Raw genomic sequence first — 56,512 nt, 5'->3', positions numbered from 1 at the left:
GGTTTCGGACTCACGGGTGACATTGCCGAGAATCCCTTTGATACTGTCCAGGTCGTTGAGACTTTCCATCATCCCGCGAGACAGATGCTGCATCTGGGTAAAGCGGTCGAATTCGAGGGGGTCAAAGTCTTCGTAACCCTTTTCCAGGCGCTCTTCTTTTTTAAACTGAATCTGGGTCTCCGCTTCGATCTCGAACTGGCGTAACTGCTCACGCAAACGCGAGACGGTGTCATCCAGCTCCTGCAGGTTGAAACGAAAAGCGTTGGTCTGCTGCTCCATCCGTGAGCGGTAGATGCTTACCTCACCGGCGAAGTTGACCAGATTATCAAGCAGATCGGCACGTACCCGCACCTGTTCATACTGTACTCGCGAGGCCTTGCGCCGATCGCGCGCGCCGTCACCGTCGTCCTCGGCCAATTCCTGTGTCGTCGCGGCGGCAGGGGTCTCCGCTACCGGGGCAGGTTCCGAAGTCATTTGTGCCGCCGCATCCATCAGCTCAACCTCCGGCCCCTCTTCCAGGTTAATCACATCTTCCTCGACCTCGACAACTTCTCCGGATGTGTCATCAACCGTCTCCGTGACTTCGGCTTCGTTCTGCTCATCATTCGCCAATCGACTCTGACTGGAACGCCCCAGCAGGGTATCCACTTCCTGAACCAGATCCTCGGCCGGATACGGACGTAAGCTCTGTTTGACCTGTTCCAGCATACCGACTAACCGATCCTGGGCGCGCTGCACCAGCGTGAACATCGGCGGCGAAACCGGCATGTGCCCATCCACCACGGCTGTCAACATCGACTCGAGACTGTGGCCGAGATCACCGATTTCAGACACCCCGGCCATGCGTGCCCCGCCCTTGAGCGTATGCAGTTGCCGTTGCAGTGCCTCGATAAGATCCTGGTTATCCGGCTCATTGCGCCATTGCAACAGGGTGTTATCGCTTTGCTCGAGGATTTCCTCGCCTTCCTCAATGAAGATATCCAGCAGTTCCGAGTCATAATCCGCCGGCGGCGATTCGACGACCTCCTGCGGTTCCGGCGTTTGTTGCCCGGAGTCAGCGGGCCCCGATAGTTCGATCTCGTCAGCTTGCGGCATCTGCTGCTGGGAATCGGCGGACTCCGGGGGCTCAAAGTTATCCAGCAAGGACTGGATCGAGCCCATCAATCCGCTGTTTTCGGGCAGTTCTGCACCGGATTGCTCAATAATCTCGACCGCCCGCGTGACAAAGCCGTGCAGCATCTCCAGCAGTTCGACCGCGGTTTGATCCACAGATTGATTGTATTGCTGAAGTTCCTTGATATATTTTTCAAAAACGCCGCAAAGCTCGGAGACACTCGTTATACCGGTGGTGCGCGAGCTGCCGGTGAGGGTATGCAGGGCGCGTAGCAAATCGTTACTGGCGCTACGATCCGTATTGTCATACCAGTTGGTAATATACGTCTGCAGGGTCGCCAGGTGGGTTTCCACCTCCTTGCGGTAAATATCCAGCAGGACCGGATCAATCCCTGCCGCCTGCTCGTCATCATCCTCTTCGACACTCACGGCGTGTTCCGGGGCCTCTTGCGAAGCATCAACTGCCGGCGTGTCGTCAGGCGTCGGTGCAGCGGACTCGTCGAGCGCCACCGACTTGCCCTGACTGAGGGCATCGGCATGCGCCATCAGGGTCAGGATGGATTGCGTCGGTCGGGTTCCCTGGCGGAACTGTTCGAATATCCCGGGCAGGGATTGTTCGGCCTGCTCCAGAACCCGGTACATTTCCGGGCCGGGATCGATGGTCTTGTCGATAACCCGGTTGAGCATATTCTCAAATGCCCAGGCGAACTCGCCGACATCACTGGCACCCACCAGCCGTCCACTGCCTTTGAGGGTATGGAAAGAGCGGCGCAGATCCTGAAGTGCCTGTTCATCCTGATTGTTCTTCACCCACTGCGGCAGCAGGCGCTGAATATTGGCGTGCTCCTCTTGCGCCTCTTCCATGAAGATTTCGAGGATCTCATCATCGACTTCATCGATTCCGCCCGATACCGGCGCACTCTCCGGCTCCTTCGCGGGCGCTTCCGGCTTCCCGGCCACTGATCCGTCGGCTTCGGCCGGGCTTTGCGCAGTTGGTGTCTCGCTCGAATCAGACTCGGCGGCCTCGTCTTCTGCGAAGCTCAGATCAAAATTCTGTTCATCGGCATCCTCTATCCCCTCAAGCCCGATCTCATCGAGATTGTCGAAATTGACACTGAGATCATCGACCGTCTCCAGGGTGATGCTCTGTTCGTTATCGTCACTGTCCGTGGTGTCAAGTGACAGGGTGGAATCAGAATGTGCCTCCTGGGGAATATCCTTGAGAGTGTCATCCGTGCTGTTGGCGCGCAGCTGTTCTTCCCGCTCAGGCTCTTCCAGCTGCATAGTCAGCGAACTGTCGTCTGATGACACAGTGCTTTCATTGTCCTCCGGCGAGGGCAAATCCACCAGCGTGTCTTCGTCAGTCGGGCCCGCTTCGAGATTCTGGGGAATCGCCAGATCCGGCTGGGTGGTATCCGCGACCGGGGAACTTGCCGCAGCGGCGGACGCACCTTCTGCACCGCCCTGATCCAGATGATTCAGGCTCTGTTCGGCAACATTCAGGATGGCATCGGGGTTGCCCCATTTACCCGCCAGCGATTCCAGATAATATTCGATACTGCTGATGGCGTCGGCCAGATGATCCAGACTGTCTTCGTCCGGCGTTGCGCTCCCTGTCTGCAGCTTGCGGATGTGGTCGGTCAGCCGGTTCAGCAATCCGGCCGCCCGTTCCAGATTCAGTATCAGGATACTGCCACGGATCTGCTCGAACGAACGCGGCACCACATCCAGCATGTCGCGGTTGCCCGGGTTCCTGCTGAAATCGCTGAGAACCTCCTTGATTCGCGCCAGCTCAACCTTGGCCTGCTCGATGACGGTCTGCAGCAATTTCTGCCGCTCGACGCCCTGCAGGCGCTCGGCGCTTTCACTCTTGTCGGCGCTCTCGTCGTACTCCTCGTTGGCGGCCCGGGCGGTGGCGATCTCACCCAGGGAGTTCTCAATCGAGAGCATGGCGCCGGCCATGTCCATCAGAGTATTGTCATCCACTTCCCGTTCACCCGAGACCATCGCCTCGAGAGTTTCAATCTGCTCATTGATCACATTGCGCTGCACACCGAGCCCCAGCATACCGAGCGTATCCGCCATCTGCTTGAGGGTGGTGCAAAGAGGACGCAGTTCCTCGCTGTGCCGCTCTTCCGCCCGAACAAACAGATCCAGATTGTCTTTGACCCGGGTCAGGTCTTCCAGCAGCACCGTCGAGACGGTCTTCATCAACTGGGCGTTCGGACCGCTCAAGTCGGCACGCGCACGTTCCAGCGCACTGGCGCCGGGGAGGACATCCTTCAATTTGAACGCTTCTTTAATCTCGCGGGTCAGTTCTCCGTCCGACTGCGAGCTGGCCACGTAATAGAGCAGGTTTTTCAGCAGTTCGGCGGGCGGCTCATGGCTGAGCGCGGTCACGCCGTTATCAATAATCTTTTTGAACTGGCGATCCAGCTGACCGAGCAACAGCTTGATGGAAACATTGCTGTCCAGTCCGCCCTGACGCAGACTCTCGATCAGACCGCCGGCCACCCATAACAGACGGTTCATTTCTTCTTCGCTGGCCGATTCACGCAAGGTGCTGATGACCTCGGCAATCCGGGCCAGCGAAGCGTCGCTATCCTGATCGCGGAACCAGCCCAGCAATCCCAGATGATAGTTGTGCCGCAGTTTGCGGGTCAGTTCGCTGAGATTCTCGCCGGTGATGGTTTCATTGACCGGCGCCTTGACCGCCAGATCGGGATTGAACAGGGCATTTTCGGAAAGCAGGGATTCGCCGCGGGTCGCACGCATGTCATTGAGCAGCGGCAGCAGCACCATCGGCATGTCCTGGTGACCGGCCAACAGGTGTTCCAGATAATCGGGCAGCTGCAGAATACCCCGCATCAACACTTCATAAGCGTCGTTGCGATTACTGATTTTTCCCTCAAGCAAACTGTCGATGAGATGTTCCATCTCCTCGGCCGCCAGCGCGGCGCCATACAGCTCGACCATTTGCAGTGTGCCATACACCTGATGCAGATAGTTTTTAACAAATTGCAGCTGGGTTTCGTCCGCTTCATCCTCGACATACACTTCCAGCGCGGAACGCGCCTGACCTAGCGTGTCATCGAGCTCCGCTTTGACCCAGCTCAGCGTGTTGAGATCGAGCTTGTTATCCACGCTCATGCCTCAAACTCCGACGTTGACCGTCGATACGCCAGCGCGCCCTGCCGACTTTCGGCCTGCACCAGGGGATTTCGCCAATCAATAATTTCACCGGCGGCCAGCACCAGCAAACCGCCCGGTTTGAGGTGTTCCGCCAGATAATCGAGGATTTCCATGCGCCGATCATGCGGAAAATAGATCAAAACATTCTGGCAAAAAATAATATCCATCTCGCCTGTACGAGAGCGCCCCAGCTCCAGCAGATTCTGGCGCATGAAACAGACCCGTTGTTGTAATTCGGGAATCACCTGCACGTGCTGCTCGTCCAGCGCCTCGAAATAGTGTGTCTGAAACGATTCGGGCAGGTTTTTGATCCGGTTGCGATGATACACACCCTTGCGCCCGGCGGTCAGTGCCGCCGAACTGACATCGGTGGCGGTAATACCGAGATAGGCCTGACTGCCGCTATTGATAAACAGATCGTCGAGCAGGATCGCCAGGGAATAGGCTTCCTCGCCGGTGGCACAGCCGACACTCCAGATATCAAAACGCGCATTGCTTTGCGGATTCCGATCCAGCCATTGCCGGGCGTGACGCCGCACCACACTCAAAGCCTGTTCGTCGCGATAGAAACGGGTTTCGTGAACCGTCAGCCGATCGACCAGGATCTCCCATTCCACGGCACCGCGGGTCCCGGTGGTGAGATAGTTGAAATAGCTCTCATAATCGTCAATGCCCAGTTCCCGCATGCGAATATTCAGACTGGAGATCAAAAAGGAACGCCGCCTCTGTGGCAAATAGATGCCGGTGCGCCGCTCCAGCAGGGTTGCCCAGCGACTGAATTGCGCCTCATCCATCACCTCATTGGGTGAGGACACCGGCACGGGTTTGTTTTGCACGGCCGTCAATCGACGTCCCTCCAGCACTGTGCGGTTATTGTTGCGGCAGACGGAAACCGGCAACGGAATGGCGCAGTTCATTCGCCAGCTCGGCCAGATTACCGATGGAGGCCGCCGTCTCGTTGGTCCCGGCCGACGTCTGGGTGGTGATCTCCTGAATCACGTTCATGGTGTCGGAAATATTGGTCGCGGCCGTGGCCTGCTGTTTCGCGGCATTGGAGATGTGCGCAATCAGTTCCGCCAGATGGTTGGATACCGATTCGATCTCCTCCAGTGCGGTTCCCGCATCCTGGGCCAGCTTGGCCCCGTGAACTACCCCGGAAGTACTCTGTTCCATGGAGGTCACCGCCTCGTTGGTATCCGACTGGATCGCTTTAACCAGCGCGTCGATCTGCCGGGTCGCGTCACCGGAACGTTCCGCCAGACGCTGTACCTCGTCCGCGACCACCGCGAAACCACGACCCGCTTCACCGGCCATGGCCGCCTGGATGGCGGCATTCAGGGCCAGGATGTTGGTCTGCTCGGCGATATCGTTAATCAGTTCCACGATGTCCCCGATTTCCTGCGAGGATTCACCCAGACGTTTGATACGTTTGGAGGTCTCCTGAATCTGCTCGCGGATGGTGTCCATCCCGGTGATGGTACGTTGCACCGCATCGGAGCCCTTGCCCGCGATCTGTACCGCGCGCTGGGCTTCATCAGCCAGCTCGGCCGCGTTATTGGACACGCCCTCGATAGAGACCGCCATTTCGTTAATCGCGGTACTGGCGCCGGTGATCTGCTGCGCCTGGTGGTCAGAAGCCTCGGCCAGATGCATGGCCGTGGCCTGACTCTGCTGGGCGGCCGAGGAGACCTGCTCGGTAGTATCGTTGATCGCCGATACCAGACTGCGCAGAGCATCGATTGCGTAGTTAATGGAGTCGGCGATTGCGCCGGTGATGTCCTCGGTCACTGTCGCGGAGACTGTCAGGTCACCGTCAGCCAGGTCACCCATTTCATCCAGCAGGCGCAGGATTGCCTCCTGATTCTGGGCATTGGTCTGGGCGATTGCCGCACGCTGCTGCTCGATTTCCTTGAGTCGGTTGCGTGAATCGCGCCAGTAGAGCATACCCATCAACACCAGCAGTACAATGGTCAACCCGGCAAAGACATAAACCAGCAAGGCTTCATAACGCAGTTTGATAGAGCCGGCGTACGCCTCACTCAGCTCCTGGATATTTTCCAATACAATATCTGACTGGGACAACACCGCTTGCGCCGCGTTGGAAACGTCAAACATTTCCGGAGAACGTTCCAGAATCCCGCCGACCTGACTACGCAGGGCGCGGAACTGTTGCCGCACCTGTTCCAGTTTCTCGCGCGAGGCGGGGTCGGTGATACGGCGAATGCCCATATTACGGTTACCGCGTAACATGTCCTCGATAACCCGACCGAACAATGCGGCGTCACGACCGAAACGGTCCGCGGCGGTCACCGCTTCCTCACCACCGGCCAGTACGCGGTTAACGTTACTGTGAATACGCTGGGTCAACATCAACTGCCGGGTGGCGATATAGACCTGATCCGCCGGGGCCTGCTGTTCGGTCATGGTGGCGACCACCTCGTCGGACAGCGCCAGCAGGTTCGGAATCTGTTCATTGATGTTCTGGATATGCTCCCGCATGGTGGTCACCACCTCGCGGTTCTTGAGAATGATATCAACGTTATTACGGTACTCTTTCCAGGACTTGTTCAGCTTGTTCAGTTCAGCAGAAGCTTCCGGCGGTGTTCGCCCCGACTGCCAGCGGATCCCATCATCAAACTGGTTACGTACCTGCGACAGTTTCGGGAAAGCATCGAGATCACCGCGTGCCGCCTGGGTGGCGAACTTGGCAATCTCCTGCGACAGTACCTGCTGACTACCGGTACGGTTCACGTATTCCACGTCCTGCGCTTCTTTCTGGGCGTTGAGGTAGAAGCTGCCACCCATTGCCAGTACCGAGGCCAGTAATGCAAGACCCAACAGCGCGAGCAGACGGCCTGTGGATACGCCCCCTTTCAGACTGATACCTTTGACTTTCATAGCTTTACTCCTGCCATCGCATTCATTCCTGCCGGCATTGTTATAAACTGTGCTGTCCCGCCGTCCTGCCTTGCCGGTACAGACTGTGACACGACGCCCCTAACCACGTGAGGCGACCTCCATAAACCGGGGACTCTTCGCGAGATTGCGCATATCGAAAATGCCCCAGATATCGTTCCCCTGCTTGAACGCACCAGTAAGATAAACCGCCAGATTGGGGGACACCTCCGGCGACTGGTCGCTGCGCTCTTCCTCAAAAAAATGCCGCATGCCCAATACTTCATCCACCAGCAGGCCACTGGTAAAACCGCCCTGCTGAATCACCAACACCCGCGACTCGCGCTGCAGTTTGATCGGCTCCTCACCCAGAAAGGCCTTGAGATCCATCACCGGCACCAGGCTACCGCGAATATTGGCAATGCCCTTCACCCACGAGAGCGCGCTGGGGACCCGGGTCAGCGAAGGAAACTTGAGGATCTCAAGCACCTCATCGGTCGGCGAGACCAGCCGCTGATCACCGAGGCGGAAGCCGATACCCGACCAGGTGCGACGGACTTCCGTCTTCTGTGGCAGCCCCCGCGCTTTTTGCTGGCTGCGGGTCTCGATATCCCGCAGCAGCGCAAACGGCTCCTGGCTCCGGACTGCCGACATATCCCTCAGCCGCCCAGTACCGCGTTGATTTTGTTATTGAGATCCGTCTCATCGACCGGTTTGGTAATATAATCCTTGGCGCCCTGACGCATCCCCCAGACCCGATCCGTCTCCTGATCCTTGGTAGTCACGATAATAATCGGGATATTCTGGGTATCGGGATCTTTGGCCAGAGCCCGGGTCGCCTGAAAGCCGTTCATCCCCGGCATCACCACATCCATCAACACCAGATCCGGACGGGTTTCCCTGGTACGAGCAATACCACCTTCGGCATTATCCGCGGCATCGACCTGGTGGCCGTTTTTCTCCAGCATTCCCTTGAGCACGTGGGTCTCGGTCGGGGAATCGTCGACAATCAATATGCGCGCCATTTAGTTAAACCTCCTCCTAACACTGAACTGAACAGAATCGTGTCGTCACGTGACGGGTTGTTGTCAGATTTATTCCAGCACCAGACTCTTGATCGCCCCGAGCAACTCTTCCTTGGTGAAGGGTTTGGTCAGATATTGCTCCGAGCCCACGATCCGCCCTCGCGCCCGATCAAACAGCCCGTCCTTGCTGGAGAGCATGACTACCGGGGTTTCCCGGAAGACCTTGTTATTCTTGATCAAGGCAGTCGTCTGGTAACCATCGAGCCGCGGCATCATGATATCGACGAAAATGATGTCCGGATGGGTATCCGCAATCTTGGAAAGGGCCTCGAACCCGTCCTCGGCGGTAATCACCTCACAACCCACTTTTTTCAACAGGGTCTCCGCGGTCCGGCGGATGGTTTTACTGTCATCGATCACCAGGACCTTGAGACCTTCGTAACTGTCTGTCATTGCTTGCTCTGCCAACACCCGTGTGCACCTGCGTTGAAAATCAAGACCGACTGGAAATTATTCTCATTCTCATTAAACCCAGTATAGCCCAGTGTCGCCGATATTTAACACAGATTTGAGAAACAATCCATAAGTCCGTAGATTTTCTCGATTATTTCGTTTCCGTGTGACGGCGGCCCGGGCGCCGGGTCAGGAGAATGCCGGCCTTGTCGGCGTACTCCTGCTATAACGGCAGGTCGTAACGATACTTTATTTTTCTCATCGAACACTCGATGGCGGATATGGCCTGCGCTGGTGTCCTGTCACACGTCTGATGACGCCATCAGACGTGTGACAGGACACTCGAGCCATCTTGGGGTAGTATTTCACTATATTTGATACCTGAAAAGCCAGCGAGAAAATCCATGAGCGTTGAGCACCTGCATGCAGTCCCCCATCTGACCACCGCCCTGTCGGGTCCGCTGCACGATATCGAGTCCCATTTCCTGGCTCATCAGGCCCACATCGAGGCCTGGTTCCGCAGCGAATGGGTCAAGACCCCGGCACCGTTTTACGCGTCGGTCGATCTGCGCAATGCCGGTTTCAAGCTGGCCCCGGTGGACACCAACCTGTTCCCGGCCGGTTTCAATAATCTCAACGAAGCCTTCATGCCCCTGTGCATTCAGGCCGCGCAGGGGGCCATCGAACGGGTCTGCCCCGATGCCGCCAAGGTCCTGATTATCCCCGAAAGCCACACCCGTAATCCCTATTACCTGGAGAGCGTGGCGACCCTGACCGAGATCATTCGTAAAGGCGGCTTTGAAGTCCGAATCGCCAGTTTGAACGAGGAGCTGCCTCTGCCGCAGACGATCGAACTGGACTCGGGCCGTACCGTGCTGCTGGAAAAAACCGAACGCCGGGACAAGCGCCTGATCCTCGGCGACGACTTTGACCCCTGTGTGGTCCTGCTCAATAACGACCTCTCCGGCGGCCGCCCGGACATCCTCGAGGACCTGGATCAAAAGGTGATCCCGCCGCTGAATCTGGGCTGGGCCGACCGCCTCAAATCGGAGCACTTTGCCCACTATCGTTCGGTTGCCCGGGAATTCGCCCGCATGGCCGAGATCGATCCGTGGTTTATCGATCCGCTGTTTCGCAATTGCGGCGAGATCAACTTCATGAAGCGCGAAGGCGAAGAGTGCCTGCACAAAAATGTCACTCGCCTGCTCGGTGACATTCAGCAAAAATATGACGAATACAACATCGACAAAGCGCCCTATGTCATTATCAAGGCCGACGCCGGCACCTACGGCATGGGCATCATGGCCGTCCAGTCCGCCGAGGAGGCGCTGGAACTGAACCGCAAACAACGCACCAGGATGTCCAGGAGCAAGGGCGGCCAGGCCGTGACCCAGGTGATCATGCAGGAGGGAGTCTACACCTTCGAAACCTGGGGCGATCAGCAGGCGGTCGCCGAGCCGGTGGTCTATATGCTGGACCACTTCGTGGTGGGCGGCTTTTATCGCGTTCACAAGGAACGCGGCAGCAATGAAAACCTCAACGCCCCGGGCATGCATTTCGAACCGCTCGCCTTTGCCGAAACCTGTAACGCCCCGGACGAGAGCAAGGCGCCGGACGCCAATCCGAACCGCTTCTATGCCTATGGCGTCATCGCCCGCCTGGCCCTGCTGGCCGCCGCCCGCGAATACGCCGAGCATCCGTAACTTCCATGACGATTCAACTGGGCGTGGTGATGGATCCCATCGGATCCATTAATTATAAAAAAGACTCGACCCTGGCCATGCTGCTGGCCGCCGCCCGACGCGGCTGGCAACTGCAGTATATGGAACAGCCCGATCTCTATCTCGACGGCAGCCGGCCCCGCGCCCGCAGCCGGGCGCTGCAGGTGTACGCCGATCCGGATCACTGGTACGAACTGGGCCCCGCGCAGGAACAGTCCCTGGACGCGCTGGATGTGATCCTGATGCGCAAGGATCCCCCTTTTGATCTCGATTATCTCTACAGCACCCACATTCTGGAGCTGGCCGAAGCCGGTGGCGCACTGGTGGTCAATAAACCGCAAAGCCTGCGCGATGCCAATGAAAAACTGTTTACCACCTGGTTCCCCGACTGCATGCCGCCGACCCGGGTCAGCAGCCAGCCGGCCCGGATTCGTGAGTTTCTGAACCGCCACGAGGATATCATTGTCAAACCGCTGGACAGCATGGGCGGCAGCATGGTGTTCCGGCTGCAGCGCGAGGGACTCAATACCGGCGTCATTCTGGAGACCATGACCCAACACGGCAAACGGCTGATCATGGCCCAGCGCTTTGTGCCCGAAATCCGCGAGGGCGACAAGCGCATCCTGCTAATCGACGGCGAGCCGGTACCCTATGCCCTGGCGCGGATCCCGGCCGCCGGCGAGACCCGCGCCAATCTGGCGGCAGGCGGCCGCGGCAGCGGGGTGCCGCTGAGCGAACGGGACTATCAGATCTGCGAACAGGTGGCGCCGGTACTGCGCGACAAGGGGTTGCTGTTCGTCGGGCTCGATGTCATCGGTGACTATCTGACCGAAATCAACGTCACCTCGCCCACCTGTATTCGCGAACTGGATGAACTTTATCAGCTGAATATCGCCGATCAGTTAATGCAGTCTATCGAACAACATTTATCCTCACAGTGAACATCATGATCCGTTGTAAAGCCCTGTTTAGCAGTTTTATTTTCGTTTTCCTGCTGGCCGCCTGCCAGCAACAACCCGAACCCGAAGCACACAAGACCACCATGATGGTGTTCGGCACCCTGGTCACCATCACCCTGTGGGACGTGGAAGAGGAAAAAGCCAACGCGGCGATCGACGCCGTGGCCGAGGATCTGAGCTTCATGCACGAGGCCTGGCATCCCTGGCGCCCCGGCCCCATGGGCCGCACCAACCAGTTGCTGGGAATGACCGGTGAGTTTACCGGCAACATCTCGGTCTTGCCGCTAATCGAAAAATCCCGGGAATTGAGTCGCAAGAGCCACGGCCTGTTTAACCCGGCCATGGGGAAACTGATCGCCCTGTGGGGTTTCCACCAGGAGGATCTGTTCGCCAACTTCCCGCCGCGCCAGGAAGAGATCGACGAACTGCTGGCACAGAACCCGCAGGTCAGCGACATCAAGATCGACGACGTACGCATCAGTAACGATAACCCCGCCGTACGTCTCGACCTGGGGGCCATTGCCAAGGGCGAGGCGGTGGAACGCAGTATCGACTATCTGCAGTCCATCGGCATCGAACATGCCATGGTCAACGCCGGCGGCGATCTCAAGGCCATCGGCCGTCACGGCGATCGCCCCTGGCACATCGGCGTGCGCGATCCACTCACGCAATGTCAGGAAAAGAACCAGGCCGAGTGCATCATCGCCCGGCTCGACGTGCGACATAACGAAGCCGTCTTTACCTCGGGCGATTATGAACGCTATTTCGAATATGGCGGCAAACGTTACCACCATATCCTCGACCCGCGCACCGGCTATCCGGCGGATCAGACCACCTCCGTGACCGTCATTCACCACGACGGCGCCACCGCCGACGCCGCCGCCACGGCGCTGTTTATCGCCGGGCCCGGGCAGTGGCCGCAAATCGCCCGGGACATGGGCATCGAACAGGTGATGTTGATCGACAAACAGGGCCGGGTATACATGACCCCGTCGATGGCTGAACGTATCGAGCTGCAGGATGATGGGCTCGACACCGTGATTCAGGCGTTGCCATGACCCTGGCCGACAAGGCCGTGGTAGTCATGGCCTTGCTGGCGGCCGGGCTCAGTTATTACCTGGCCTGGCAACCGTCCGCGCCCGGCACCCTGGTGGAAATCTACCGGGACAATACACTCTATGAACGCCATGCACTGGATGAACCGGCCACCCTGAGCGTGCCGGGCAAGCTGGGCGACAGCATAATCGAGATCGACCAGGGGCGGGCCCGTTTTCAATCCTCGCCCTGTACCGGCAAGTTCTGCATCCATGCCGGCTGGATGCAGCAGGCCGACGACGTCATCGCCTGTCTGCCCAACGGCATCCATATCCAGATCCAGGGCGGCCAGGGCCGCTTCGACGCGATTGCCTTTTGAAAACATTTTTCACCGCAGAGAGACGAAAAGCAATTTTGAATGTTGAATTGTAAGTTTTGAATTTTTATGCCGGGGAATACGGAAACATCAAGCAAATTTATCAGGCCACTGGTGCGGTGAACTATTAATTCAACATTCAACATTCAACATTCAACATTAAAAACTCAACATTCCCCCTGTCTCTGCGTTAAGCTCTTTTTTTCAGTTACCCCGTAACCTCAACATTGAAACTCGAGTTAAAGCCCACTGCCGAAGATCACCGTATTGCCTGGCTGGCGGCGGCGGCGGTGTCGATCCATATTCTGGAGGCGCTGTTGCCCAGTCCGCTGCCCGGTTTCAAGCCAGGCTTTGCCAATATTATTACCATCTGCGTGCTGTGCCTGTACGGCTGGTCGACGGCGGCCTGGATCAGTCTGCTGCGGGTGTTGGTGGGCAGCCTGTTGCTGGGCACCTTTTTATCACCCACTTTCATGCTGTCGCTGGCCGGCGCGCTGGCCTCGTTGCTGATCCTCTGGCCCATGACCCGCCTGCCCGGCACCGGTTTCGGGCCGGTCGGGTACAGCCTGGCCGCGGCCATGGCCCATATCAGCGGTCAGTTCCTGCTCGCCTGGGGGTGGTTTGTCCCGCATGCGGGGATCTGGAGACTGTTTCCGGTTTTGCTGACCTTTGCCGTGCTGGTGGGACTGGTCAACGGTATAATTACCCAGAAGGTGGTAAAACGTCTGCATGACTGAAGTGGTACGCGACAATTCAAGCACGGTAACCCATGGCGATCGGTTCGGGATGACCCTGTTCCTGGCGCTGGCGGTGCACGCGATTCTCATTCTCGGGGTGGGCTTCGATCTGACCGATCCCGATGCCAATGACGCCCTGACCACCATGGAAGTCACCCTGGTGCATAACGAATCGAAGACGGATCCGGAGGACGCCGAATATCTGGCCCAGGCCAACCAGGAAGGCGGCGGCAACGTGCAGGAAAAGGTCCGCGACAGCAGCCCGTTCTCCAACCCGCTGCCGACCGAGGAGAGCGGTATGGCCCCCGACAGCCGCCGGGCCCTCGCACCGCCCCCCATGCCGGAACAGGAATCCCGGCAGGAAGTGATGAGCGCCAAACAGGCGCCGGACAAGGTCGACAGCGAGCCGCAACAGATCGAGGAGCCGCCCCGGCCGACGGACGTCACCGCCGCCCAGCTGTATGAGCGCAGCCGGCAGATTGCCGAGATCAGCGCCGAGATCGACGACATGAAAAAGGCCTATCAGATCACCCCGCGCGAGACCTACGTGCGCGGCGCCAAGGCCCGCGAACACCGCTTTGCCGCCTATCTCGATGCCTGGCGCGCCAAGGTCGAACGGATCGGCAATCTCAACTACCCCGAGGAAGCAGTGCGTAACGACATCACCGGCGATCTGCTGCTGGATGTCGCCATCAACCCGGACGGGACGCTCAAGTCGGTACGCGTGTTGCGCTCGTCCGGCCATGAGGTACTGGATGAGGCGGCGGAGAATATCGTGCGCCTGGCCGCGCCGTTTCCGCCGTTGACCGAGGCGATCCTGGAGGACACCGACGTGCTGCACATTCCGCGGATCTGGCAATTTAAAAGCGGATCAATGCTGGGGTTAACGCGCTAGATGCAACTTGTCTGTATCGCCATCCTGCCCGATACTTGAACCATGAGTTACATCGCCCAACTGAGTAACCACTTTCTCATCGCCATGCCGAGCCTGGCGGATCCCAACTTTGAGCACACGGTCACCTATCTGTGCGAGCACAACCCGCAGGGCGCGCTGGGCATCATTATCAACCGGTCCACCGATCTGACCCTCACCGATCTGGCCGAACAGCTCAGCATCGAGGTGACCGAGCCGGAGCTGGCCGACACGCCGATCTATCAGGGCGGTCCGGTCCAGCTGGAGCGCGGCTTTGTGCTGCACACCCCGCTGGGTGAATGGGACAGCACCCTGGAAGTCACCCCCGAGGTGGGACTGACCATGTCCCAGGACATCATCGATGCCATCGCCGGCGGCGTGGGGCCGCAGCAGTTTCTGATCGCCCTGGGCTATGCCGGCTGGGGCGAGGGCCAGCTGGAAGAAGAGCTGGGGAGCAACAGTTGGCTGAACGGCCCGGCCGACAGCCGGATCATTTTCGACTACCCGGTAGAAAAACGCTGGAGCGCCGCCGCGGCGGGACTCGGCGTGGACATCACCACCCTGTCGACGGACGTGGGCCACGCGTGAGCCGGCCCATAAACCGGCCCCGTAACCGACCAAGAACCCTGCTGGGGTTCGACTACGGCACCCGGCGCATCGGTGTGGCGGTCGGTCAGGAAGTCACCCGCAGCGTCGCCCCGCTCACCACCCTCAGTCGCAAGACCGACAAACCCGACTGGGACGCCATTACCCGGCTCATCGCCGAGTGGCAGCCCGATTTGCTCGTTGTCGGCCTGCCCCTGACCCTGGAGGGGGAAGACCAGGACATGACCCGGCGCGCAAGACGCTTTGGTAATCAGCTCAAAGGGCGTTACAATCTGCCCGTCGAGCTGGTGGACGAGCGGCTCACCTCCTACGAGGCCGAACAACTGCTCGAAGAACGCTCGCACAATGGAGCCGGCCGCAATGATCCCGAAGATATCGATCAGGTGGCCGCGCAACTGATACTGCAAAGCTGGTTCGACCAGCAACCGACGGAACAACATGAGCGAAACCCGTGATGTCCAGACCCTGCTGAGCCAGATGGCCGGCAATCTGCAATCCCTGCTCGACTCACGGCATATCAGCGATCCCGCCATCATCGGCATCCACACCGGTGGCGCCTGGATCGCCGAGCAGATCCATCAGCAGCTCAGGCCCGAACAACCGCTGGGCACACTCAACATTACTTTCTATCGCGACGATTTCACCCGCATTGGTCTGCACCCGCAGGTGGAGCCGTCCAACCTGCCGTTTTCGGTCGATGACCGGCATATTGTCCTGGTCGACGATGTGCTGCACACCGGGCGCACCATCCGCGCCGCCATGAACGAAATTTTCGACTACGGCCGGCCCGCCTCGATCATCCTGGCAGTGCTGGTCGAGCGCAGCGGTCGCGAACTGCCTGTCTGCGCGGAGGTGGCCGGCGAGCGCCTGAACCTGGCCGCACACCAGCATGTGAAGCTGACCGGACCGGACCCGCTGGTGCTGTTGATACAGGAGAGCAAATGAAGCGGCAGGATATTCAATGCGACAGTCAGGGCCAGTTGCGCCATTTTCTGACCATTGAAGGGCACAAACGCGAGACCCTCACCCAGATCCTCGATACCGCCGAAAATTTTATCACTGTCGGCAACCAGCCGGTCAAAAAAGTCCCGCTGTTGCGCGGCAAGACCATCGTCAACCTGTTCTTCGAATCCAGCACCCGCACCCGCACCACTTTCGAGCTGGCCGCCAAGCGTCTCTCGGCTGATGTGCTCAACGTCAACATCAGCACCTCCTCCACCAGCAAGGGCGAAAGCCTGCTGGATATGTTGCATAACCTGGAGGCGATGCACTGCGACATGTTCGTGGTGCGCCACGAACAAAGCGGCGCGGCGCACTTCATCGCCCAGCACGTGGCGCCGCATATCAGTATTATCAACGCCGGCGACGGGCGCCATGCGCACCCGACCCAGGCGATGCTGGATGTGTTCACCATTCGCCGGCACAAGCCCGACTTCACCGCGCTGCGGGTGGCCATCGTCGGCGATCTGATGCACTCGCGGGTGGCCCGCTCGCAGATCCACGCGCTCAACACCCTGGGCGTACCGGAGGTCCGCGCCATCGGCCCGTGCACCCTGATCCCGCCCTATCTGCAGCAGATGGGCGTGCACGTCTACAACGATGTGCGCGAGGGACTGAAGGACGTGGACGTGGTGATCATGCTGCGCCTGCAACGTGAGCGCATGGACGGCGCGCTGCTGCCCAGTGAGCTCGAATACTTTCAGACCTACGGCCTGACCCAGGAGAAACTGGCGCTGGCCAAACCCGACGCCATCGTCATGCATCCCGGTCCCATCAATCGCGGCGTGGAGATCGAATCCAGCGTCGCCGACGGTCCGCAATCGGTGATCCTGGAACAGGTCAGCAACGGCATCGCGGTGCGCATGGCGGTCATGTCGGTGGTGCTGGGCCGTAAACCATCCGGCGAGGAGGGGGAAGCCTGATGCGCATTCATATCAAAGGCGGCCGCCTCATCGACCCGGCCAACGGTCTCGACGGTCGCCACGATCTGTACATCGCCGACGGTCAGGTAGTCGCCATCGATCAGGCCCCGGACGGCTTTAGCGCCGATCAGGTAATCGACGCCACGGATCAGATCGTCATCCCCGGGCTGGTGGATCTCAATGCCCGCCTGCGCGAACCGGGCCAGGAGCACAAGGCCACCATCGCCAGCGAAACTCGCGCGGCCGCCGCCGGCGGCATCACCACCTTGTGCGTGCAGCCGGATACCGATCCCATTATCGACACCCCCGCGGTCTCTGAGCTGATCCATCACCGCGCCCGCCAGGCCGGCTACGCCCGGGTGGTCACCCTGGGCGCCCTGACCGTGCAGTTACAGGGCGAGCATCTGAGCGAGATGGAAGAGCTGATGCGCGAGGGCGGCTGCATCGCGGTCAGCAACGCCCTGCAGCCCCTGAACAACACCCTGGTCTATCGCCGCGCGCTCGAATATGCCGCCAACTTCAATCTGACGGTGTTCATCTACGCCAACGATCCCTGGCTGAGCAACAAAGGCTGCGCCCATGAAGGGGCGATCAGCACCCGCCTGGGCCTGCCCGGCATTCCCGAGTCGGCCGAGACCGTGGCGGTGGCCCGGGATCTGATGCTGATCGAGCAGACCGGCGTGCGCGCGCACTTCATGCATTTGAGCTGCGCCCAATCGATTCAGAAGATCGCCCGCGCCCGGCATGACAACCTGCCGGTCTCCATCGATGTGGCCGCGCACCAGCTCTATCTCACCGAGATGGACATCGGCGATTTCAACAGCGCCTGTCACGTCATCCCGCCGCTGCGCACCCAGCGGGATAAAGACGGGCTGCGCGCCGGGCTGGGCAGCGGCACCATCAACGCCATCAGCTCCTGTCATCAGCCGCACGATGCCGACGCCAAGCTGGCGCCGTTTTGTGAAACCGATCCGGGCATCTCGGCGCTGGAGACCCTGCTGCCGCTGACCCTGCGCCTGGCCGGGGAAAAGGTCCTGTCCCTGTCCGAGGCCATCGCCCGCATCACCAGCGAGCCGGCCCGGATTCTCGGTATCGACGGCGGGCGCCTGGGCGTCGGCGACCGCGCCGATGTCTGCATCTTCGATCCGCAGGAGCGCTGGACCGTGGATTACAACACGCTCGCCAGCTGCGGAAAAAACACCCCGTTTCTCGGCTGGGAAATGCAGGGCCGGGTCAGCCACACCCTGCTGGCCGGCCAGTCCGTTTATCAGGTGAACCTGTGAACGCCGCCCGAGCCCATCGCGATACCATTTTTGTCGAAGAAGCCGAGATCCTCGAACACGACGCCCACGCCGGCGATCAATACACCCTGCGCCTGCAGGCGCCGCAGATTGCCGCCCATGCCCTGCCCGGCAGCTTCGTGCACCTGAGCGTCAACGCCCTGCGCCCCATGCGCCGGCCCATCTCCATCATGCGGGTCGATGCGCAAAAGGGCTACGTCGATCTGCTGTATAAAGTCTTCGGCGAAGGCACCGCGCTGTTAGCGCAACATGAAAACGGCGACACGCTGAACCTGATGGGCCCCATCGGCAAGCCGTTCGAGTTTCATCAAGACAAGACCCGGCCGCTTTTGATCGGCGGCGGGGTCGGCATGCCGCCGATGATCTTCTGCGCCGACGCCCTGCGCAACGATAAAACCTATCAACCGTTCATGATCCTGGGATCGGAAGTCCCGTTCCCGTTCGAAAGCCGGCCATCGGAATTTATCATTCCCGGCATGCCCGAGGGGGTCATCGCGGCCATGCCGCTGGCCGAGCAATGGAACATCCCCTCGCGATTGACCAGCACAAAGGGGTATCCCGGTTGCCATGACGGCTACGTCACCGATCTCGCCCGCCACTGGCTCGATGCCCTGAGCGGCGAAGAACGCAGTGAAGTGGAAATCTTCAGCTGCGGCCCCCATCCCATGCTGGAAGCCGTGGCCAGACTGGCCAAAGAGTACGACCTGCCCTGCCAGGTCTCGCTGGAAGAGTTCATGGCCTGTGCCGTCGGCGGCTGCGCCGGCTGCGTGCTGCAGGTCAACACCGACACCGGCCCGGCGATGAAACGGGTCTGCGTGGACGGGCCGGTATTCGATGCTTACGCTGTTTTTTGATAAAAGGCTTCAACGCAGAGGCGTTTATGCCCGTTGTTTGGGTGCAGAGGATCGCAGAGTAAAAACTGTTTCGTCATTCCGGCGAATGCCGGAATCCAGACTCCAGCCACGCTCCGTAGGCCCGATATAGCACCCTGCGGGCATAAACTCCGCGGTATCGGGCGTTACCTGTCAAAGACCACGCCACATAATTAACTGCCTGTACATAATTATTCAACTCTGCGTTCTCCGCGCCTACACAATGGGCATAAACTTTTTTGCGCGATGTACAGGGATGTACAAGTGTCGCGGGAGGCAGGACGACCTGAGCAAAGCGAAGAAGTGCTGAATGAAACCCGAAGGGGTTCTACAGTGCGCCGGGAGCGACCCTCCGCGTTAATTCCCAGAGAACGAAAGAAAAGTACCAGTACCAGCTCACTAACCCCGCTTGTAAACCGCCTTGCGATGGCCGACCTTGACCACTATGACAACCAGTTTTGTATCCATCACTTCATAAATAATCCGGTATACGCCCTGACGCAGACGATAGCGCGCCTGCCCGGAGAGTTTCTCGCAACCGGGCGGCCGGGGATTGCGCTTCAGCGATTCGAAGCAGCGAAGAATTCGCGCAACGTCTTTTTTGGGCAGGAGACGCAGATCTTTTGCGACGGATTTTTTAACGACCAGTTTATAGCTTGCCATGGGCCTTGAGGTCTTTGAGTAACGCCTCATAGCTCATGGTCGGTTCAGACACCCGCTCATCGAACGCCGCCAGATCGTCTTGATCCTCGGCCAGCGCGGCCCGCACCGCCTCGTTCACAATCTCTGACACCGAGCGGTGGCTGTGCGCCGCCTTCAGCCGCAGCGCCGAATGAATCCGGGGATCGAAATAGATGGTCGAACGTTTGGAAAGCTCCGCCATGGCACACCTCCTCAATCAAGCAGGGACATTACAGCATCATAACGTTATAACGTCAAGACGTCAAGACGTCACACCATGATTGCGACGCCAGAATGCTCGCCCATCGGACTTATCCTTCTGAATAAAACGACGACCCTTGCCCTGCAGGTTGACGCAGTTCCGTATCCTCCTTACGCGGACTGCAGTAGCCGTGTCTGGCAAACAGCGGTTTGATACTGACGCCGTGCAGCAGGATCGACAGGGTGATCACGATCAGGGTGATGTGGATCAGCTCCAACCAGCGAGGCGGGCGTTGGCAGTTTCATGCCGGCGGTGAACAGCGACAGCAACACCGCGATTTCGGTGATCACCTCCAGCAGGGCGGATTGCTTCAGGGGATTAAAATGAAAAATGCCCAGCACCGTCGGGCCGATCAGAATCCCGACTGCCATGACGGCTACGTCACCGATCTCGCCCGCCACTGGCTCGGTGCCCTGTCCGATGAAGAACGCAAAGTAAAAATTATTTCGTCATTCCAGCGAATGCCGGAATCCAGACTCCAGCTGCGCTCTGCAGGCCCGGTATAGGGCAGCGGTATTGGGCGTTACCTGTCAAAGAAAGACTGCGCCACATAATCAACTGCCTGTACAGAATTATTCAACTCTGCGTTCTCCGCGCCTTTGCGTCCTTTGCGTTTATTTCCCAGAGCGCGGAACAAAACCATCCATCAAAAATTTCCGCTTTCCTTCACAGACGTTGCATTTGTGATATCGCCGCTCAGAACTTTTCGTTACCCGGGATGTCGAGATTGTTTATCTTTGTTTTGCCCAGTGCTTTCAGCAGCAGATTACGAAAAAACCGAAATACCGGATACAACACCTGGGAGAGCCTTTTTGAACTGAACAGCCAGTAATTGAACCGGTTGAATACACCGGAGCGCTGACTGATCAGCGCCAGCATATGGATGGCATCCGCACCGTAATAGAGTTTGTCTCCCATCTTCAGCACCATGCCCTGATCGATATCGAGCCGGTTGTCGGTAATCTCGCGAAGGATCTCGCTGTTTTGCCGCGCATCGACGATCCTCAAGTCACCCACGCTTTCGCGAATCCTGACCAGCTGACAATACGCATGACAGAGCGGGCATTCCTTGTCATAGACCAGTAATATCTCGGGATGCTGCATAACTTCCCTCCTGGCAAATTCAACCGCCCTGCATGACGGCACCAGGTTGACTATGTAACCTGCCTGCCCGGTAACCGCAATGCTGCATTTTTTTTACAGGAATAACGCCGAACGGCGAATCAATATTCCGATATTACCGATACAGTGCAACATCAACTAAAAAATGCGGCATAAAACACGATTTGACAATAATGACACCACCGGGGATATCTATTGACTCCCGAAGCGCCTAAAATTAAAAATATCCAACGTCGCGCAACCCGGTATCCGGACAAGGTAGCAATTATGCCCCCATTGAGCACACACCCCTTACGGATTCTTCTAATATTACTGGCACTGCTAATTGCCGGATGCAGTAATGATAGTGGCGGGGGCAGCAATTCCACGTCAACCGTGGTCGTCAACTGGGACGCCAACCGCGAGTCGGGCGTCAACACCACGGCCGGAGGATACCGGGTTTATTACAGCACCACAGCGGGCTTCGATATCGACAGCGCCGATTTTGTCGATGTTCCCTATGAGTCGGGGGACACGGCGCCCACCTCCACTACCCTGACGCTCCCTTCACAGACGCATTACATCAAGGTCGTGGCCTACTCGGCGCTCAATCCGCAAGGCAGCGCGGCATCGGAAGAGATTGCCGTTAACAAGCTATTTTGGTAATCCGACAGGGGATAAGATCCGCATGAACAATCAACATTATCTCTGGATTCCGCTGGCCTTCGTGCTGAGTTTCGCCCTGTCCGCGGCACCCCGATCGCCCGACGGATTGCCCGCGCCCGAAAGCCGACCCGACCATGTGCCGGGGGAACTGCTGGTCAAGTTCAGGGCGCAGACCGATGCCGCGGTCCAGGGCAGCTTCATGGCCGAACTTAACGCCCGCGACCATCGAACGCTCCCCCTCGATCGGGTGCACCTGATCAGGCTGCCCCGCGGGGCCGACGCCAAAGCGATGGCGAGCCTCTATGCCGATGACCCGCGCATCGAATACGCCGAGCCCAACTACATTTACTATACCCAGGCCGTACCGGATGACACCGATTACAGCAAGCTCTGGGGGCTGAACAACACCGGCCAGAAGATTAGCCCTTCCGTTTATGACACCAATAATCCGCCGAGTACAGACGGTAGTGACATGGACGCCGAGACGGCCTGGGACGAGCTGACCGATTGCAGCAGTACGGTGGTGGCGGTGATCGATACCGGCATCAATTACACGCACAAGGATCTGGTCGGCAACATGTGGGACGACGATGCAACAGGCTATCCCAACCATGGCAAGGACTTCGTCGATAATGACGATGACCCTATCCCCAGTGGCGGCGCAACCCACGGCACCCACGTGGCCGGGACCATCGGCGCCGTCGGCAACAACGACACGGGGACCACCGGCGTCTGCTGGCAGGCAAGCATCATGAGTGTGCGCGCTCTGGGCTCCGGCGGCTCGGGGACGCTGGCCGACGTTGCGGCAGGAATCGATTTTGCCGTGGCCCAGGGCGCCAGGATCATCAATATGAGTCTGGGTGGCCCTGGAAGTATAACCCTATCGAACGCCATCACGGACGCCGGCACAGCCGGCGTCCTGGTCGTGGTCGCCGCCGGCAATCAAGGCAACGATAACGAAACTACCCCCACCTATCCCTGCAACTATGCCAACGACAACCTCATATGCGTGGCCGCGCTGGATCAGGCCTATGATCTGGCCAGTTTTTCCAACTACGGGGCAGAGAGCGTCGATGTGGGTGCGCCAGGGGTCAATATACAAAGCGCCGTGGCCGGTGGTGTCATCACGGACGATTTTTCCAGCTGGACTCTGAATCCAACTGGCGGCGACTGGGGCGTGCAAACTGCAGTAACTAACCTATGCCCCACCGTGCCATCACTGGTCAATCCGTCTACTTATTGTGATGGCAATGACGCCTATGCGACCAACGCGGCTGACGTGGCATATAAGGAATTTAATCTTGCGACGCCCATAATTGGCGCGGGGGTTAACGCCTACACCGTGTATTATCTGCTCGATGACGATACGCTTGATTTCGATGCAAAACGGGATGGCGGCAATCCTTTCGATGGCAGCACACCGATCAGGCAGTTTTCCGGCTATTCAGGTAACACTACGTCAGACGTTGAGGCATATGCCTATGACTTGACCAAAAGCGATTGCCTGACAGCGAACTGTTCCATCGGCTTTCGCTTGCAGTCTGACGACAGCGGCACGGACTGGGGTGCCAGGGTATTCGGATTTCATATCAACACCACCCTCGACGGTGCCGACACCTATACGCTCTTAAACGGCACCTCCATGGCCACCCCGCACGTCGCGGGGCTCGCGGCGCTGGTCTGGTCCTACAACCCGGACTATACCTACGCGGATGTGCTCGGCTCGGTCGTCAACAGCGGCGACGCGGTTGCCGCGCTGGACGGCACGACCACCAGCGGCCGCGCAGTGGATGCCTTCGAGGCATTGAAATACATCCAGGCGCCGACCGGGGTCAGCGCCAGCGTTCAATAAATCGATGAGGCATCCCGATGAAGCGATGGTATCCGTTGTCCCTGGCGGTGTTGCTCGCGCTGGGCCTCGCGGCCTGCATGCAGCCGCAGGCCGATAATACCGAACGGCGTCAGCCCGTGGCCGAACAGTCCGCGCCGCAGGAGAACCGCGTGCCCGGCGAATACCTGGTGAGCCTCGTCGCCGGTGCCGATCCCGGGGCGGCACGGGCGCTGTTCGCCGACTACGGCGTCAGCCAGTGGCGTCACCTGCGCAAGGACACCTACGTGGTGCACCTGCAGTCCGACCCCGGCCCCGAGGCCATGGCCCGACTGGCGCACGATACCGCCACGCTGCGCTATATCGAGCCCAACCGGATTTACACCACCCAGTAGCCCGCTGGCCCTGCCAGGGGCAATGCGGGATCGCGCCGGGCCGGGCGAACTGGCGGGCGACCAGCCCGCACAGGGACTTCGGATCAATAAAACCGCAAGCGTTTACAGCAGCCGCGGATTGAGCTGCCAGACCGTGTAATTCAATACCACGGCAAAACCGACCCACAGCAGATAAGGCACCAGTAACACCCCCGCCAGGCGACTGATGCGCCAGAACGCGATCAACGTGGCGAGGATCAGACACCACAACACAATCACATCGACAAATGCCGGCCCACCAAGATGCCAGCCAAAGAACAGCCAGCTCCACAACACGTTAAAGACCAGCTGAACCAGATACAACAGCAGCGCAATGCGCGCGTCGGCAAAGCCCCTGACGCGCCACACCAACCAGGCGGCAATGGCCATCAGCAAAAACAGGGTTGTCCAGACGGGAGAGAACACCGACCCGGGCGGTGCCCAGGACGGGCGTTGCAGTTGAAGATAAAACGACCCGGCGTCGAGCGAGACCCAGGCGCCCAGCGCCGCCGCCACAAAGGTCAGCAACAGCCAGAGAACCAGACCGGCGAACTGCCGGCGCACGGGCGGCGCTGACATGATCCGTTCAGACTTTTTTGATCAGCAGGACAATATACAGCAACACGATCGCCCCCACCGTCGCGGTAATGATCTCGCCGATCAACCCGGTGGCGGTCAGGCCGATCACCCGGAACATCACGCCCCCGAGCACCGCACCGACGATCCCGACCACCATATTCCCGAGCACGCCAAAGCCGCGTCCCGTGATGACCTTGCCGGCGATCCACCCGGCCAGCGCGCCGATGAGTAAAAAGATAATCAGACCGGTTATATCCACGTATCCCTCCGGGAATTATTTTTTAATGGCCAGATAGACGCCAACCACAAAACTGGCCACGCCACCGATATAAAACATCATCACCCTGTCACGTTCCGCCCCGGTCAGCGCCTCAGTGATCTGCGAACCGACGGATTGTGATAACTGATAACCCCAGATCGCCAGCCCGATACCCACCACAATCAGCGCCAGCCCCAGAATCTTGCCTGTCGACGTCGAACCCTTTGCCATGGTCATCTCCTGATAGTTATTGTAGTCATTACGGTTTGCATAGCCTGGTCACTGCCGCCGCGGGTTCGCCACGGCAAGACCAGCGTACCTTTTCACCCTCCACCGCCGGGGTCAAGTTCATCCTGAGCGAGTACGCCTCGCCAGTAATCACCATCCCGCTCTGCTCGTCAACCTCCAGCGCAACCGATTGAATACAGATAATTTTTGCCACAACACGCTCAATACAGAGAGCTTGAAAAATGATTTTATCGGAAAATCGCTCTGTGCAAGCATAACAAGACGGCATACGTGGCCGAGAGCCTGTCGTCCGCTAAATGTGCGGATTTTGGCCTCGAAAACCCTGCGTTAAGTGAATTTACGGCCTTATTTCAGCCAGATAATGAAAGATTATCAAAGAGTTGTGTTGGTCCGACCGGCGAACATGCGCATGTCGACTACACCGCACGCCCGTTTGGCAGCAGGCGCTCGAACTCACGTTTGACCACCGCGTAGCATTCGCAGGCATACGCTTCCAGCGCAGGACGATCCACGACAGTGATTCGACCCCGCTTGTAGGTGATCAGCCCGAGTTTCTGCAGCTTGCCCGCCGCATCGGTGACTCCCTCACGACGCACGCCGAGCATGTTGGCAATCAATTCCTGGGTCATCACCAGCTCGTTCGAAGGTAGCCGGTCCATACTCATCAGCAGCCAGCGCGAGAGTTGCTCATTGATGGAGTGATGGCGATTGCACACGGCCGTCTGCGCCATCTGGGTGATCAACGCCTGTGTATAGCGCAGCAGCAGTCGCTGCATCGCCCCCCCCTGGTTGAACTCTTGCTTTAGATACCGGCTATGCAAACGATAGGCTATGCCCCCACTTTGTACGACTGCCCGGCTTGGTGTTGTCTCGCCACCCATGAACAACGCAACCCCGACCATGCCCTCATTGCCGACGATACCGATCTCGGCCGAGTGACCGTCCTCCATCACATAGAGTAGTGACACGATCGAATTCGTCGGAAAGTACACGTGCGACAACGCGGTGCCGGATTCATACAGCACCCGGCCGAGCGGCATCTCCGTCAGTTCCATGTACGGTTCAAGGTGCTTCCAGATGTCTTCCGGAAGCGCCGCGAGCAGGAGATTCTGGCGAGCCTGGTCAGAGGTGTTCATTTTCTGCTCCGAATACGTTGTGAGTCACACAAGTGGCCTGGCGTGCAACCCGACCAATAGTGCGGGAATAATGGGCAAGGTCTGCGCCAACACCCTGTCCTTATGTAATATAGACGACACATCCCCCCCCACGCCAGCGCCGGCAACATGGCCACGGACCGGTCACTGTGTGTGCTACCGTCCGGACAGGCTTGCCTGGAGTGCGACACCCTGCTTGTAACAAGTCGGTATGGTGGCCCACAGGGCTGACTGATACCGGCACCCCCCCATCCAGAACAAGGGCCGCGTATGCCAGGCAACAATCATGTCCATTCCGGCAACGCCTTGCTAGGCATTCTGTCTCCATCCGTGCAGCGCCGATTCCTCGCAGACTGCACGCTGGTTGTCCTGGACAGCGGGAAAGTGCTGGCCACCTCCGGCAAGCCCCTGCGACACGTCTATTTTCCGACGCGGGGCTACATTTCCCTGACGGCGCCGGTCGATGGCGTCGCCTGGCTGGGCATCGCGCTGATCGGCGACGAGGGTATGCTGGGCAGCTTTACTACTCTCGGTATCGACGTATCACCGTTGAACGCCACGGTGCTCGGGGGAGGTGCGGCGCTATGCATGGAGACAACAGTCTTTCGCCGCCAGCTCGTTGCCAACCCCGGGCTACGGCAAGTCTTGAATCGCTACTGCTACGTGCTGGTCAGCCAGCTTGCGCAGGCTTCCTTCTGCAACCGGTTCCACCAGGCGGAACAGCGCCTCGCGCGCCGACTCCTGATGACGCAGGATCGTACGCACTCGGACATGTTTCACGTCACCCAGCAGGCGCTCGCACGGGTACTGGGCGTGCGCCGTCCAGCAGTCAACGCGGCCGCTTCAGCGCTGCAAGATCGCGGGCTGATTCGTTATCGCCGCGGCGACCTTACGATTCTTGATCGCCGCGGCCTCAAGACGATCGCATGTAGTTGCTATGCGGACGACAACGCCATCTATAGCGGGACAATGGCCGGAAGCTGGTGATCTACGGCTTTGCCCACTTCATTCGACCCATGCGGCGAAAGGGCATCAAAACAGGCAGCTTCCCTTCATGAACTCCATGCGCTTAATGGTGAGCATTTCAGTTGTTGCAGCCGCCTCGTCCACGGCATGGAGCACGCCGATAAACCTTACGTTCGACTGCCTATTCATAAGCGTGGTACCGAACAGACCGTGTTGATACTTGCTGGTAGCGTACCCGGTACTGCACTTCACAGGAGATAAATGCATGAACATTTCAAGAGATTTCCCCAGGCGAGGTTTAATTTTGGCGGCAGTAATGCTTCTGCCCTTTGCCGCAACGTCTTGCAGCAACGATAACGATGGCGATGGCAGTTTTTTCGACAGGAGCACGCCTACAGTCAGTTCCACCTATCCTATTAATAACGCAACGGATGTGCCGGTGAATCACAAAATCACCGCCACTTTCAGTGAGCCAATGGATCCGGCAACCATCGATGACGTCAGTTTTACCGCAGTCGGTGCCGATGAACCGGCTCTGATCGGCGCGGTAACGCTGGATGCTGAAACCAATACCGCAACCTTTACCCCCAACAGTCATTTTACATCGAAAACAATATACACCGCCACGGTGACCACCGCAGCGGAAAGTTCAAACGGTGTTCCCCTGGACAGCGATTACACATGGGTCTTTACCACCGGAACGGAGACGGACTCCACAGCACCAGAAGTCATTTCGACAAATCCGGCCGATGCTTCGACGGATATCGCAATTAATAGCAAGGTTAGCGTAACCTTCTCTGAAAACATGGATCCTACAAGCGTCAACACCGATACATTCATGCTGGCGCCCAGCTCGGATCTGACAGCGATGGTTGAGGGAACAGTCAGCCTTAATGCTACCGGCACTACCGCGAAATTGCAGCCAGCGAACAATCTCAACACCGACACTGACTACACTGCAACTGTGACAACTGGCGTGACTGACACGGCCGTCCCCCCCAACGCACTGGCAAGCGACTATGTGTGGAGCTTTATAACCGGCACGAGCGAAAGAGCCGGCCCTGACCCGGTTCTGCTGGGAACCGCCGGGGATTTCGTGATCCTCACCAAGACAGGGATCACTAATGTACCGCCTTCGCCTATCACAGGGAATATCGGAGCCAGTCCGATTACTGCTGCCGCCATGGACGACGTCACTTGTGCGGAAATGACCGACACTATCTATGGAGCTGATAACGCCTACACAGGCAGCGGTGATACAAGTTGCTTCCTGGGTGATTCTGCGGCCAATACACGGGTTGACAATGCGGTGCTTGATATGGGCATTGCCTATACAGACGCCGCCGGGCGGTCATCACCTGATTTTACCGAGTTGCATGCCGGCGATCTCAGTGGCCAGACTCTTGAGCCAGGACTTTACAAATGGGGAACGGGTGTTTTGATCTCCACGGATATGACATTCGACGGTGATCCCAACGATGTCTGGATATTGCAGGTTGCGGGCGACCTTACTGTTGCAAGCGGTGCAAGCATGACTCTGGCAGGCGGTGCGGAAGCCAAGAACATCTTCTGGCAGATTGGCGGTTCCTCTGGTGCAATCATTAACACAGACGCCCATGTCTCAGGCATCCTCCTGGCCGAAAAAGCGATTACTCTGGCAACAGGGACATCGGTAGATGGCAGGTTGTTGTCACAGACAGAAGTAACCTTGCAGCAAAATGACGTCACTCAACCTGCTCCATAAGGCCGAGTTCGATATGACAGCGTCATCATAATACGGGATAGCAAGTGCGACTCCCGGCAACAGGAAAAGACCCGCTACGGCGGGTCTTTTTCCAGAAGGGAAGGGTCGGTGAGTTTCAATTTGACCCCTTTTTACGTAGTTTTCCATGAACAGGGCGGTTATACACCCTGTTTACAACAAGCAGGAGTTGAAAATATGAACAACCTGATTTTAGCTGTAGGCCTGTCGACAACGCTGGCACTGACCGGGTGTACGACCTTTGATCCCTATACCGGTGAAGAAAAGACCAGCAATACCGCCAAGGGGGCAGGAATAGGCGCGGGCACAGCGCTGGTTATCTCCTATCTCGCCAACAAGGACAAATCCAGCAGCGAGCGCAAAAAACGTATGTTGCGTGATGCAGGTATTGGCGCCATTGTCGGCGGCGGCGTGGGTTATTACATGGACACCCAGGAAGCTAAATTGCGCAAGCAACTGCGTGGCACCGGGGTCAGTGTTCAGCGTGATGGAGACAACATCAATCTAATCATGCCCGGCAACATCACCTTCCCGACAGACGGTAGCGACCTGCGGACTGATTTTTATTCGGTCCTTGATTCAGTCACACTGGTGCTTGAAGAATATGAAAAGACAATCATCGTCTCCGCCGGTTATACCGACTCACGAGGCTCAGACTCTTATAATCAGTCCCTGTCAGAAAGACGCGCCCAGTCCGTGGCAGACTACCTGAAATCAAAAGAAATAAACCCGGCTCGATTTGAAATCGTCGGTTTTGGAGAACGCAACCCGATCGCCGACAACGCAACCCCGGAAGGCCGCAGCCTGAACCGTCGCGTCGAGCTTTCACTGGTTCCCATTACTGAATAACTTCTATCCGGAATTATCAGTGCCGTTTAAAGGGTCAAGGACGTCAAGTGCCCGGACCCTTTGATCGGCCAATTCACAACACAGAATCAACACGAATGATTACCGTTTGTCTCCGATCCCATTCATTGATCGAACACAACCGGCTCTTTCCTGTTGTCCCGGATCACCACCGTCCCGGCCAGCTTGTCATGCCAGCCCTGCTTGCGCCGGTCAATCCCCACCCAGATCAGCCCGAGGAACAAAGGGACGGTCGAAACGTAATAGCCCAGATAGCGCCCGATAAACTGCCCCGTCGTCGGCTTCCCGCCCGTCCTGGCATCGACAATCTTCAACTTCAGCACCATCTTCCCCGGTGTCGCGGACTTGTAGACCCAGAAAACAATCACGGCGACCGCCGGGAAGATATAATTCAACAACACATCCCAGCCACCATGCACCAGCTTCTCGCTCATCCAGTAACCGGGGCCATAAACAGCGTTCAAAATCGGCACAATGACAATCATCACCAGCACCGTATCAATCAACGCCGCCCCAACCCTGATCCAGAAACCGGCATACTCTATCTCGTCCATGTCCTGTCCTTCACGATGCCATCATCGCGATCACGTAAAATTTACATTCCGATGCAGGTTAACCAACTCACCTGATCATCAGCCGAAAATAAATCTGTCACCTTTTCTCCATGGCGGAGAGCTTTAACGCATAATTCTCCAGCGAGAAGGCTTCCGCCCAGCGGCGCAGTTGCTCCGCTTCAACCGGCCGGGAGAAATAGTAGCCCTGGATTTCCGTGCAGCCCATCTCATGCAGCGCTTCGATCTGTTCACCGGCGTCGACGCCTTCGGCCACGGTCCTGATACCGAGGGAGTGCGCCAGGAAGATGGTCGCCGCCACCACGCTGCGCGTGCGCGGGGATTCCAGCATCCGGATGACGAAGGAACGGTCGATCTTCAGCGAATGAATGGGCAGGCTCGCCACGTAACTCAGGGACGAATAGCCGGTACCGAAGTCATCGATGGCGACCACGATGCCGCGTTCCTTGAGCCGGTTGATCAGCTCCTCGACCTTGGCCGGCTCCTTCATCAGCGTGGATTCGGTGATCTCCAGCTGCAATAACTCCGGGTTGACCTTCCAGGCGTCCAGCATCGCGTCGATCCGGTCCAGGAAATCGGGATCGTGGAGACTGTTCACGGAAATATTCACCGCCACCGGCATGTCGAAGCCCTGATCGCTCCACAGTCGGCACTGCTGCACGGCGGCATCCAGAACCAGGTAGGTCAGCGGGTCGATGAGCCCGGTTTGTTCCGCGATGGGGATGAATTCGGCCGGGGGCATCAAGCCCTGTTCGGGATGCCGCCAGCGGACCAGTGCTTCGACACCGGAGATCCTGCCCGTACCGATATCCACCCGGGGCTGGTAATGCAGCACGAACTGGTTTTCCACGATGGCCGTGTGCAGTTCCGAGATAAGCGTCAGGTAACGCGGACTTTCCGATTCCGTCGGCCCGCTGTACAGTTCAAATACTGTTCCGCTTCGTTTTGCGTGCCGCATCGCCATAGCGCTGCGCAGCATCAGGGCCTCGGGGTCCAGTCCGTGATCGGGCGCCAGCGCCACACCGACGCGCATCTGGATGCTGATGGGGATACCCGCCTGCTGGAAGGGTTCGCCCAATAACCGCTCGATACGCCGTACACAATCCCGCGCATTATCGAGGCCGCCTTCGCTCAGTAAAACCGCGAATTCGTCGCCGCCGATCCGCGCCGGCATCTCGCCTTCACGCAGGGCGTCACGGAGGCGACTCGCGATCTGCCGCAGCAGTTCGTTCGCCTGTCGCACCCCGATGCCGGCCTGGATTTCGCCGAAGCGGGTCACGTTCAGGGTCAGGAGGGCGCACTGTTTCCCGGCAGGCAATGCATCGACGGTTCGCTTCAGTGTTTCCATCAGCCGGTTACTGTTGGACAGATCGGTCAGTTCATCGAAATAGGCGAGATACTCGATGCGCTCCTCGGCGAGTTTGTGTTGTGCCTGTGCGCGCAGGGTGACAATGCCGAAGGCAAGATCGCCGGCCAGTTCCGTCAATAAACGAAGTTCTTCGTCATCGAAGGCGTCCGGTTCGTTGGCATAAATCATCAGCGCCCCGAATGCAATACCTGCCGAATCCTTGAGCGGCAGCGCGATTGAAGACTGGTAGCCGCGCCGACACGCCTCGTCGCGCCACGGTGTCATGCTCGGATCAGTGAGAATGTTCTGGCTGATTTGAGGCTCACCGGTACGGATCGCCCGCCCGGTGGGTCCGAGGCCGCGCCCTTCTTCCGACCAGCTGATGCGGACACTTTCCAGATAGCCGGCTTCAAACCCGGCCTGCGCCACCGGCTGCACGCTCTTTGCCTCGTTGTGTTGCGCGAACCCCACCCAGGCCATGCGATAACCGCCCAACTCCACGCACAACCGGCAGATCGCATCAAGCAACGCGGATTCCTCTTTTGCATGGATGAGCTCCGAATTCCCGGCGCTTTGCAACCGCAGCGCACGGTTGAGCCTGAGCAATGCCTCTTTCGCCCGTTTCCGTTCAATGGCCTCGCCGACTTTAAGGGCGACCTGCTTCAGGAGCTCCCGTTCTTCCTTGAGAAACGGGCCTTCATCCGCTTCGGGACGTTCATCGAGATAGAAGATTTCGACCGTGCCCGCGTTACGGCCGCTGACGATGATATCTTCCCGCTGTTGCCAGGCGGATTGGCGAAAGCCCTTGCTGGTATAGGCGCGGCCGTCAAAGGTGATTCTTGCCGCCGCGATTTCCGGATACTGCCAGGCGGGAGGAAGAACATCGGCCACGCTCTGCAGCATTTCCTCCAGCGCATCTTCGGCATTAAGCAGTATTTCGGCAACCGTACGGACGCAGGTCTGTTCCTTGATCCGTTCTCGCAATCTTTGCGACGTTTCCAGCAGAGCCAGTTCATTAAGCTTGCGCTCGGTGACGTCGCGCAGATAAACAATATCGTAGACTTGCTTCGACAAAGTGGTCCGGGAACTGCGGACATCGGCGGTGATCGTGCCCCGCCGGGGATGGATGATCTGGATTTCGGCGGGATTGTCGGTCGTGATGACGTGTCCGAATGATTGCCCCGGCAATTCAGCAACAGGCCGTCCGAATAATAATTCAGCAGCGGGGTTGGCATAGACGATGATGCCGTCGGCGTCGAGCACGAGCACGGTATCGCTGGCATCTTCCACCAGATGCCGGAAAGTTGCGGCGCCCGGTTTCATCTGGAAGCTTCCCGGGGCCCGGGTTTCCGGGCCATTTCAGAGCGGTTGCGGGTTTCCTTGGCCCGGTAGAGGGCCTGGTCCACGCGTATGAGTGAATCCTGCTGTGGTTCGCCCGCATGCATTTCGGCCACACCCAGACTGATAGTAATGTATCCCGACTCCAAAAACGAAGTGCGGGCGGTTCGCTTTCGTATACGTTCGGCCAGGATCCATGCCCGGTCGCCGTCCGTCGCGGGCAGCAGGATCATGAATTCCTCGCCGCCCCAGCGCGCCATTACATCGGTATCACGTACTTCGTTCAGGGTCAACTCGGCCACCTGCTGCAGAACCCGGTCTCCCGTGTCGTGTCCGTAGTTGTCGTTGACCGCCTTGAAGTGATCGAGATCGAACATGATGAGGGAAAACACGCCACCATAGCGCGCAATACGACGCATTTCCTCATCCAGATGCTGTTGCAGGGCGGCACGGTTGAAGAGACCGGTGAGATAGTCGTGGTGGGCAAGCTGTCGCAGCTTGTTGATGTCGGTCATGTCCGAAAAGATAGCGACGTAATACATCAAATCGCCGTTATCGCGGCGGACGGGGCTGACGTTCAGCCATTCATGGTAGATCTCGCCGTTCTTGCGGCGCTGCCGCAGCACGCCCGTCCAGTGTCCCTCGCGCTCCAGGGTGCGTCTCATCTCCGTATAGCTCTCTTCATCTTCCTGCTCCCCCGTCAGCAGCAGGTCCGGGGTACCGCCCAGAACCTCCTGTTCCGTGTAACCGGTGATGGTGGTGAAGGCCGGGTTGACGGCGACGATGGTGGTATCCGGCCGGGTGATCATCAGGCCCTGATCGATGGCGTCCAGGGCGACGGAGGATTGCCGCAGCCGTTCCTCCGCCTGGGCGCGCTCGCTGATATCGCGCAGATAGACGGCGGTATAGGGTATACCGTCAAGCCGGATGGTCGTGCTGCGGGCATTGGTCGCCACGTTTCCCCTTTTGGGATGGGGGATATAGATATCGGACTGTTCCTCGGCCGTGGAGATACCGCCGAAGTCCTCTCCAATCAGATTGGCCAGGGGACGGCCGAAAAGTTGCTCGGCGGCGGGATTGGCATAAGCAACAGTACCGGCGGGATCGAGAAGGAGAACGGTGTCGCCGGACTGTTCGACCAGAGACCGGAATGCCGCCTCGTCCGGGTGCATCAATGTTCCTTGAGATCGAGGCCGATGAGCACCTTGTCCAGCTCCGAGAGGTCGCCGACAATGCGCCGTAACGGCACCGGCAGCTTCTTGATGACCACGGGCGTGGCCAGGATGCGCTCGTCCTCGGCCAGTTGCGGCTGTTCCAGGATGTCGACGACTTCCACATCCACCTGTTGATCGGTTTCTTCCAGTTCGGCGATGATCCTGCGTAGATTTTCGATGGCGCGTTCGGCCGTGGCTGTCTTGCCGGCGATGTAGAGACGCAGAACGATGGTCGTCATTGTTCATTACCCCCCGTTGCTTCCGGACGGCCACGGGTGATTACTCCCTGGTCGCTGAGAGTGTATTCGTTGACGTAATCCGCGGTGGGCATGCCGCGCGATTTGACGACTGTCAGCAGCCGGTGCAGCGTATAGTCGCGTTCCTCGCGGCGCAGTTTGATCCACATGTCGATGGCCGAGGAGATGTTGAGCGTGCTCTCACCACCGCTGTTGTCCGTCAGCAGTTCCGTGGCCACCGTCGTCACACCCTCGACCTTCAGCAGCGACAGCAGGCGCAGCACCATGGCCTTGCTGTTGGTGCCGGCCAGCTTGTGGCTCAGGGCGCTGAGCGGGTCCAGAACCACGACGGCGGGCCGGTGCTGACGTACCGCTCGCAGTATCCGCAACAAATGCTCCTCCCAGCCCGTCTCCGCCGCCAGCATGGGCTCCAGCACCAGCCGCCCCCTGCCCCGGGGTGTGTCGAGATGAGCTCTCAGGTCGATGCCGACGCTGTGCTGATTGCGCATGAGTTCATCGTCCCCTTCCTCGAAGGAGAGGTACAGGACATCCTCGCCGCGCTCGCAGGCGGCACGGGCGAAGGAAGCGGCGAATGTGGTCTTGCCGGTGCCGGACTGGCCGGAATACATGGCCGTCACGCCCCGGTAAATGCCTTCCCCGGCGAGCATGTCGTCAAGGCCGGCGACGCCGGTGGATATCCGCTCCGTGGTGGAACTGGCGTGCAGGCGCGAACCGGTCAGCGGCAGGACGAAGATACCTTCACGGTCGATGAGATAGGGGAACTCACTGGTGCCGTGGCCGCCGCCGCGGCGCTTGACCACCCGCAGCAGGCGGATCATGAGGCGTTCGGTGATCTCCTGCTTGAGGGCGATGACGCAGTCGGCGATGTAGTCCTCGATACCGTGGCGTTGACTGAAGTCACCGTACTCACCGATGGTAATCACGGTTGTGGTTTCGCTCTCGCGGATCCAGTCGAAGACGCGGCGCAATTCAAACTGCAGGCTGTCCCCGGCGCCGCTGAAGGCGACTTCCAGGCCGTCGATGGCGTCGATCACCAGTCTCCGGGCCCCGGTCTGTTCAATGGCATGGCCGATGCGGGCCAGGATGGCGCTCAATTCCAGCGATTCGCCGGTCATTATTTCATCGTGATCGGGGCGCATGTCCAGAATGCGTGCCCGGCCGGCCTCGATATGCGCGCTCAGGTTCAGGCCCAAAGCATCGGCGTGCCGGATCAGGGCCTGCGGCGATTCATCGAAGGTGACCATCACGCCGGGTTCGCCGGTGTCCAGGCCATGACACAGAAAACTCAGGCTGATGACCGTCTTGCCGGTGCCGGGTCCGCCGCGCAGCAGGGTGGGGCGGGCGGCGAGCAGGCCGCCGCGCATGATGAAGTCGAAGCCTTCAATGCCGGTCGCGGAGACCGGCGAGTCGATGCGGGGAGTCGCAGTGTGGTCACGGATATCCGGCAGGCCGGTCTTGCCCGATTCAGTGTCTTGCTTTGTTGCCATAGCCATCTCCGTGGGACGGAATACTTAGTTGCAGTGTACATGTAGAATGTTTTCGACGTAAGTGCCGTTAAATCGACGCACTTGCCTTAAGCGTGGCATTCCACGGCAGCAACGCTTCGAGCTTATCGACCGTATCGGCCTCGGCGATGCGCGCCAATACGTAGTCGATGTAGGCTGCCGGTTCAAGACCGTTGGCCTTGGCCGTCTCGATCAGCGAGTAGAATGATTCTCGTTTGTCACCGACCCCCCCCTTTTTCTTTAAATCGCCTATTCATAGCTTCTGTCGACTTGATCATGGACTCGTATTTGTCAGCCAAATCGGCCAGCGGCATAGAAGCAATTAACTCCTTAAAACCCAGCACATCAAAAAATGCGACTGTTCTATTCATTATGGTTCCGTCTGCCATTATTATCCATTTCTTTTCATCTAACAGTGTATTAGACAGATGTCTGCCTATCAAAATTATTGTTAAATTCAATTCTCTTTAAATATTAGCAACTGATTCCGGGTTTTTCGAGGCGCATCCGGGCGACATCGTCTGACATCAGGGTTATCCCTTAGATCTGGCTAGCGTGATTTGAGCCCCGTGAGACGACGCCGAGCATCATAAACACAGTGCCGAGGGACGAGGGACGAGGTTGAGGATGATTTTCTCTGCAAACTCTGCAACCCCTGTGTTTACCCTGGGCATACAGAAATGGTTGACGATGTATTGGACGCACCTTATCGCGAGTATTTTTTTCATCCCGTGAGACGACGCCGAGCATCATAAACACAGTGCCGAGGGACGAGGGACGAGGGACGAGGGACGAGGGACGAGGTTGAGGATGATTTTCTCTGCAAACTCTGCAACCCCTGTGTTTACCCTGGGCATACAGAAATGATTGACGATGTATTGGACGCACCTTATCGCGAGTATTTTTTTCATCCCGTGAGACGACGCCGAGCATCATAAACACAGTGCCGAGGGACGAGGTTGAGGATGATTTTCTCTGCAAACTCTGCAACCCCTGTGTTTACCCTGGGCATACAGAAATGGTTGACGATGTATTGGACGCACCTTATCGCGAGTATTTTTTTTCATCCCGTCAGACGACGCCGAGCATCGCAGTGGAAGGAGGAACAGCCCGAAGGGTGGCGGCAGGGTGCCCTGACCCATCGGAGATGGGTAGGGTTGCCCTGACGCTGGAAGCGTAGGGTACTCGCAATGAACCCGGAGGGTTCTGCGAGACAACATAATGAAACCCGAAGGGGTTCTATGAGACACGTGCGCACTCGCCAGAGGGCCAGGATGGCCCTTCTGGCGAGCTCCGACTGGAGCGAGAAGCGCAGGGAACCGGTTCAGCCATTGTAAATGGCTGAACCGGCGAGTCTTCGGGCGTCCTTCTTTTGGTGACTTTTCTTAGACGAGTAAGAAAAGTCACTCGCCGCGCGGGCGCGAGAGCCCGCTTTCAAGATTCAGCTCGCCCGCAGGGCGAACATTTTGATAAGTAAGGTGCTCCGACGAAGAGTCGCCGCTGAAAGCGCCTCCCACAAGTCGCTCCCACAAAAAACTGATATCCGGGCGAGGATGGTTGGGAGTAGATTTGGAACAGCCTCTTCCACAGGAGTGGGGTCGGTGACAAATGCTAATGCAAATGCTTCTTATTTTTCACCGACCCCGTTTCACATGTGAATGTTAGCTTTATCCCTGATTACGGGATATTTATGCGAACATGACAAGGCATTACACATGAACTGGCCGCCCTTTTGAGGCCTTGCAGGTTTTCTCCAATTCACTGGCCTGTAACGGACGACTAACATAATAGCCTTGAATCAGGTCACAACCGGCATCCAGCAGAAAATCATAGGTGTCTCGGTTTTCGACTCCTTCCGCAACAACTTTTAATCCAAGATTATGCGCCAGCCCAATTGCAGCGCTCACTATCTTTTGCGAACCTGGCTTGTTTAGTAATGACGTAATGAAGCTTTGATCGATTTTGATAATTGATACCGGCATTTTCCCCAGATATTGCAAAGATGAATACCCGGTTCCAAAATCATCGATCGATATAATAATATTGGCTTTGCTGAGCTTGGCTAACTCCAAGATAGCGGTTTCCATATCCTCTACGACCGAACTTTCTGTGACCTCTAATTCCAGCCTTTCCGCATTCACACCGTGCGTTTCCAGAAGCTGCATAACGGTCTTGAAAAAATCCGGATTCAACAGGTTTCTGATTGAGATATTCACTGCCACATGAATATTCTTCAGGCCATTTTTATCCCATTCTGCCAACTGCGCGAGTGACTGATTAAGGGCAAAATAGGTGATCTGGTCAATGAGTGTGCTGTTCTCGGCATAAGGAATGAAGTTGCCTGGTGGAATATTGCCGCGAACAGGGTGCTGCCAGCGCATCAGGGCTTCAACCCCATCAATGACCCCCGTGCTCGTTACTACCTTGGGTTGATAATGCATGAACACCTGGCCGCATTCCAACGCATCGCTCAACTCGCCGAGAACTTTCAGATTTTCCTTTATCTTGATCTCGTCATCGATGCCTGTCAGTATCCCATTCCGCTGCCTGTTGTTGCTCGCTTCACGCGTGGCATGGTTGGCTCTCAGGATGTACAATTGTGGATCCCTGGCTTTACCATCCAGAGCAACAATTCCCTGATAAACATCGGCATGAATCTTAATTTTGTCGAACTCAACGGGTTTAGTGAACGTGTGCCCCAGCTTTTTCCCCAGATTTTTTACAGCGTACTCATCTTCCGCTGGACGCACAAAGCCCAGGCCCTCGGTACCGACCCGGTAAACTTCAGCAGGATCCGGTAATTGATTCCGAATGGTATCCGCCAGCTGCACAATAATGCCGTTAACGCACTGTACGCCAAAGCTGGCTTCAATCTGTGCCTGATTTCCCAGCCGGGCGATCAGTAGATAATAGGTTTTGCTCTCATCTCCGTTTGAATCCAGTAGTTCCTTGATAACCCTTTCCAACGCAAAGGTGTTGGGTAGCCCAGTCATACTGTCATGACTGGCATTCCATTTTATTCTGTTCAGATAGATGCCAGCAATGTCTCTGGTTGCCCCCATAAGAAAACCGATAAGCACAAAATAACTGATTCGGTACAGCCAGCTTATGGTGTCCTGCTGTTCGCTGGTGAGGGTATCGATCGGCATGAAGGGCCCAAGCAACAGGCCACCCACCAGCGCGGTCAGTACCCCACCCTTTGCCCCAAAAGCGAAAGCGGCCAACGCAATCGGTAAATACATCGTGTGGGAAAACACATTCTTGGTTCCACCCGTCACAATCACAAACATATATACCACTGCAATCATGAAAATGATGGTCGGTATAAGAAACAGTTTTACCTGGAAGCGGTGCTTTTCAATCCAGTCAAAGATGTCATCTATCTTCATGGTATCTCCGGCTATAGATAAACTAACGTTGCCCACCACCCGCTCCGTTTTTTGGCGTCGGCCGGATGGGCTGGTTATGCCGCAACACCTTCAACAATCAGATGGCTTACGTCAGTGCGCTGGCTTGCGTGATCGAACGTGATTGCGCAGACATTACCCTTGGCATCCACGTCAAGAATGGTGTTTTCATCCAGGTCTTTAGACTCCGCTATGCCACTGTCGCGGAACTCAATGTAGAGCGTGTCAGTGTCTTCAAAGTAGCTGACTTTCATGGCTTATATCCATCCTCTATCAAAAAATGCTGTATGCACCGTTTCTCCATCCGGCAACAGGATTACCCGCAGATACCGGTTTTTCATTTCTTCAATTCTAGCCCATCGTCTTATTCGACCGTCTGCCTGTATGTGCTCTATTTCAGGGTACTGGATAACATGCTGAATCCATTCGTCCTTGATTATCTCTCGATCCGGTCTGATCCGGGTCGCTTAGAAGTATTTCGTTGTCTTCACTGCCGTTTTTCCTTTTCGACATAACAGTGATTTAGACAGAATCTGTATTTTTCGGGATTCAGGCGGATTCTGTCTATCAAAATTATTGTTAAATTCAATTCTCTTTAAATATTAGCAACTGATTCCGGGTTTTTCGAGGCGCATCCGGGCGACATCGTCTGACATCAGGGTTATCCCTTAGATCTGGCTAGCGTGATTTGAGCCCCGTGAGACGACGCCGAGCATCATAAACACAGTGCCGAGGGACGAGGGACGAGGGACGAGGGACGAGGGACGAGGGACGAGGGACGAGGGACGAGGGACGAGGGACGAGGGACGAGGTTGAGGATGATTTTCTCTGCAAACTCTGCAACCCCTGTGTTTACCCTGGGCATACAGAAATGATTGACGATGTATTGGACGCACCTTATCGCGAGTATTTTTTTCATCCCGTGAGACGACGCCGAGCATCATAAACACAGTGCCGAGGGACGAGGTTGAGGATGATTTTCTCTGCAAACTCTGCAACCCCTGTGTTTACCCTGGGCATACAGAAATGGTTGACGATGTATTGGACGCACCTTATCGCGAGTATTTTTTTTCATCCCGTCAGACGACGCCGAGCATCGCAGTGGAAGGAGGAACAGCCCGAAGGGTGGCGGCAGGGTGCCCTGACCCATCGGAGATGGGTAGGGTTGCCCTGACGCTGGAAGCGTAGGGTACTCGCAATGAACCCGGAGGGTTCTGCGAGACAACATAATGAAACCCGAAGGGGTTCTATGAGACACGTGCGCACTCGCCAGAGGGCCAGGATGGCCCTTCTGGCGAGCTCCGACTGGAGCGAGAAGCGCAGGGAACCGGTTCAGCCATTGTAAATGGCTGAACCGGCGAGTCTTCGGGCGTCCTTCTTTTGGTGACTTTTCTTAGACGAGTAAGAAAAGTCACTCGCCGCGCGGGCGCGAGAGCCCGCTTTCAAGATTCAGCTCGCCCGCAGGGCGAACATTTTGATAAGTAAGGTGCTCCGACGAAGAGTCGCCGCTGAAAGCGCCTCCCACAAGTCGCTCCCACAAAAAACTGATATCCGGGCGAGGATGGTTGGGAGTAGATTTGGAACAGCCTCTTCCACAGGAGTGGGGTCGGTGACAAATGCTAATGCAAATGCAAATGCTTCTCGTTTGTCACCACCCCATTTGCAGGTGAATTTCCCTGTTATGTGTTATTCCACTTCACATTCGGTTTACAGTGCGTTTCTGCACAATCCCTTAGATAGAGATTTATCAGACTTTGATAAGGTATACCTTTTTCTTCGGCTAATTTTTTAAAGTACTGAATCGTATCTTCATCAATACGAATCGTGATCTGTTTTTTCAAACGTTTTGCATAGGGATTCTGCACTGAATTCGAAAAATCGTAATTATCTTTCATCGCGAAAACCTTCATACATTTTTTGCTCGGATTTGGTGGCCTTTCGGGCTGAAATAATTCGTATGAGTTGCTCTTCTTCCCTGTAGCAGTGGCAAACGACGAGCATTCGAATTTGGTTGCTAAACCCCAGGAGGATAAACCGATCTTCATCTTCCGAATGTTCGGGGTCATGGATTAAGCGGGCAAATTCGTCATAGAACACAGTTTGCGCTTCTCCAAAGGAAACCGAGTGCTTCTCCTGATTGTTGAGATTCTTCCTTTCATCCCATGTAAATTCCAACCCATCCATTGAACAAGTATAACTACAATGTACTTACAGTCAAGTTAGTGGAAATTTTACTGATTTTTCATACACATAACAGCGATTTAGACAGAATCTGTAATTTTCGGGATCAGGCAGATTCTGGCCTATCAAAATTATTGTTAAATCTCAGTCACCTTAAATACTGGCAACAGATTCCGGGTTTTTCGAGGCGAGTAATGGGCCTGTGGCCGGCTATCAGGATTCCCTTGATGTCACCCAGAGTGGTCGGTGCGTGGGACGCACCCTATCGCTTGTCTGTTTTCCACCCCGTGAGACGACGCCGAGCATCGCAGTGGAAGGAGGAACAGCCCGAAGGGTGGCGGCAGGGATGCCGCCACTCGACAGCCGGCACACGGATGTGCCGTCTGGCGAGCTCCGACTGGAGCGAGAAGCGCAGGGAACCCGATACGCAATTTATCAATTGCGTATCGGGCGAGTCTTCGGGCGCGTTTTCTTTGGTTCGTTTCTTTCGTCGCGTGACAAAGAAATGAACTCGCCGCGCGGGCGCGAGAGCCCGCTTTCAACATTCAGCCCGCCCGGAGGGCGATCATTTAGATCCAGGCGTATCTCTCAGCAAGAGTATCGCGCCCGTGGGGCGCTCCCACAGAACATTTTGAAGAAACCGGATGCTTGATCATCCCCCCCCCTGGAAGGGGAGGGAATAACATCAGGTTTCCTGAATGGTAATCCCGTCCAGCGCCCCGGTCATCGCATCCACGTCCTCGCCCTTGGTCTCGCCGAGTTTGATCATCAGGCGCAGTTCGTTGGCGGAGTCGGCGTAGTTGATGGCGTCTTCGTAGGTGATGCTGCCTTCGCTGTAGAGTCTGAACAGGGCCTGGTCGAAGGTCTGCATCCCGGCCTGGGTCGACTTGGCCATCAACTCCTTCATCTTGGAGATTTCGCCCTTGCGGATGTGATCCGACATCAACGGCGTGTTGATCAGGATCTCGGCACACAGCACCCGACCCTCGCCGTCGGGCGTGGGGATCAGTTGCTGGGCGATCATCGCCTTGAGATTGAGCGACAGATCCATGTACAACTGATTGAAGCGATCTTCCGGGAAGAAGTTGACGATACGATCCAGCGCCTGGTTGGCGTTGTTGGCATGCAGGGTCGCCAGACACAGATGGCCGGTTTCGGCGAAGGCGATGGCGTGTTCCATGGTTTCGCGCGAGCGGATCTCACCGATCAGAATCACGTCCGGCGCCTGACGCAGGGTGTTCTTCAGCGCCACTTCGAAGCTTTCGGTATCCAGGCCCACCTCGCGCTGGGTGACGATGCAGCCCTGATGGTGATGAATGAACTCGATCGGATCCTCGATGGTGATGATGTGGCCGGTGCTGTTCTTGTTGCGATGACCGACCATGGCCGCCAGCGAGCTCGATTTACCCGAACCGGTGCCGCCGACGAAGATCACCAGGCCGCGCTTGGTCATGGCGATGTCGCGCAACACCGGCGGCAGCTTCAGCTCCTCGAAGTTGGGAATCTTGACCTCGATCTTGCGCAGGACCATGCCGGCATTGTTGCGCTGACGAAAGGCGCTGACACGAAAGCGGCCGATACCCGAGGCGGAGATGGCGAAGTTGCACTCGCTGTGTTCTTCGAATTCCTTTTTCTGGGCCGGGCTCATGATGCCCTTGACCAGCTCCTCGGCCTGTCCCGGGGTCAGAGTCGCCTGGGTCACGGGCATGATCTTGCCGTTGACCTTCATGCTCGGCGCCACCCCGGCGGTAATAAACAGATCCGAGGCGTTCTTGTGCACCATCAATTTCAGTAATGATTCAAAATCCATGACATTAACCTCAAGTCAGCGACCGGCATTTGCCGGTCTGACAGATTACTCGAACGTGTCCTTGCTGGACGCCTTGACCCGCGCCTCCTGTTTGCTGACCATGCCGCGCTGCACCAGATCATGCAGGTTCTGATCCAGGGTCTGCATGCCGTACTGTTGCCCGGTCTGAATGGCCGAGTACATCTGCGCCACCTTGTCCTCGCGAATCAGGTTACGGATGGCCGAGGTGCCGATCATGATCTCGTGGGCCGCCACCCGGCCGCCGCCGACCTTCTTCAGCAGGGTCTGGGCGATGACCGCGCGCAGCGACTCGGAGAGCATGGAACGCACCATGCCCTTTTCCGCCGCCGGGAACACGTCGACGATACGGTCGATGGTCTTGGCCGCGGAGCTGGTATGCAGGGTGCCGAATACCAGATGGCCGGTTTCCGCCGCGGTCAGGGCCAGGCGAATGGTCTCCAGATCGCGCAACTCACCCACCAGGATGATGTCCGGATCCTCACGCAGCGCCGAGCGCAACGCCTCGCTGAAGCCGAGGGTGTCACGATGCACCTCGCGCTGGTTGACCAGGCACTTCTTGGACTCGTGGACGAACTCGATCGGATCCTCGATGGTCAGAATATGACCATAGTCGTTCTCGTTCTTGTAGTCGACCATGGCCGCCAGGGTGGTGGACTTGCCCGAGCCGGTCGGGCCGGTGACCAGCACGATCCCGCGCGCGTTGTCGGACACCTCCTTGAACACGGGCGGACAGTTGAGATCCTCCAGGGTCATGATCTTGGAGGGGATGGTCCTGAACACCGCCGCCGCGCCGCGGTTGTGATTGAAGGCGTTGACACGAAAGCGGGCCAGCCCCTGGATTTCGAAGGAAAAGTCGGTCTCCAGAAACTCCTCGAAATCCTTGCGCTGCTTGTCGTTCATGATGTCGTACACCAGCGAGTGCACGGTCTTGTGTTCCATCGCCGGGATATTGATGCGCCGCACGTCCCCGTCGACACGAATCATCGGCGGCAATCCGGCGGACAGGTGGAGGTCAGAGGCGCCGTTTTTGACGCCAAAGGCCAGTAATTCGGTAATATCCATCAGATAATCACTCTTTATTTAGATCGTTGTTATGATACAGGTCTGGATCGCAGACACCTTCGGTTATCGGTAGGTCGTCCGATTTCTTGATTGCAACTAACCTACCGCCGCAACGCCCGTGAGGCAAGATGAACAGCATAGTGCAACGACTCGAAATCGTTCGGGAACGTATCACACATGCCGAAAAACAGGCCGGCCGCCCGCCCGGTTCGGTGCAACTGCTGGCGGTGAGCAAGACCCGCCCGGTCGCGGATTTGCGCGCGGCACGGGCCGCCGGGCAGACCCGCTTCGGCGAGAGTTACCTGCAGGATGCCCGGCCCAAGATCGCCGCGCTGGCGGACGAGGCCATCGAATGGCATTTCATCGGCCCCGTCCAGTCCAACAAGACCCGCGAGATCGCCGAACATTTTGCCTGGGTGCACAGCGTGGAGCGACTCAAAATCGCCCGGCGCCTGAGCGAACAGCACCCCGCCGACCTGCCGCCGCTCAATGTTTGCCTGCAAATCAACACCTCCGGCGAGGCCAGCAAAGCGGGCGCCGCGCCGGGCGACGCCCCGGCACTGGCGCGAGCCGTTGCCGACCTGCCCCACCTGCGCCTGCGCGGATTGATGACCATCCCCGCCCCGGCCGATGACTTCGAGCAGCAGCGCCAGCCCTTTCGCCGATTGCGCGAACTGTTCGAGCAACTCAACGCCGCCGGCCTGGCACTGGATACCCTGTCGATGGGCATGACCGGCGACATGGAAGCCGCCATCGCCGAAGGCAGCACCATCGTGCGCATCGGCACCGCGGTATTTGGCGCTCGCGCGCCAAATAAGGGACGAGGGACGAGGGACGAGTGACGAGGTTGTTTATATCCCCTCCCCCTGGCCCCCTCCCTGTGGGAGGGGGAACAAATCCTTGCAATTAGCAAACACTGTCCCCTCCCCTTCAAGGGGAGGGTGACGTACAGGATGTACTAATGTCGCGGGAGGCATGGACGCCGTGAGCGACGAAGGGAGGGGTGATAAAATGTCAGCCCTGACAATCCCACCTCGTCACTCGTCACTCGTCCCTCGTTCCTGGGAATCTCGACGAACGCACGCCGTATCGCGAAAGCACGCTTTAGAGTCTCGCAAATCTTGAGCTTACGACCCCGTACAGGTAACGTATGACGCTATGAAAAACACAACGATCGGTTTTATCGGCGGCGGCAACATGGCCCGCAGTCTTGTCGGCGGGCTCTGTCAGAGCGGGCTGCCGCCGGCCTCTTTGCATGTTTCCGAACCGGATGACACCCGGCGCCAGGCGCTGCATGACGATTTTGGCATCAGTGTGCACGGTGACAACCAGACGGTGGTCGACGCCTGCGAGGTGGTGGTGCTGGCGGTCAAGCCGCAGCGGCTCAAGGATGTGATCACCACGCTGCAGACCCGCGCCGATGACGGCAAACTCTATCTGACCATCGCCGCCGGGATCCGCACCGATTCCCTGCAACAGTGGCTGGGCGGGGAGCGGGCCATCGTGCGCGCCATGCCCAACACCCCGGCACTGGTGCAATCCGGCGCCACCGGCCTGTATGCCAACAACTATGTTACGAACCAGCAAAAAGATCTGGCCGAGTCGATTCTGCGCGCGGTCGGGTTGACCGTCTGGGTGACGGAAGAGGCACAGATGGATGCGGTCACCGCGCTGTCGGGCAGCGGCCCGGCCTACTTTTTTATGGTGATGGAGATGATGGAACAGGCCGCGGTCAAACTGGGGCTGCCCACGGACACCGCCCGCCTGCTAACCCTGCAGACTGCCTTCGGCGCGGCCAGGCTGGCACTGGAGATCGAGGAAGATCCGGCGCAACTGCGGCGCAATGTCACCTCGCCGGGCGGCACCACCGAACAGGCGATTCGGGCCCTGCAGGATCACGACATTCAGCAGATGTTTGAACAGGCCTTGCAGGCCGCCCACGACCGGGCCCGCGAACTGGCCGATGAACTGGGACAATAAGCCATGAACTATGTCAGTAATGCCGGCGTCTTTTTGATCCAGACGATCTTCGGGCTGTATGCGCTGATCGTGATGCTGCGACTGCTGCTGCAGGTAACGCGGGCCGATTTCTACAATCCCATCTCCCAGTTTCTGGTCAAGGCCACATCCCTCCCGCTGCGTCCGCTGCGCCGCTTCGTCCCCGGCTATGGCGGCATCGACTTTGCCGCCGTGGTGTTGCTGCTGATCCTCAAGCTGGTCGAGATCACGCTGATCAGCCTGTTCCCCGAGTTTCCCACCCTGGCCATCGGCGGCGCCCTGGCGCTGGCCGTGGTCGAGCTGCTCAGGCTGCTGATCAATGTCTATATCTTCGGCATTATCATCATGGCGGTACTCAGCTGGGTCTCGCCGGGGACCTATAATCCGGTGGCGGCCCTGTTGCACCAGCTCACCGAACCGGTGCTGCGCCCCTTCCGCCGCCTGCTGCCGCCGATGGGCGGACTGGATCTGACCCCGCTGATCGCGCTGATTGCCCTGTGGCTGGTGATGTTGCTGTTCATCGCTCCGTTGCAGGACGCCATCTGCAGCCTGAGCCTGTTCAACAGCACCTACTGCCGTGCCCGGCTTCTATAGCTGGCAAAACGGCGATCTGTTACTGCGGATCTATCTGCAACCCCGCGCCAGCATGGACGAAATCGTCGGTCCCCACGGCGAGGCGCTCAAGATCCGGGTCACCGCTCCGCCGGTCGAAGGCAAAGCCAACCGCAAGCTGCGCGCCTTCCTGGCCGATCAGTTCAGGGTGCCACCCACCCGGGTGACGCTGGAAAAAGGCCACGGCAGCCGTATCAAGCTGTGGCGCATTCACCGGCCCCGCCGGCTGCCGGCACTGATTGAACCCGCCCAATGACCGGCCAGAGCGGACGGTTTTTTTTACGGATTTCGCTATAGTTAGAAGACATTGTTAAACTTATTCCTCGACGAGCCGTTAACCTTTTCGCCGGAACAGGCCCTAAGGGGGCGAGAAATGTGTCGCAATTCACAGTTTGTCGATTGTGACAGCGAAATATGTACGGCTATATTGCACAGTAAGTGACTTTTTCCGACCACAACCAGTAACCGGATTTCCCATGGCGACAGACCGTTTCACCGATCAGATGCAGGCTTACGGGCGCTGGCGCAGCGACCTCAACAGCGCGATCGAAAAGTATCAACGCTGGCTGAATGCCAACAATATGAGCAATCCGGAGACCGAATTGCGGATCTTCGAGCTGCTCGAGGCGCTCAAATCGGACCGTCTGACCATCGCCTTCGTCGCCGAGTTCGCGCGCGGCAAAACCGAACTGATCAACGCCATTTTCTTTTCCGAGTACGATCGTCGCCTGCTCCCCTCGGACGCCGGGCGCACTACTATGTGCCCCACCGAACTGTTCTATGACTTCGAAGCCGACATGAGCTACATCCGTCTGCTGCCCATCGAAACCCGGCTGGAAGAGACGAGCATCCAGGAGCACAAGAAAGACCCCATCAACTGGACCACCATCGAGCTGGATACCAACTCCTCGGAAAAAATGGCCGAGGCATTCCATGAAGTCGTCCGCACCAAGCGGGTTCCGGCCCCGGTCGCCGAACGGCTGGGCCTGGTGGATCCGGAGGTGCATGCCGAGACCGACATGGTCGAGATCCCCAAGTGGCGCCACGGCCTGATCAGTTTTCCGCATCCCCTGCTCAAGGAAGGGCTGACCATTCTGGATACCCCGGGGCTCAACGCCATCGGCAACGAGCCGGAACTGACCCTCAACATGCTGCCCAACGCCCAGGCGGTGGTCTTCGTGCTGGCGGCCGACACCGGGGTGACCCGATCCGACATGCAGATGTGGAACCAGCACGTCAAACCGCTGGGCGGTGACGCGGCTCACGGGCGCATCATCGTCCTGAACAAGGTCGATACGCTCTGGGATGAACTCAAAAACGACGAGGAAATCGGGGTCAGTATCGCCAACCAGTGCAAGAGCGCGGCCAAGATGCTGGGTATCGAAGCGGCCAACGTCTTTCCGGTCTCGGCCCAGAAGGGCCTGCTGGCAAAAATCCGCACCGACGAGGAACTGCTCAAGCGCAGCAACATTCTGGCGCTGGAATCCCTGCTGGCGCAGGATATCCTGCCCCGCAAGCAGCATCTGGTACGTGACAGTATCGTCGGCGAGATCGGCGGCATGGCCCAGCAGTCCCGCGATCTGATCGCCTCGCGTCTGGCCGATGTCAACAAACAGCTGACCGAACTGAAAAGCCTCAGCGGCAAGAACGAAGATGTCATCACGCATCTGATGAAAAAGACCCGCGAGGAGCAGTCCACTTATCACAAAAGCGTGGAAAGTTTTCAGGCCAATCGCAAAGCCTTCAACGAAAAACATGACGAACTGCTGAGTACCCTCAGCCTGAGCCGCCTGGACAAACTGATGTCCAGGACCCGCAAGGAAATGTCCGGCAGCAAGTTCACCATGACCCTGAAAGGGGCGATGAAGGAGTTCTTTGACATCACCCAGGAGACCATGAATACGGCCAGCAAGCAGACCGATCAGCTCAATATGATGTTGCAGACCATTTACCGCCAGTTTAACAAGGAGCACGGTCTGAGTGACGTCAAACCCCGGCTGCTCAGCATGGGCAAGTACAAGCGCGAACTGGACCGCCTGTATCACGAGGCGGAAGCCTACCGCAACAGCGCCAAGCTGACCGTCACCGAACAGGCTTTCGTGGTGAAAAAGTTCTTCATCTCCATGGTCAGCCATGCACGCAATATTCTGTTCCAGGCCCATCAGGACGTGGAAAGCTGGGGCAAACGCGCCATGGCGCCGCTGGTGGTGCAGATCAAGGAGCACAAGAACCAGATGGAAAAACGGCTGGAAAGCCTGCGCAAAATCAATGAATCGCGCGATACCCTGCAAAACCGCCTTCAGGAACTGGAAAAAACCGCAGAAACGCTCAATGCCCAGCTGGCCGATATCAACATGCTGATGGAAACCCTGAATCGACCGCTGGAATCCTTTATCGAGCAGAATACGGCCCGGGTCGCCTGAGACCCGCCCCCCCCCGCTTGCGCCGGGAGTGACCTGTCACTTAGACTTGTTGTCTTGTTGATCAATCAGGTCACGACGACAGTTATCCGATGCCCGAGACAATCCCCGCCGATTCCGTCGGTCTGGTAACCCCGCAAAAGCTGGCACACGACGCGCCTATCGATCTGGATTGCGGTCGTTCACTGCCCGGCTTCGAAATGGTGTATGAAACCTACGGGCAGCTCAATACACGCAAAGACAATGCGATCCTGATCTGTCACGCCCTGAGCGGCGATCACCATGCCGCCGGTTATCACAGCATGGAAGATCGCAAACCGGGCTGGTGGGATACCTGCATCGGCCCGGGCAAGCCAATCGATACCAACCGCTTTTTCGTCGTTGCGCCCAACAACCTTGGCGGCTGCAAGGGCACCACCGGCCCCATGAGCACCAACCCCGAGACCGGCAAGGCCTACGGCCCCGATTTTCCCATTGTAACGGTCAGCGACTGGGTCCGCAGCCAGGCCTTATTGGCCGATCATCTCGGTATCGAGCAGTGGGCGGCCGTCGCCGGCGGCAGCCTGGGCGGCATGCAGGCGCTGCAATGGGCCATCGACTACCCCGATCGGCTGCGCCACAGCATCGTGATCGCCGGCGCGCCCAGGCTCTCGGCACAAAACATCGGCTTTAACGAGATCGCTCGTCAGGCCATCATGTCTGATCCGGACTTCCACGAAGGGCACTATTACGATTACCACACCATTCCGCGACGCGGTTTGATGATCGCCCGCATGCTGGGCCATATCACCTATTTATCCGATCTCTCCATGCGCGCCAAGTTCGGCCGCGAGCTGCGCGAGGGCAAGATCAACTTCGGCTTTGATGTCGAATTTCAGGTGGAAAGCTATCTGCGCTATCAGGGCAAATCCTTCGTCGAGAAATTCGATGCCAACACCTATCTGCTGATGACCAAGGTGCTGGATTATTTCGATCCGGCCAAGGAGTACGACGACGATCTCTCCGCCGCACTGAAGGATACCCGGGCGGAATTTTTTGTCGCCGCCTTCACCGGTGACTGGCGCTTTGCGCCACAACGCTCGCGGGAGATCGTCAAGGCCCTGGTCAAGGGACGCAAGAATGTCAGTTACTCGGAGATCACCGCGCATCACGGCCATGATGCCTTCCTGATGCCGATCCAGGACTATATGGATGCGCTGCGAACCTACATGGACCGGGTGGCGCAGGGAGGCGCACGATGAGTCTGTTACGCTCGGAACTGCGCATGATTTCCGACTGGATTCGCCCCGGTTCCCACGTGCTGGATCTGGGTTGCGGTGACGGCACCCTGTTACGCTATCTGCACGAAGAACGTCAGGTTACCGGCTACGGGATGGAAATCGATCAGGAGAAGATCGTCAAGGCCATCGAGAACAACATCAATGTCATCCAGACCGACCTGGATGCCGGTCTGTCGGAGATCGAATCCGGGTCATTCGACTATGTGATTATGAGCGAAACCCTGCAGGCGGTACGCTATCCGGACAAACTGATCGATGAAATGTTGCGCATCGGTGCCGAAGCCATTATTACCTTCCCCAACTTCGGTCACTGGCGCTGTCGCATGGAGCTGTTTTACGGGCGTATGCCGGTCACTCCCTCATTGCCCAACACCTGGTACAACACCCCCAATATCCATTTGTGCACCATCCGCGATTTCGAGCAGTTGTGCGAGGATATGAGCCTCACCGTGCTGCAGCGCATTGTGGTCGACCGGGATCACAAGCCCAGTGCCACGGCCTGGCTGCTGCCCAATCTGATGGGGGAGATCGCCCTCTACCGGCTGCAACGCCAGTAAGGCCGCCGACGACAGAAGCCGAAGAAACCGCCCTGTCAACCGGGTTAAACGCGATTTTGTCGTCTATAGTTGATCCTAAGAATGACAATAGATAGCACGAGGAGCCGTACCATGAAGTCACTGCTGAAATGGTCAACCACCGCCCTGCTGGTATTCAGCCTCCATCTGACGCCGGCCGTGGCCGAGCAGTCCAAGCGCTTTGGTGATTACGTGATTCACTACAACACATTAAATACCGATACACTGAACCCCGCCGTGGCCCGTGAATACGGTATCCGGCGCAGCAAAAGCCGGGCGATGCTAAACGTTTCTGTTATCCGGGCGTCTGACGGCAAAGGGATCCAGGCACAAGTCACCGCGACCAGCGGCATGCTGACCGGCCACAAACAGACCCTGGAGACCCGCGAGATCCGAGAAGGGGATGCCGTATACTATATCAGTGACTTTCCGGTCGCCCACCGCGACACCCTGAAATTCACCCTCCGCGTTAAACCCGAAGGCAGTCGCAAAACGCACACGATCGCGTTCCAGGAACAGTTCTTTACCGAATAAGCCTCGATCACAAGGACGTGACAGAGGAACAATCATGCCCGACGGATCGTCAGGCGGGCAGCGGTTGCCAGGCCAGATACAGGGTGACCACGCCGAACAGCATGACCAGCCCGCCGGCGCCATGGCGGACCGGCGGATAGCGGACAAACTTCTGCAACGTCGCCGCGAACATGCCCATCAGCAACAGATTGGGCAGCGTGCCCAGGCCGAAACTCAACATCAGTAAACCGCCTTCCAGCGCGCTGCCGGTGGAGATGGACCAGATCAGCACGCTGTAAACCAGCCCACAGGGCAGCCAGCCCCACAGCATCCCCAGCAACAACGCCTGCCCCGGCCGGGTCACCGGCATCAACCGCCGGCCCAGCGGCTCGATATAGCGCCACACCACGCGCCCGCCGCTTTCGACATGCCGCAGTCCCGTCCACCAGCCGGCGATATACAGGCCCATCGCCAGCATGAACAGCCCGGCAATCACCTGCAGGATACTCTGGTACTGATGAATCACCAACAGATTGTCGGCCAGGCCGCTGAGCCCGCCCAGCAGCACGCCGCCCAGGGTGTAACTGGCGATCCGTCCGAGGTTGTAGCTCAGCTGAAAACCGAACAGGCGGGCTCGCGACTGCGGTTGCGGCACACCGAAGGTCAGCGCGCCGACGATGCCGCCGCACATGCCGACACAATGCACCCCGCCCATCAGGCCGACCAAAAAAGCCGCCAGTAAGGAGAGTTCCGCGCTCATCGCCTAGCCGCTTACCCGGGTCGCTTCACGACGCATCAGATACAGGATCAATCCGATCACCGGCACACCCAGTAATGCTGTCAACAAAAAGAAACCGGGATACCCCAGGCTCTCGACCATGCCGCCGGAATAGCCGCCCAGGACTTTGGGGAACAGGGTCATCAGCGAACTGAAGATCGCATACTGTACGGCGGTAAACGAGATACTGGTCAGGCTGGAGAGATAGGCGATGAATGCCGCGCTGGCCAGCCCGGCGCACAGGTTGTCGGCCGCGATCACCAGCGCCAGCATCGGCACGTTCGGCTCCATGGTCGCCAGCCACATAAACAGCAGGTTGGTCGCGGCCGCCAGGATCGCGCCGGTTAACAACATGCGCATGATGCCAAAACGGGTGGTCAGCAACCCACCGACAAAGCCGCCCAGCAAGGCCATGATCAGGCCCAGTACCTTGTTGATCGAAGCGATCTGCTCCTTGGTGTAACCCATGTCAAAATAAAAGACGTTGGAGATCACCCCGAGCACGATATCCGAGATGCGATAAAAACCGACCAGCAATAGAATCCACAACGCCAGCTTCGCATAACGGCGAAAGAAATCGACTACCGGATCGACATAGGTCGAGCGTACCATGTCACGATTGACCGCATGGACCAGGATCAGTCCGCGGGCGGTCAGCGCCGCCAACGTGATGGATACCGCAATCTGCACGGTCTGCCCGAAAAAGGCGGCCAGCACTCCGTTGAAACCGAGCCCTTCGCGCAACGACGACTTCACCATCTCGGCCACGCCCAGTTGTAAAAACGCCAGAATAAACACCGCTGTCACGATCATAAACAGCAGCACGAAACGCAGGTAATCGAAACTGCTGTGCAGATACGCTTCGCGTTGCTGATTGGGCACCGGCTCCTTGATCACCAGGGTGGTAATCACGCCGACCAGCATCAACATTGCCATACACAGGTAGGTCAGGCGCCACGCCGCGTAACTGTAGGTCTCATCACTGCCAAACCAGGTCGCCAGGTACAATGCGCCCGCCCCGGAGGCAAGCATGCCGACCCGGTAACCGGCAATATACATGGCCGCCAGCGCCGCCTGCAGCCTGTCCCCGGCCGACTCGATACGGTAGGCATCGATCACAATATCCTGACTGGCCGCCGACAAACCCAGCAGCACCGTGGCCAACGCCATCATTGGCAGATTATCGATCGGATCGGTCATGCCCATCAGGATGATCGAGGTCATGATCAGCAGTTGCGCTACCAGTAACCAGCTGCGTCGTCGGCCGAGCAACGTATACAGGCCGGGCAGCGGCAACTTGTCGATCAACGGCGCCCAGACAAACTTGAACGAATAGGCCAGTGCCGCCCAGCTGAAATAGGTGACCGCGCCGCGTTCCACACCGGCCTCGCGCAACCACAATGACAGCGACGAAAAGATCAGCAACAGCGGCAAGCCGGCGGAGAAGCCGAGAAACAACATGGCAATCGCCTGAGGTTTTCGATACACCTCCAGCGCGTTACGCCAGCTCGCCAGGGAAGGTAGGGACAAATCGGGTTCCGTCTTGTGATGGGTCAAAAAACAAACGCGGTTACTCTAGCATGATAAGCCCTGGCCGCGGCGCCGGAAGGCCGCATAATCGATGCCTGCCAAGGAGATTTATCCGTGTCGGGACGTCAACGCGCGCTGCTAATCGGCGGGCAGATCGCCAACCTGCCGGTCACCGAGGGCGATACGGTCGAGGCCGGCCAGTGATTGTTCGAAATCTGGAACGACGATCTGCAAGCCCAGCGCGATCTCGCGCAAAGCCAGATCCGCGCCAACCAGGCCCGCGAACAGGCCGCCTCCGCCAAACGCGAGGCCGCGCGTCTGACCCGCCTGCACAAGCAGGGGCTCACCTCCGAGGAAAGCGCCGATCAGGCCGAAAGCCTGGCCCGCTCGCAACTGGGTGTGGCCGAGGCGGCACTGGCCCGCACCCGCCTGCAGGCGCCCTTCGCCGGCACGGTGGCCGAGGTTAACGGCGAGGTGGGCGAGTTTGTCACCCCCTCGCCCATCGGCATCCCCACCCCGCCGGCGGTCGATCTGATCGACACCACCTGCCTGTATGTCTCCGCGCCCATCGACGAGGTGGACACGCCGGCGATCCGCCCCGGCATGCCGGCGCGCATCCTGCTCGACGCCTTCAGCAAAACCTTCTTCAGCGGCGAGGTGCGCCGGGTCGCCCCTTATGTGCTGGATACCGAGAAACAGGCCCGTACCGTCGATGTGGAGGTCAACTTCACCGACGTCGATAAATACCAGGACCTGGTCCTGCTGCCCGGCTACAGCGCCGACATCGAAGTGATCCTGGCGCGCCATCCCGACACCCTGCGCATCCCCACCGAAACCCTGCTCGAGGGGTTGCGGGTCTATGTCTACGACGCCACCAGCGGCACCATCAGCGCCCGGGCGGTGAAGACCGGCCTGAGCAACTGGCAGCACACCGAAATTCTCGACGGCCTGCAGGCGGGCCAGCAGATCGTGCTCTCCATCGATCGCGAAGGGCTGGCTGACGGCGTGCGGGTCAAACCGGGCGATCGCGCCCACCACAAACCGGAGCAGCTCTCCGGCGGGCAACGCCGGCGGGTCGCCATCGCCCGCGCCACCATCAACGCGCCGGCGGTGCTGCTGGCGATGACCATCGGCGTCGCCTCGGTGTTAATGCTCACTTCGCTGGGCGCCTTCAACATGCCCGTGGCCAGCGGCCGCTTCCTGCCCGCCGACGATCCCATTGCCCCGCGGGCCTTTGCGGTGCTTGGCCACAAGGTGCGCCAGGAGCTGTTCGGCCAGCAGAACCCGCTCGGCCAGCGGATCCGCATCGGTGGCGACCGCTACCGGGTCATCGGCAGCATGGCGTCCCGGGGACAGATACTCGGCTTTGATATGGACGACACGGCGTATATTCCCGCGGCCCGCGCTCTGGATTTGTTCAATCGCGATTCGCTGATGGAGATCGATGTGCTGTATCATGAAAGCGTGCCGGTGGAACCGGTGGTCGAGGGGATCAAGCGTATCCTGATCGCCCGGCACGGGCGCGAGGATTTCACCATTACCACCCAGGCACAGATGCTTGACGTGCTCGGTTCGATCCTCAATGTGCTGACCTGGGCCGTCGGCGCCATCGGCGGGATCTCGCTGCTGGCCGGGGGTATCGGTATCGTGACCATCATGACTATCAGTGTCAGCGAACGCCCCCCCGGAGATCGATCTGTTACGGGGACTGGGCGCGCGGCGCGGCCAGATTCTGATGCTGTTTCTGGGCGAGGCGGTGGTGCTGTCGGCCCTCGGCGGGCTGGTGCGGGGCATCGGCAGCGGGCAATTGCTGCAACTGATGTTACCCGTACTGCCGGTGCAGCCCACCTGGGGGTTCGTGATATTGGCCGAGTCGATCGCAATAATCATCGGCCTGCTGGCCGGCGTGCTGCCGGCCCAACGCGCGGCCCGACTGGATCCGGTCGAGGCGCTGAGAGCGGAATAACATAATGAGGAATACGATGAACTGGCGAACACTGACAGCTCTTTTATTGGCCACCCTGTTGCTGGCGGCCTGCGCGCCGACCGGTCCGGTCAAGTTTTATTCCGGCACGGACAAACCGAAGCATGAAATCGCGACGGTCAGGGTCCCCGGCCCGATCACCGTCACCCGTATCGACGGTCGCGAAGTCCGCGTGCCGTCTCAGGAGGAAGGCTTTTACG

At 58.1% G+C, this 56,512-nt stretch carries 58 protein-coding genes and 2 pseudogenes (2 of these 60 only partly in view); 30 read left to right on the top strand and 30 right to left on the bottom strand.

Annotated elements, in window-relative coordinates; translation table 11 throughout:
• The 6 genes from U5J94_RS05645 to pilG all read right to left on the bottom strand — a co-directional run.
• Positions 1-4,263 carry the 5' portion of an Hpt domain-containing protein gene (locus tag U5J94_RS05645; protein WP_322564666.1) on the bottom strand. It extends 1,458 nt beyond the left edge of the window, so 4,263 of the gene's 5,721 nt are visible here — the first part of the coding sequence; it begins with the start codon at positions 4,261-4,263; its stop codon lies beyond the left edge, outside the window.
• A complete protein-coding gene (locus tag U5J94_RS05640; protein ID WP_322564665.1) occupies positions 4,260-5,222 on the bottom strand; it encodes a CheR family methyltransferase in 963 nt (320 codons plus the stop codon). The genes U5J94_RS05645 and U5J94_RS05640 overlap by 4 nt, the downstream gene beginning before the upstream one ends.
• Positions 5,176-7,203, bottom strand: coding sequence for a methyl-accepting chemotaxis protein (locus U5J94_RS05635; RefSeq protein ID WP_322564664.1), 2,028 nt, complete (start codon positions 7,201-7,203; stop codon positions 5,176-5,178). Before U5J94_RS05635 ends, U5J94_RS05640 begins: the two co-directional genes overlap by 47 nt.
• A 99-nt stretch (positions 7,204-7,302) precedes the next feature.
• Complete coding sequence (locus tag U5J94_RS05630) at positions 7,303-7,854, bottom strand: chemotaxis protein CheW (protein WP_322564663.1); 552 nt, start codon at positions 7,852-7,854, stop codon at positions 7,303-7,305.
• A gap of 5 nt (positions 7,855-7,859) precedes the next feature.
• Entirely contained in the window at positions 7,860-8,225 is a 366-nt protein-coding gene (pilH, locus tag U5J94_RS05625) for a twitching motility response regulator PilH (RefSeq protein ID WP_322564662.1), read from the bottom strand.
• A gap of 69 nt (positions 8,226-8,294) precedes the next feature.
• Positions 8,295-8,678 (bottom strand): twitching motility response regulator PilG, encoded by a 384-nt coding sequence (gene pilG, locus U5J94_RS05620; RefSeq protein ID WP_310693588.1) that lies wholly within the window; start codon positions 8,676-8,678, stop codon positions 8,295-8,297.
• A 404-nt stretch (positions 8,679-9,082) separates the two neighbouring features.
• Between pilG and gshA the strand changes: the two genes are divergently transcribed.
• The 12 genes from gshA to U5J94_RS05560 all read left to right on the top strand — a co-directional run bounded on the left by gshA (position 9,083) and on the right by U5J94_RS05560 (position 19,102).
• Complete coding sequence (gene gshA / locus U5J94_RS05615) at positions 9,083-10,381, top strand: glutamate--cysteine ligase (RefSeq protein WP_322564661.1); 1,299 nt, start codon at positions 9,083-9,085, stop codon at positions 10,379-10,381.
• A 5-nt stretch (positions 10,382-10,386) separates the two neighbouring features.
• Positions 10,387-11,340, top strand: coding sequence for a glutathione synthase (gene gshB, locus U5J94_RS05610; RefSeq protein WP_322564660.1), 954 nt, complete (start codon positions 10,387-10,389; stop codon positions 11,338-11,340).
• 5 nt (positions 11,341-11,345) lie between these two features.
• The gene (locus U5J94_RS05605; protein WP_322564659.1) at positions 11,346-12,416 is read left to right on the top strand and encodes an FAD:protein FMN transferase; all 1,071 of its coding nucleotides are present in this window, start codon (positions 11,346-11,348) and stop codon (positions 12,414-12,416) included.
• Positions 12,413-12,772 carry a NusG domain II-containing protein gene (locus tag U5J94_RS05600; protein ID WP_322564658.1) on the top strand — a complete coding sequence of 120 codons (360 nt, stop codon included), beginning with the start codon at positions 12,413-12,415 and terminating at the stop codon, positions 12,770-12,772. The genes U5J94_RS05605 and U5J94_RS05600 overlap by 4 nt, the downstream gene beginning before the upstream one ends.
• A gap of 224 nt (positions 12,773-12,996) precedes the next feature.
• Positions 12,997-13,506 carry a Gx transporter family protein gene (locus tag U5J94_RS05595; RefSeq protein ID WP_322564657.1) on the top strand — a complete coding sequence of 170 codons (510 nt, stop codon included), beginning with the start codon at positions 12,997-12,999 and terminating at the stop codon, positions 13,504-13,506.
• Entirely contained in the window at positions 13,499-14,401 is a 903-nt protein-coding gene (locus U5J94_RS05590; protein ID WP_322564656.1) for an energy transducer TonB, read from the top strand. Before U5J94_RS05595 ends, U5J94_RS05590 begins: the two co-directional genes overlap by 8 nt.
• A gap of 42 nt (positions 14,402-14,443) precedes the next feature.
• Entirely contained in the window at positions 14,444-15,007 is a 564-nt protein-coding gene (locus U5J94_RS05585) for a YqgE/AlgH family protein (RefSeq protein WP_322564655.1), read from the top strand.
• Complete coding sequence (gene ruvX / locus U5J94_RS05580) at positions 15,004-15,480, top strand: Holliday junction resolvase RuvX (RefSeq protein ID WP_322564654.1); 477 nt, start codon at positions 15,004-15,006, stop codon at positions 15,478-15,480. Before U5J94_RS05585 ends, ruvX begins: the two co-directional genes overlap by 4 nt.
• Positions 15,481-15,502: 22 nt before the next feature.
• Positions 15,503-15,970, top strand: coding sequence for a bifunctional pyr operon transcriptional regulator/uracil phosphoribosyltransferase PyrR (gene pyrR / locus U5J94_RS05575; RefSeq protein WP_416224196.1), 468 nt, complete (start codon positions 15,503-15,505; stop codon positions 15,968-15,970).
• The gene (locus tag U5J94_RS05570) at positions 15,967-16,947 is read left to right on the top strand and encodes an aspartate carbamoyltransferase catalytic subunit (protein ID WP_322564652.1); all 981 of its coding nucleotides are present in this window, start codon (positions 15,967-15,969) and stop codon (positions 16,945-16,947) included. Before pyrR ends, U5J94_RS05570 begins: the two co-directional genes overlap by 4 nt.
• The gene (locus U5J94_RS05565) at positions 16,947-18,230 is read left to right on the top strand and encodes a dihydroorotase (protein WP_322564651.1); all 1,284 of its coding nucleotides are present in this window, start codon (positions 16,947-16,949) and stop codon (positions 18,228-18,230) included. The genes U5J94_RS05570 and U5J94_RS05565 overlap by 1 nt, the downstream gene beginning before the upstream one ends.
• Positions 18,227-19,102 carry a dihydroorotate dehydrogenase electron transfer subunit gene (locus U5J94_RS05560; RefSeq protein ID WP_322564650.1) on the top strand — a complete coding sequence of 292 codons (876 nt, stop codon included), beginning with the start codon at positions 18,227-18,229 and terminating at the stop codon, positions 19,100-19,102. Before U5J94_RS05565 ends, U5J94_RS05560 begins: the two co-directional genes overlap by 4 nt.
• A gap of 417 nt (positions 19,103-19,519) precedes the next feature.
• On the opposite strand, the gene U5J94_RS05555 is transcribed toward U5J94_RS05560, so the two are convergent.
• Both U5J94_RS05555 and U5J94_RS05550 read right to left on the bottom strand, forming a co-directional pair.
• Positions 19,520-19,783 (bottom strand): type II toxin-antitoxin system RelE/ParE family toxin, encoded by a 264-nt coding sequence (locus U5J94_RS05555; RefSeq protein ID WP_322564649.1) that lies wholly within the window; start codon positions 19,781-19,783, stop codon positions 19,520-19,522.
• Positions 19,770-20,003 (bottom strand): hypothetical protein, encoded by a 234-nt coding sequence (locus U5J94_RS05550; RefSeq protein WP_322564648.1) that lies wholly within the window; start codon positions 20,001-20,003, stop codon positions 19,770-19,772. Before U5J94_RS05550 ends, U5J94_RS05555 begins: the two co-directional genes overlap by 14 nt.
• 242 nt (positions 20,004-20,245) lie before the next feature.
• Here U5J94_RS05550 and U5J94_RS05545 point away from each other — a divergent pair, with 242 nt between their 5' ends.
• Positions 20,246-20,569, top strand: a complete 324-nt coding sequence (locus tag U5J94_RS05545; protein WP_322564647.1) for a hypothetical protein — start codon at positions 20,246-20,248, stop codon at positions 20,567-20,569.
• A gap of 190 nt (positions 20,570-20,759) precedes the next feature.
• Here U5J94_RS05545 and U5J94_RS05540 read toward each other — a convergent pair whose 3' ends face one another.
• On the bottom strand, positions 20,760-21,167 hold the full coding sequence (locus tag U5J94_RS05540) for a DCC1-like thiol-disulfide oxidoreductase family protein (RefSeq protein ID WP_322564646.1): 408 nt from the start codon (positions 21,165-21,167) through the stop codon (positions 20,760-20,762).
• Between the two features lie 285 nt (positions 21,168-21,452).
• Here U5J94_RS05540 and U5J94_RS05535 point away from each other — a divergent pair, with 285 nt between their 5' ends.
• From U5J94_RS05535 to U5J94_RS05525, 3 genes are read left to right on the top strand one after another with little or no spacing between them, the layout of a single operon-like run.
• Positions 21,453-21,830 (top strand): hypothetical protein, encoded by a 378-nt coding sequence (locus U5J94_RS05535; RefSeq protein ID WP_322564645.1) that lies wholly within the window; start codon positions 21,453-21,455, stop codon positions 21,828-21,830.
• A 22-nt stretch (positions 21,831-21,852) separates the two neighbouring features.
• The gene (locus U5J94_RS05530) at positions 21,853-23,682 is read left to right on the top strand and encodes a S8 family serine peptidase (protein ID WP_322564644.1); all 1,830 of its coding nucleotides are present in this window, start codon (positions 21,853-21,855) and stop codon (positions 23,680-23,682) included.
• Between the two features lie 17 nt (positions 23,683-23,699).
• A complete protein-coding gene (locus U5J94_RS05525; protein ID WP_322564643.1) occupies positions 23,700-24,053 on the top strand; it encodes a hypothetical protein in 354 nt (117 codons plus the stop codon).
• Between the two features lie 102 nt (positions 24,054-24,155).
• On the opposite strand, the gene U5J94_RS05520 is transcribed toward U5J94_RS05525, so the two are convergent.
• The 5 genes from U5J94_RS05520 to U5J94_RS05500 all read right to left on the bottom strand — a co-directional run bounded on the left by U5J94_RS05520 (position 24,156) and on the right by U5J94_RS05500 (position 26,294).
• Positions 24,156-24,650: a TspO/MBR family protein gene (locus U5J94_RS05520; RefSeq protein ID WP_322564642.1), complete on the bottom strand. Its 495-nt coding sequence runs from the start codon at positions 24,648-24,650 to the stop codon at positions 24,156-24,158.
• A 7-nt stretch (positions 24,651-24,657) separates the two neighbouring features.
• Complete coding sequence (locus tag U5J94_RS05515; RefSeq protein ID WP_322564641.1) at positions 24,658-24,909, bottom strand: GlsB/YeaQ/YmgE family stress response membrane protein; 252 nt, start codon at positions 24,907-24,909, stop codon at positions 24,658-24,660.
• A 15-nt stretch (positions 24,910-24,924) separates the two neighbouring features.
• On the bottom strand, positions 24,925-25,140 hold the full coding sequence (locus tag U5J94_RS05510) for a DUF3185 family protein (RefSeq protein WP_322564640.1): 216 nt from the start codon (positions 25,138-25,140) through the stop codon (positions 24,925-24,927).
• A gap of 28 nt (positions 25,141-25,168) precedes the next feature.
• Positions 25,169-25,351 (bottom strand): hypothetical protein, encoded by a 183-nt coding sequence (locus U5J94_RS05505; RefSeq protein WP_322564639.1) that lies wholly within the window; start codon positions 25,349-25,351, stop codon positions 25,169-25,171.
• Positions 25,352-25,574: 223 nt separating this feature from the next.
• Complete coding sequence (locus tag U5J94_RS05500) at positions 25,575-26,294, bottom strand: Crp/Fnr family transcriptional regulator (RefSeq protein WP_416224155.1); 720 nt, start codon at positions 26,292-26,294, stop codon at positions 25,575-25,577.
• 288 nt (positions 26,295-26,582) lie between these two features.
• Here U5J94_RS05500 and U5J94_RS05495 point away from each other — a divergent pair, with 288 nt between their 5' ends.
• From U5J94_RS05495 to U5J94_RS05485, 3 genes are all read left to right on the top strand, one after another.
• Complete coding sequence (locus U5J94_RS05495; RefSeq protein ID WP_322564637.1) at positions 26,583-27,299, top strand: Crp/Fnr family transcriptional regulator; 717 nt, start codon at positions 26,583-26,585, stop codon at positions 27,297-27,299.
• A 244-nt stretch (positions 27,300-27,543) separates the two neighbouring features.
• Positions 27,544-29,022, top strand: a complete 1,479-nt coding sequence (locus tag U5J94_RS05490) for an ice-binding family protein (protein WP_322564636.1) — start codon at positions 27,544-27,546, stop codon at positions 29,020-29,022.
• Positions 29,023-29,217: 195 nt separating this feature from the next.
• Complete coding sequence (locus U5J94_RS05485) at positions 29,218-29,889, top strand: OmpA family protein (RefSeq protein WP_322564635.1); 672 nt, start codon at positions 29,218-29,220, stop codon at positions 29,887-29,889.
• 122 nt (positions 29,890-30,011) lie between these two features.
• On the opposite strand, the gene U5J94_RS05480 is transcribed toward U5J94_RS05485, so the two are convergent.
• The 14 genes and pseudogenes from U5J94_RS05480 to U5J94_RS05420 all read right to left on the bottom strand — a co-directional run bounded on the left by U5J94_RS05480 (position 30,012) and on the right by U5J94_RS05420 (position 44,622).
• Positions 30,012-30,461 carry an RDD family protein gene (locus U5J94_RS05480; RefSeq protein WP_322564634.1) on the bottom strand — a complete coding sequence of 150 codons (450 nt, stop codon included), beginning with the start codon at positions 30,459-30,461 and terminating at the stop codon, positions 30,012-30,014.
• Between the two features lie 97 nt (positions 30,462-30,558).
• The gene (locus tag U5J94_RS05475; RefSeq protein WP_322564633.1) at positions 30,559-33,150 is read right to left on the bottom strand and encodes a GGDEF domain-containing protein; all 2,592 of its coding nucleotides are present in this window, start codon (positions 33,148-33,150) and stop codon (positions 30,559-30,561) included.
• Positions 33,147-34,337 carry a diguanylate cyclase gene (locus U5J94_RS05470; RefSeq protein WP_322564632.1) on the bottom strand — a complete coding sequence of 397 codons (1,191 nt, stop codon included), beginning with the start codon at positions 34,335-34,337 and terminating at the stop codon, positions 33,147-33,149. The genes U5J94_RS05475 and U5J94_RS05470 overlap by 4 nt, the downstream gene beginning before the upstream one ends.
• Positions 34,337-34,618: a circadian clock KaiB family protein gene (locus U5J94_RS05465; RefSeq protein ID WP_322564631.1), complete on the bottom strand. Its 282-nt coding sequence runs from the start codon at positions 34,616-34,618 to the stop codon at positions 34,337-34,339. The genes U5J94_RS05470 and U5J94_RS05465 overlap by 1 nt, the downstream gene beginning before the upstream one ends.
• Complete coding sequence (gene kaiC / locus U5J94_RS05460) at positions 34,615-36,123, bottom strand: circadian clock protein KaiC (RefSeq protein WP_322564630.1); 1,509 nt, start codon at positions 36,121-36,123, stop codon at positions 34,615-34,617. Before kaiC ends, U5J94_RS05465 begins: the two co-directional genes overlap by 4 nt.
• A 67-nt stretch (positions 36,124-36,190) precedes the next feature.
• Positions 36,191-36,343, bottom strand: a pseudogene (locus U5J94_RS05455) (transposase domain-containing protein); the annotation flags it as partial.
• A gap of 16 nt (positions 36,344-36,359) precedes the next feature.
• Positions 36,360-36,512: a hypothetical protein gene (locus tag U5J94_RS05450; RefSeq protein WP_322564629.1), complete on the bottom strand. Its 153-nt coding sequence runs from the start codon at positions 36,510-36,512 to the stop codon at positions 36,360-36,362.
• A gap of 1,338 nt (positions 36,513-37,850) precedes the next feature.
• A complete protein-coding gene (locus U5J94_RS05445; RefSeq protein WP_322564628.1) occupies positions 37,851-39,530 on the bottom strand; it encodes an EAL domain-containing protein in 1,680 nt (559 codons plus the stop codon).
• A gap of 74 nt (positions 39,531-39,604) precedes the next feature.
• The gene (locus U5J94_RS05440; protein WP_322564627.1) at positions 39,605-39,802 is read right to left on the bottom strand and encodes a DUF2283 domain-containing protein; all 198 of its coding nucleotides are present in this window, start codon (positions 39,800-39,802) and stop codon (positions 39,605-39,607) included.
• 3 nt (positions 39,803-39,805) lie between these two features.
• A complete protein-coding gene (locus U5J94_RS15250; protein ID WP_416224195.1) occupies positions 39,806-40,006 on the bottom strand; it encodes a hypothetical protein in 201 nt (66 codons plus the stop codon).
• A gap of 1,221 nt (positions 40,007-41,227) precedes the next feature.
• Positions 41,228-41,443 (bottom strand): BrnA antitoxin family protein, encoded by a 216-nt coding sequence (locus U5J94_RS05435; protein WP_322564626.1) that lies wholly within the window; start codon positions 41,441-41,443, stop codon positions 41,228-41,230.
• Positions 41,433-41,732, bottom strand: coding sequence for a BrnT family toxin (locus tag U5J94_RS05430; RefSeq protein ID WP_322564625.1), 300 nt, complete (start codon positions 41,730-41,732; stop codon positions 41,433-41,435). Before U5J94_RS05430 ends, U5J94_RS05435 begins: the two co-directional genes overlap by 11 nt.
• Positions 41,733-42,414: 682 nt before the next feature.
• Positions 42,415-43,539 (bottom strand): PilT/PilU family type 4a pilus ATPase, encoded by a 1,125-nt coding sequence (locus U5J94_RS05425; RefSeq protein WP_322564624.1) that lies wholly within the window; start codon positions 43,537-43,539, stop codon positions 42,415-42,417.
• 45 nt (positions 43,540-43,584) lie between these two features.
• Positions 43,585-44,622: a type IV pilus twitching motility protein PilT gene (locus tag U5J94_RS05420; RefSeq protein ID WP_322564623.1), complete on the bottom strand. Its 1,038-nt coding sequence runs from the start codon at positions 44,620-44,622 to the stop codon at positions 43,585-43,587.
• 128 nt (positions 44,623-44,750) lie between these two features.
• Between U5J94_RS05420 and U5J94_RS05415 the strand changes: the two genes are divergently transcribed.
• From U5J94_RS05415 to U5J94_RS05380, 8 genes are all read left to right on the top strand, one after another.
• Positions 44,751-45,464 (top strand): YggS family pyridoxal phosphate-dependent enzyme, encoded by a 714-nt coding sequence (locus U5J94_RS05415; protein WP_322564622.1) that lies wholly within the window; start codon positions 44,751-44,753, stop codon positions 45,462-45,464.
• A 316-nt stretch (positions 45,465-45,780) separates the two neighbouring features.
• Complete coding sequence (gene proC, locus U5J94_RS05410) at positions 45,781-46,602, top strand: pyrroline-5-carboxylate reductase (RefSeq protein ID WP_322564621.1); 822 nt, start codon at positions 45,781-45,783, stop codon at positions 46,600-46,602.
• Between the two features lie 3 nt (positions 46,603-46,605).
• On the top strand, positions 46,606-47,214 hold the full coding sequence (locus tag U5J94_RS05405) for a YggT family protein (RefSeq protein ID WP_322564620.1): 609 nt from the start codon (positions 46,606-46,608) through the stop codon (positions 47,212-47,214).
• Positions 47,198-47,488: a DUF167 family protein gene (locus U5J94_RS05400; protein ID WP_322564619.1), complete on the top strand. Its 291-nt coding sequence runs from the start codon at positions 47,198-47,200 to the stop codon at positions 47,486-47,488. Before U5J94_RS05405 ends, U5J94_RS05400 begins: the two co-directional genes overlap by 17 nt.
• 220 nt (positions 47,489-47,708) lie before the next feature.
• Positions 47,709-49,655, top strand: coding sequence for a dynamin family protein (locus tag U5J94_RS05395; RefSeq protein ID WP_322564618.1), 1,947 nt, complete (start codon positions 47,709-47,711; stop codon positions 49,653-49,655).
• 89 nt (positions 49,656-49,744) lie between these two features.
• Positions 49,745-50,893: a homoserine O-succinyltransferase MetX gene (gene metX / locus U5J94_RS05390; protein ID WP_322564617.1), complete on the top strand. Its 1,149-nt coding sequence runs from the start codon at positions 49,745-49,747 to the stop codon at positions 50,891-50,893.
• On the top strand, positions 50,890-51,489 hold the full coding sequence (gene metW, locus U5J94_RS05385; protein ID WP_322564616.1) for a methionine biosynthesis protein MetW: 600 nt from the start codon (positions 50,890-50,892) through the stop codon (positions 51,487-51,489). The genes metX and metW overlap by 4 nt, the downstream gene beginning before the upstream one ends.
• A gap of 111 nt (positions 51,490-51,600) precedes the next feature.
• Entirely contained in the window at positions 51,601-52,041 is a 441-nt protein-coding gene (locus U5J94_RS05380; RefSeq protein ID WP_322564615.1) for a DUF4426 domain-containing protein, read from the top strand.
• Positions 52,042-52,090: 49 nt separating this feature from the next.
• Here the strand turns inward: U5J94_RS05380 and U5J94_RS05375 are convergent, their stop codons facing one another.
• Together U5J94_RS05375 and U5J94_RS05370 are read right to left on the bottom strand one after the other, a co-directional pair.
• Complete coding sequence (locus tag U5J94_RS05375) at positions 52,091-52,780, bottom strand: sulfite exporter TauE/SafE family protein (protein ID WP_322564614.1); 690 nt, start codon at positions 52,778-52,780, stop codon at positions 52,091-52,093.
• A gap of 3 nt (positions 52,781-52,783) precedes the next feature.
• Positions 52,784-54,328: an AmpG family muropeptide MFS transporter gene (locus tag U5J94_RS05370; RefSeq protein WP_322564613.1), complete on the bottom strand. Its 1,545-nt coding sequence runs from the start codon at positions 54,326-54,328 to the stop codon at positions 52,784-52,786.
• Positions 54,329-54,532: 204 nt separating this feature from the next.
• Here U5J94_RS05370 and U5J94_RS05365 point away from each other — a divergent pair.
• The 3 genes and pseudogenes from U5J94_RS05365 to U5J94_RS05360 form a co-directional block, all read left to right on the top strand.
• Positions 54,533-55,768 (top strand): annotated as a pseudogene (locus U5J94_RS05365) (efflux RND transporter periplasmic adaptor subunit); the annotation flags it as partial.
• Between the two features lie 295 nt (positions 55,769-56,063).
• A complete protein-coding gene (locus U5J94_RS15245; protein WP_416224194.1) occupies positions 56,064-56,294 on the top strand; it encodes an ABC transporter permease in 231 nt (76 codons plus the stop codon).
• Positions 56,295-56,310: 16 nt separating this feature from the next.
• On the top strand, positions 56,311-56,512 hold the 5' end (the start) of the coding sequence (locus U5J94_RS05360; protein WP_322564611.1) for a DUF2057 family protein. The gene runs 476 nt beyond the window's last position; only the first 202 of its 678 coding nucleotides appear in the window; the start codon lies at positions 56,311-56,313; its stop codon lies off the right edge, out of view.

It is taken from the genome of Thiohalophilus sp., assembly GCF_034522235.1.
Classification (GTDB): domain Bacteria; phylum Pseudomonadota; class Gammaproteobacteria; order UBA6429; family Thiohalophilaceae; genus Thiohalophilus.
Note: the sequence above shows the minus strand (reverse complement) of the source record. Positions and strands in the feature narration are given on the sequence as shown.

What these genes read in the sequence shown, in the direction of transcription:
- U5J94_RS05500 (WP_416224155.1), bottom strand. Translation starts at nt 26,294, where the DNA reads ATGAACACCTCTGACCAGGCTCGCCAGAATCTCCTGCTCGCGGCGCTT.
- U5J94_RS05485 (WP_322564635.1), top strand. Translation starts at nt 29,218, where the DNA reads ATGAACAACCTGATTTTAGCTGTAGGCCTGTCGACAACGCTGGCACTG.
- U5J94_RS05405 (WP_322564620.1), top strand. Translation starts at nt 46,606, where the DNA reads ATGAACTATGTCAGTAATGCCGGCGTCTTTTTGATCCAGACGATCTTC.
- proC (WP_322564621.1), top strand. Translation starts at nt 45,781, where the DNA reads ATGAAAAACACAACGATCGGTTTTATCGGCGGCGGCAACATGGCCCGC.
- U5J94_RS05480 (WP_322564634.1), bottom strand. Translation starts at nt 30,461, where the DNA reads ATGGACGAGATAGAGTATGCCGGTTTCTGGATCAGGGTTGGGGCGGCG.
- U5J94_RS05565 (WP_322564651.1), top strand. Translation starts at nt 16,947, where the DNA reads ATGCGCATTCATATCAAAGGCGGCCGCCTCATCGACCCGGCCAACGGT.
- U5J94_RS05430 (WP_322564625.1), bottom strand. Translation starts at nt 41,732, where the DNA reads ATGGATGGGTTGGAATTTACATGGGATGAAAGGAAGAATCTCAACAAT.
- metW (WP_322564616.1), top strand. Translation starts at nt 50,890, where the DNA reads ATGAGTCTGTTACGCTCGGAACTGCGCATGATTTCCGACTGGATTCGC.
- U5J94_RS05510 (WP_322564640.1), bottom strand. Translation starts at nt 25,140, where the DNA reads ATGGCAAAGGGTTCGACGTCGACAGGCAAGATTCTGGGGCTGGCGCTG.
- kaiC (WP_322564630.1), bottom strand. Translation starts at nt 36,123, where the DNA reads ATGGCAACAAAGCAAGACACTGAATCGGGCAAGACCGGCCTGCCGGAT.
- U5J94_RS05440 (WP_322564627.1), bottom strand. Translation starts at nt 39,802, where the DNA reads ATGAAAGTCAGCTACTTTGAAGACACTGACACGCTCTACATTGAGTTC.
- U5J94_RS05555 (WP_322564649.1), bottom strand. Translation starts at nt 19,783, where the DNA reads ATGGCAAGCTATAAACTGGTCGTTAAAAAATCCGTCGCAAAAGATCTG.
- U5J94_RS05420 (WP_322564623.1), bottom strand. Translation starts at nt 44,622, where the DNA reads ATGGATATTACCGAATTACTGGCCTTTGGCGTCAAAAACGGCGCCTCT.
- U5J94_RS05470 (WP_322564632.1), bottom strand. Translation starts at nt 34,337, where the DNA reads ATGCACCCGGACGAGGCGGCATTCCGGTCTCTGGTCGAACAGTCCGGC.
- U5J94_RS05585 (WP_322564655.1), top strand. Translation starts at nt 14,444, where the DNA reads ATGAGTTACATCGCCCAACTGAGTAACCACTTTCTCATCGCCATGCCG.
- pilG (WP_310693588.1), bottom strand. Translation starts at nt 8,678, where the DNA reads ATGACAGACAGTTACGAAGGTCTCAAGGTCCTGGTGATCGATGACAGT.
- U5J94_RS05375 (WP_322564614.1), bottom strand. Translation starts at nt 52,780, where the DNA reads ATGAGCGCGGAACTCTCCTTACTGGCGGCTTTTTTGGTCGGCCTGATG.
- U5J94_RS05490 (WP_322564636.1), top strand. Translation starts at nt 27,544, where the DNA reads ATGAACATTTCAAGAGATTTCCCCAGGCGAGGTTTAATTTTGGCGGCA.
- U5J94_RS05530 (WP_322564644.1), top strand. Translation starts at nt 21,853, where the DNA reads ATGAACAATCAACATTATCTCTGGATTCCGCTGGCCTTCGTGCTGAGT.
- U5J94_RS05605 (WP_322564659.1), top strand. Translation starts at nt 11,346, where the DNA reads ATGATCCGTTGTAAAGCCCTGTTTAGCAGTTTTATTTTCGTTTTCCTG.
- U5J94_RS05635 (WP_322564664.1), bottom strand. Translation starts at nt 7,203, where the DNA reads ATGAAAGTCAAAGGTATCAGTCTGAAAGGGGGCGTATCCACAGGCCGT.
- U5J94_RS15245 (WP_416224194.1), top strand. Translation starts at nt 56,064, where the DNA reads ATGCTGTTTCTGGGCGAGGCGGTGGTGCTGTCGGCCCTCGGCGGGCTG.
- U5J94_RS05395 (WP_322564618.1), top strand. Translation starts at nt 47,709, where the DNA reads ATGGCGACAGACCGTTTCACCGATCAGATGCAGGCTTACGGGCGCTGG.
- U5J94_RS05590 (WP_322564656.1), top strand. Translation starts at nt 13,499, where the DNA reads ATGACTGAAGTGGTACGCGACAATTCAAGCACGGTAACCCATGGCGAT.
- U5J94_RS05495 (WP_322564637.1), top strand. Translation starts at nt 26,583, where the DNA reads ATGCCAGGCAACAATCATGTCCATTCCGGCAACGCCTTGCTAGGCATT.
- U5J94_RS05520 (WP_322564642.1), bottom strand. Translation starts at nt 24,650, where the DNA reads ATGTCAGCGCCGCCCGTGCGCCGGCAGTTCGCCGGTCTGGTTCTCTGG.
- U5J94_RS05450 (WP_322564629.1), bottom strand. Translation starts at nt 36,512, where the DNA reads ATGAATAGAACAGTCGCATTTTTTGATGTGCTGGGTTTTAAGGAGTTA.
- U5J94_RS05535 (WP_322564645.1), top strand. Translation starts at nt 21,453, where the DNA reads ATGCCCCCATTGAGCACACACCCCTTACGGATTCTTCTAATATTACTG.
- pyrR (WP_416224196.1), top strand. Translation starts at nt 15,503, where the DNA reads ATGGCCGGCAATCTGCAATCCCTGCTCGACTCACGGCATATCAGCGAT.
- U5J94_RS05630 (WP_322564663.1), bottom strand. Translation starts at nt 7,854, where the DNA reads ATGTCGGCAGTCCGGAGCCAGGAGCCGTTTGCGCTGCTGCGGGATATC.
- U5J94_RS05465 (WP_322564631.1), bottom strand. Translation starts at nt 34,618, where the DNA reads ATGACGACCATCGTTCTGCGTCTCTACATCGCCGGCAAGACAGCCACG.
- U5J94_RS05600 (WP_322564658.1), top strand. Translation starts at nt 12,413, where the DNA reads ATGACCCTGGCCGACAAGGCCGTGGTAGTCATGGCCTTGCTGGCGGCC.
- gshA (WP_322564661.1), top strand. Translation starts at nt 9,083, where the DNA reads ATGAGCGTTGAGCACCTGCATGCAGTCCCCCATCTGACCACCGCCCTG.
- U5J94_RS05525 (WP_322564643.1), top strand. Translation starts at nt 23,700, where the DNA reads ATGAAGCGATGGTATCCGTTGTCCCTGGCGGTGTTGCTCGCGCTGGGC.
- U5J94_RS05445 (WP_322564628.1), bottom strand. Translation starts at nt 39,530, where the DNA reads ATGAAGATAGATGACATCTTTGACTGGATTGAAAAGCACCGCTTCCAG.
- U5J94_RS05640 (WP_322564665.1), bottom strand. Translation starts at nt 5,222, where the DNA reads ATGAACTGCGCCATTCCGTTGCCGGTTTCCGTCTGCCGCAACAATAAC.
- U5J94_RS05550 (WP_322564648.1), bottom strand. Translation starts at nt 20,003, where the DNA reads ATGGCGGAGCTTTCCAAACGTTCGACCATCTATTTCGATCCCCGGATT.
- U5J94_RS05540 (WP_322564646.1), bottom strand. Translation starts at nt 21,167, where the DNA reads ATGCAGCATCCCGAGATATTACTGGTCTATGACAAGGAATGCCCGCTC.
- U5J94_RS05380 (WP_322564615.1), top strand. Translation starts at nt 51,601, where the DNA reads ATGAAGTCACTGCTGAAATGGTCAACCACCGCCCTGCTGGTATTCAGC.
- gshB (WP_322564660.1), top strand. Translation starts at nt 10,387, where the DNA reads ATGACGATTCAACTGGGCGTGGTGATGGATCCCATCGGATCCATTAAT.
- U5J94_RS05425 (WP_322564624.1), bottom strand. Translation starts at nt 43,539, where the DNA reads ATGGATTTTGAATCATTACTGAAATTGATGGTGCACAAGAACGCCTCG.
- U5J94_RS05435 (WP_322564626.1), bottom strand. Translation starts at nt 41,443, where the DNA reads ATGAAAGATAATTACGATTTTTCGAATTCAGTGCAGAATCCCTATGCA.
- pilH (WP_322564662.1), bottom strand. Translation starts at nt 8,225, where the DNA reads ATGGCGCGCATATTGATTGTCGACGATTCCCCGACCGAGACCCACGTG.
- U5J94_RS05570 (WP_322564652.1), top strand. Translation starts at nt 15,967, where the DNA reads ATGAAGCGGCAGGATATTCAATGCGACAGTCAGGGCCAGTTGCGCCAT.
- U5J94_RS05415 (WP_322564622.1), top strand. Translation starts at nt 44,751, where the DNA reads ATGAACAGCATAGTGCAACGACTCGAAATCGTTCGGGAACGTATCACA.
- metX (WP_322564617.1), top strand. Translation starts at nt 49,745, where the DNA reads ATGCCCGAGACAATCCCCGCCGATTCCGTCGGTCTGGTAACCCCGCAA.
- U5J94_RS05475 (WP_322564633.1), bottom strand. Translation starts at nt 33,150, where the DNA reads ATGAAACCGGGCGCCGCAACTTTCCGGCATCTGGTGGAAGATGCCAGC.